This is a genomic window from Roseiarcus sp. (assembly GCF_049514155.1).
Lineage (GTDB): Bacteria > Pseudomonadota > Alphaproteobacteria > Rhizobiales > Beijerinckiaceae > Roseiarcus.
Genome location: NZ_JBEKVH010000010.1, coordinates 1 through 52,379, shown reverse-complemented (window position 1 = coordinate 52,379; position 52,379 = coordinate 1). Strand labels below are relative to the sequence as shown.

The window sequence follows — 52,379 nt, the reverse complement described above, 5'->3', positions numbered from 1 at the left end:
ATCTCGGCCTGGCGCTGGCGCTCGACGCGCAGGAGGCCTTGCGCGAGGACCTGCGCATTCTCGTCATGTCGGCGACGCTCGACGGCGCGCGCGTCGCCGCGCTCATGCCCGGCGCGACGCGGATCGAGAGCGAGGGTCGCGCCTTTGCGGTCGAGACGCGCTATATCGGCCGCGATTCCGTCGCGCGGATCGAAGACGAAGTCACGCGCGCGATTCTCGGCGCACTCGCCGACGAGCGCGGCTCGATCCTCGCCTTCCTGCCCGGCCAGGGCGAGATCCTGCGCGTCGCCGCGCGGCTCGAAGAGCGCGTGCGCGATCGCGACGTCGACATCGCGCCGCTCTATGGCGCGATGGACGCGCGCGCCCAGGACCGCAAGATCGTGCTCGCGACTTCGATCGCCGAGACCTCGCTGACGATCGAGGGCGTGCGGGTCGTGATCGACAGCGGCCTGATGCGCGTGCCGCGCTACGAGCCCGACGTCGGCCTGACCCGGCTCGAGACGGTGCGGGTGTCGCGCGCCAACGCCGATCAGCGGCGCGGTCGCGCCGGCCGGGTCGAGCCGGGCGTCTGCTATCGGTTGTGGGAGGAGGCGGGGACCGGCGGTCTCGCGCCATTCGCGCAACCGGAAATTCTCGCCGCCGACCTTTCCGGCCTGGCGCTCGACCTCGCAGTGTGGGGCGTCGCCGATCCGTCGGGCTTGAGGTTTCTCGATCCGCCGCCGCGCGCCGCGTTCAAGGAGGCGCGCGCGCTCATCGCCGCGCTCGGCGCGCTCGACGCCGACGGCAAGGTCACCGAGGAAGGCAAGGCCATCGCCGGCCTGGCGCTGCCGCCGCGGCTGGCGCGCATGGTCGTCGACGCGGCGCGCGCCGGCGAGGCGCTGGTCGCCGCCGAGCTCGCGGTGACGCTGACTGAACGCGGTCTCGGCGGCGACGCGGTCGACCTGACGCGCCGGCTGGAAAACTTCCGCCGCGATCGCTCGCAACGCGCCGAGGACGCGCGGCGATTGGCGCGCAATCTGGCGGCGCGCGCGCTTGCCCTCACCCCAACCCTCTCCCGCAAGCGGGAGAGGGGAAGCGCCGACGTCGGCGCATGGCTCGCCGCGGCGTTTCCCGACCGCATCGCCATGGCGCGGGCAAAACGCGGCGAGTTCCTGATGGCCAACGGCCGCGCCGCGTCGCTCGAGCCGCACGATCCGCTCGCCGGCGAAGCGTTTCTGGCGATCGGCGAGATCATCGGCCGCGCGGCGGCCGCGCGCGTCGTCGCCGCCGCGCCGCTGACGCTCGGAGAGATCGAGGCGGTCGCCGGGGCTGAGATCGAAACGCGCGAGGAGACGGCGTTCGACCGCGCCTCCGCCTCGCTGCGCGCCCGTCGTCGTCGAAAGCTCGGCGCGCTGACGCTCGCGGAAGGCGCGCTCAGCCCGCCGGCGGACGAGCGAAGCGCCGCCGCGCTGGCGCGCGGGATTCTCGATCTCGGGCTCGCGCGCCTGCCGTGGACCAAGGCGTTGGCGCAATGGCGCGGGCGGGTCGGTTTCCTGCGCCGCGCCGAGGGCGAGTCCTGGCCCGACCTTGGCGATTCCGCGCTCGCCGCTTCGCCCGACTGGCTCGCGCCGTTCCTGCTCGGCAAGACGCGGCTCGACGAATTTTCCAGCGACGAACTCGGCCAGGCGCTGCGCGCGCTGCTGCCCTACGACCTCGCGCGCCGGCTGGAAGCCGAGGCGCCGAGCCATTATGTCGCGCCGACCGGCACGGCGGCGCCGGTCGATTACGAGTCCGAAGGCGGGCCGAGCGTCGCGCTGCGCGTGCAGGAGCTGTTCGGCCTTTCCGTCCATCCCGCGCTCGCCGGCGGCCGCGTGCCGTTGACGTTGCATCTGCTGTCGCCCGCGCATCGGCCGATCCAGATCACCCGCGACCTGCCGGGCTTCTGGAAAGGCTCGTGGGCGGGCGTGCGCGCCGAGCTACGCGGCCGCTATCCCCGCCATTTCTGGCCCGAAGACCCGGCGAGCGCAGCGCCGACCAGCCGGGCCAAGCCAAGGGGGACGTGAGGGAGCGGGCCGCCGTCGCTCAGGCCGCCGAAAGTGATTTTCGTTGATGGCGACATATGATTTTTGGAATCAACGCAATCAATCAACCAAGAGCGCTATCACATGCCGGCCGTCACGATCCGCAATCTTTCCGCCGAGACGCACCGCGCTCTGAAGCTGCGCGCGGCGCGTCATGGGCGCAGCGCCGAAGCGGAGGTTCGCGCGATCCTCGACGAGGCGGTTCGCCCCAAGGGGCGGTTGAAGCTCGGCGCCGAGCTGGCGGCGTTCGGTCGGCGCTTCGGCGGCGTCGACCTCGAGACGTCTCGCGATCCGTCGCCGACCGAACCGGCGTCGTTCGAATGATCATTCTCGGCACGGCGCCGTTTGTCGCCGCCGGCGTGCCGATCATCGATCCCTGGCGGCCTTGAGCGGGCTCGCGCTTTCCGCCATACCACGTGCGTTTCGCCTCGGGCGGGACCGCTGATTCGGCTGGATTGCATGACCACCGCTCTGCCCAAGGTCGCGATCTGTTTTCCCTCCGCCGACATGGTGCACGCCGACTTCGCCCTCGCGCTCGCCGGCCTCTGCAATTCCACGCCGCCGCTGGAGACGCCGATCGTCAACAACAAGTCGTCGATCGTCGCCGCGGCGCGCAACGACGGGGTGCGGCGCGCGCGCGAGCTCGGCTGCGACCACCTCCTGTTTCTCGACAGCGACATGACCTTCCCGCGCACGACGCTGCATCGGCTGCTGGTCCATCGCGAGGCGATCGTCGGCGCGACCTACGTCAAGCGGGTGGCGCCGTTCGCGCTGCTCGGATCGGCGCTGGAGTCGCATCCGACCGCCGACGCGCGCGGCCTGACCGAAATGCGCCGCATCCCGACCGGCTGCCTGCTGATCCGCATGAGCGTGTTCGACGCGCTGGCGAAGCCCTACTTTCGCTACGGCGCCGACGAGGCCGGCGGCGAGATCGTCGGCGAAGACTACGTCTTCTGCGATCGGGCGCGCGAAGCGGGCTTTCGCATCTGGTGCGACGCCGCGCTTTCGCTCGAAATCGCCCACCTCGGCCTTCAGGCCTGCCGCGTCCCGGGCGCGCCGGCGGCGTGATCCGCGCCGCGTTGCCGCAGAGAATTTCGCGTCCGCTAAGGGTCCGCTAACCCGAATATTTACTCTTCCTTAACGTTATCAATGGTAACCAACGCGGCGAGGTTTGGGGGCAAACCATGTCGATGTCCATTTCCGGCTTCAATTCGCAAGCGCAATTGTTGAAGCTGCTCGAGGCGACCTGGGCGAGCCAGAGCAGTTCTTCCGACGCATCGAGCACAAGCACGTCGACCTCTGCGTCAACTTCGACGAGCAGCACGGTCACGTCGGCGGATGCATCGACCGCGGTCGGTCTGTCGGCGGCGCTGCTCAGTTTCCTGTCGCAGCTCAGCAGCCTCGCGTTCGACAGCAGCGGCAGCCAGAGTTCTTCGGCCAGCGGCGCTTCGACCGGCGGCCCTGGCGGCGTGGGCGGGCCGCCCCCCGGCCCGCCGCCGGGACCGCCGCCCGGCGCGACCAGCGCCAGCGATTCGACCTCTTCGAGCTCGACCGACAGTTCATCGAGCGCCAGCAGCCTGCTGTCGAAGCTCGAGACCGATCTCACCAATCTGTTGACGGCGCTGGATTCGTCGAGTTCGGCCTCGAGCGTCTCGAGCGCGTCGACCGCGACTTCGTCGTCGACCGACTCCAGCGCCTCGTCGTCGACGGGATCGGAGATCGTCTCCGACGTCGCCAAGCTGGCGGCGGTGCTCAACGCCTATCTCGAAAATCTCCTCTCGACGGTCGACTCGACCTCGTCGACTTCCTCGGCCTCGTCCGCTTCGCAGGCTTCGTCCGTCCCGCAAGCCGGGTCGTCGTCGAACGCTGACGCCTCATCGAGCGCAAGCTCGGCTTCAGACAGTTCGTCGAGTTCGACCAGTTCGGCCTCTCGCTCTTCCAGCCCGCCCGCCGGCGCCTCGCACTCTGGGCTCGTGAAGTTGGCCAACGGCGAGTACACGGCGGCCTCAGTGAGCTCTGATCAGAAAGACGCTCTCAAGCTCGGCCTCGTGGAAGAAAAGGATGGCAACTACGGCACAACTTCGCCAAAGACATCCTAGCGCTGCCTCCCGCAGCGCCTCCGGCGCAGGGTTAGCGCTGACGTCGCTACGTTAGGCGGATAGATCGAGGCATGGGTCGCTGCGCAAAGCACCGACGCGCGCTTCAGAAACGCGCATGATGTCGACCCGGCGCCCGCAAGAGTGGGGCTCATGGGCTGTCAGCGAAGAAGACTGACGGCGATGTAGGCGTTCGGAGTCTACGCCGCCAACGCTTCGCCGGCTTCGCCGCTTACGCCGGCTTCATCTTGACGTATTGGCGCCAGTTGTGCGCTTCCTTGAAGCCCAGCACTTCGCGCGCCTTGCGGTTCGACAGCGGCGCCTCGAAGCCTTCGAGCGGCCGGGTGATCGGCAGGCGCGGGAAGGTCTTCGACAGGAATTCCTGGGTCGGCGTTTCGAGGGTGATCGTGTCGTTGGTCGCATTGAAGACCTGGAAGCCGAGCCCGTCCTTCTCCAGGCACAGGCGGACGATCTCGCCGAGGTCGCGCGCGTCGATGTAGCTCCAGGCGTTGCGCTTGCGCAGCATCGGATTGGCCTGGAAGGATTCGAACATCCCGTATTCGTGCGGCTCGATGACGTTGCCGATGCGCAGCGCGTAGATGTCGGCGCCATAGCGCATGGCGAAGGCGCGCGCCGTCTTCTCGTTGCACAGTTTCGACAGGCCGTAGGAATCCATCGGGTCGACGTCGTAATCCTCCTCGAGCGGGAAGGCATGGAAGTCCTTGTCGCCCTCGGTGAAGCAGACGCCGTAAGTCGTCTCGCTCGAGGCGATGATCACTTTGCGCACGCCGAGCTTCATCGCCGCCTCGATGACGTTGTAGGCGCTGACGACATTGGCGGCGAAGGTGACGTTGTCGGGCTCGATCAGGATGCGGGGAATCGCGGCGAAATGGACGACCGCGTCGGGGGCTGAGGGCGTGCTCTCCCCTTCGTAGCCGTCGTAGCCGAAATGGCTGGTCAGCGCGTTGAACGCCTGGCCGGATTCGGTCAGGTCGGCGATGAGCGTGTTGACCCCCGGCAGATCGAGCGGCTTGAGATCGACGTTGAGGATGGCGTAGCCCTTGGCGAGGAGGTGGGCGACGGCGTGCCGACCGGCCTTGCCGGACCCGCCGGTGAAGACGATGCGTTTGCCGGCCACGGGCGCCTCCTCAGTCGTTGTCGGGTCCGGGCGAACCTAGCGCGTGCGGCGGCGAGGGCAAGCGCGACGTTTGCGCGGGGCAGGGCGGCGCCTATCTTGCGAGCGCCAAGGCGCCTAGGCGCGCGGATGGGCGGCGCGATAGGCGGAGACGAGCCGGGCGCTGTCGACGGCGGCGTAGACCTGGGTCGTCGACAGCGAGGCGTGGCCGAGCAGTTCCTGAATGGTGCGCAAATCGCCGCCGCGCGCCAGCAGGTGGGTGGCGAAGGAATGGCGCAGCGCGTGCGGCGTGGCGCTGTCGGGCAGGCCGAGCGCGCCGCGCAGCCGCGCCATCGCCAGCTGGACGATGCGCGGCGACAGCGGCCCGCCCTTGGCGCCGACGAACAGCGGCCCTTGCGGCTTCAGGACGTAGGGGCAAAGCGCGAGATAGTCGGCGACCGCCTGCCGGACCGGCGCGATCGCCGGGGCCGAGCGCGTCTTGCGGCCCTTGCCGAGGACCGTCACCGCGTCGCGCTCGCCCACCGGCGCGTCGGCGCGGCGGATCGACAAAGCTTCGCCGATGCGCAGGCCCGCGCCATAGCAAAGCGATAGCACGGCGGCGTCGCGGGCGAGAATCCACGGCTCGCGCGCTTCGCCCTGGCGCGAAGCGGCGGAAGCGACCGCGCGCGCGTCGGCCGCGCTCAACGGCCGCGGCAGCCGCCGCGCCGCCTTGGGCGCGCGCACCGCGCCGAGCGCAGAGGCCGGCGCGCCGCCCTCACGCACGACCTGGCGCGCCAGCGAGCGCAGGGCGGAAAGCGCGCGCTGCAGCGAGCGCGGATCGATCCCCTCGGCGCGGCGAAACGCGAGAAAGGCGCGCAGATCGGCCGGCGCGAGGCGGGAGAATTCGTCGACGCCCGCCGGCGCGCCGAGCCGCTCGGCGAGAAAGGCGAGGAACTGGCGCGCGTCGCGGCCGTAGGCTTCGACCGTGTTGGCCGAAAGCCGCCGCTCGCCGGCGAGCCGGCCAAGCCACGCCGCGACCGCCGCCGCCAGATCGGGCGCGGCGGGCAGGGCGGCGCGTTCAAGGTCGTCAGCCATGACGGGACGATGCGCCCACGGGGTTAAGCGAGGCTTGCCGGCGGCGGCGCGTCATTTTCTCGGCGCGTCGACGACTTCGACGCCGCAACCATGGCCGCGCGAAAGCATCAAGGCGTCTAAGCTTCGATGCGGCGTTTGACCCGGCGATCGACGTCCCACACAGTCCCATCGCGTGCTTCGTAGGGCGCTATATCTAAAAGTCGATTCAACGCTGCGCGCAGGGCAATATTCGCAGCCGGAACGCGCCCGGCCGGGATGTTCAAGCTTCGGGCCTGCCGAATGGGCGTTATACTCCAACCCGTTTGTGACGAATAACCCACCTTACGCAGGTGTGACAAGTTCACAGGGAAACGTCTTGTTAGTATTTCTCGGTAATCCTTCCGGGTCTAAATGAATCGGATGGCTTCGGCGGGCGCGACCGTTCTATTGGTCGATCGGACTCGCAGTAACAGCCATCGCGTCTGCGCATTCACTCGAGAGAGCGCCGTCGAAACGGCGCGGCCCGGATATCGGCCGTCTTCGGAGTCAGAGCACGGAGGGCTTGGCGCCATGTCGCAAGGCGAGTCTACTTTCGAACGCCGTCGTTACGACCGCGCGGTTCTGACGTTGCCCGGCCGTTACATGCTTGCCGACGGGCAGGAGTTCGACTGCCAAATCGTCGACGCCTCCCCGTTCGGCGTCGCTATTCGAGCGCCATTGGTGGGGGATTTGGGCGAGCGCGTCGTCGCCTACGTACAGGAACTCGGACGGATTGAAGGCGTGATCGTGCGACGCGGGATCGACTGGTTCGCCGTCGAATTGCATGTTCCTTCAGCCCGGCTGCGCAAGCTCGCGAAGAGAATTGACGGGCTTGCACGGCGGCAAGCGGAAGGCTCGCCCGAGCGGCGCAGCTACGACCGCCTCGATCGGGATCAAGATCAGGACCGCACGACGTTGCTTCTATCGGACGGGCGAGCGTTCGAAGCGGGTTTGATCGACGTGGCGAGCAACAGCGCGGCGCTCGAGGTCGACGTCGCGCCGGCTGTCGGCGCGGCGGTGACCGTCGGAAAGCGACGCGCTCACGTTTCCCGTCATTTCGCCGGCGGCATAGCGGTCACGTTCGATCCGGACCCAGCCGGCGAGAGCGTCGACGAGATCGAGACGATTCCGGCTCGCGGGGAGAGCCGTTGACGGGCGCAGGACGGGCTTAGGCTCAACGCGCGCCGGCCGCATATCGCTCGCCAGACCGCGCGTTTGAAGGTTCCGCGCCGGCCGCGTCCCGCGCGGCGGCGACCCAGCCCGACTCGAAACACGACGCCGTTGCAGACTCGGCTTAAAACCGACCGCTGACGGGGAATGTCGGTCCGGATGGGTCGATCCCGGCGCGCGCTGTTGGCGCGTTTGACCCCCCGTTGAGTTCGCCAACGCAACCTGCGCAAGCTGGCGCCGGACACGCTCAGGCGAGGACGACGAACATGGCCAATGACAAGATGAAAGCGCAAATGTCGAGCAAGGACGGCTTCATCGCCGCGCTCGACCAGAGCGGCGGATCGACCCCCGGCGCCCTGCGCCTCTATGGCGTCGCCGACAGCGAATACAGCGGCGAGGCGGAGATGTTCAAGCTGGTGCACGAAATGCGCGTGCGCATCATCGCGTCGCCGGCCTTCAGCGGCGAGAAGGTCATCGCCGCGATCCTGTTCGAGCGCACGATGGACGGACTGGCGAAAGGCAAGCCGGTGCCGACCTTCCTGTGGCAGGAGCGGGGCGTCGTTCCGTTCCTGAAAGTCGACAAGGGACTCGAGGCGGAGAAAGACGGCGTCAGCCTGATGAAGCCGATGCCGGATTTGGCGCCGCTGCTCGCCAGAGCGACGAAGCTCGGCGTCTACGGCACCAAGATGCGCTCCGTCATCAACCTGGCCTCGAAGACCGGCATCGCCGCCATAGCGAGACAGCAGTTCGAGATCGGCGAACAGATCGCCAGCCACGGCCTGATGCCGATCCTCGAGCCCGAGATCTCGATCAAGAGCCCGGACAAAGCCGGCGCCGAGGCGATCCTGCTCGCCGAGCTGACCAAGGGCCTCGACGCCTTGCCGGCCGGCCGCCAGGTGATGTTCAAGCTGACGCTTCCCGAGACGCCGGATTTCTATGCGCCGCTGATCAAGGACAAGCGCGTCGCGCGCGTCGTCGCGCTGTCGGGCGGCTACAGCCGGGCCGAGGCGTGCAAGCGCCTCGCCGCCGATCACGGCATGATCGCCAGCTTCTCGCGCGCGCTGGCGCAGGACCTCAGGCGCTCGATGAGCGACGCCGAATTCAACGCCGCGCTGGCGAGCGCGATCGACGAAATCTACCGCGCCTCGGTGGTGAAGGTGTGAGGCCGGAGCGCGGGCCCGAGGCGCGGACGATTGCGGGCGGATTGGGAATCTCCTCCCCGGTTCGCAGCGACCGGCGGCTTTCCACCTTGCCTGGACGTTGCGACGGTCGGCCGCAACGTCAATTTTCTTGGCGCATTCCGATCACCGGCTCGAACGGTCCGAAGGGCCTCTCTTCCAACAAATTGAACCACAACCCTGAAAACAGCCACTTGTGATTCATTTGACCGCTGCGGCGAGCGAGCGGCTCAGATCACCACGCGCCATAATTCTTCGATCGGAACGGGTCGACCGAGCAGCCAGCCTTGCGCCGCGTGGACGCCAAGCTCCCTCAGAATGCCCATTTCGCCTTCGGTCTCGACGCCTTCGGCGATGATCTTGCAGTCGGTATCCTGCCCAAATTCGATCAGCGCTCTGGCCAAGGCGCGCCGCCAACGATCGCTGTTAATGTTCCGGGTCAAGCTGATGTCGAGCTTGATGAAATCCGGCCGGATATTGAGGATGTGACACATGCTGGAATATCCGGCGCCGGCGTCGTCGATCGCGATCTTGACGCCGCGTCGGCGCAGCGGCGCCAGGGCATACGAAAAGTCGTCGTAGTTTTCGACGTAATCGTGCTCGGTGATTTCGAGAATGATCTTTTCGGCTGGAAACCCTTCTATGATTTCCAGCATGCGTCCTTCCGTTATCGTCTCCGGTGAGCTGTTGATTCCCAGATAGTGCAAGGGGCCGCGCTTCCAGAGGGACCGATACCTAGCAAGGGCGCTGCGAGCCGCCTTGATTTCGAGCTGGGTCTTCAACCCGACCTCGTCAGCCTCCATAAACCACTTGTCCGGCGCACGTTGCGGTTCCTCCTTAAAGCGCGCGAGCGCTTCCGCTCCAATAAGCGTCATGTCCGAGAGCTGAAACATCGGTTGATAGACGATCGATGGTTCTTCCGACGATTGTATGAGGGCTTGAATCCGTTTGGTCTTGTCACTGCGGTCTCGGAGCCGCTCCAAGTCTACGTCAATCTGATAGGCCACGAAGTCGGCGACCACCTTCATCATTTGAAGATCGCGCTCGTCCAGCGCCGCGTTGGCTCGGAAATTGAAGCAACAGAACGTCCCGTAGATTTGGCCGCTTCTGAGACGAATCGGCACGCCCATGTGCGAGCCGATGGGTAGTCCTTGCGTTACGAGGATCTCCATCGCTTTGGGTATGGCTGCGGTGTCCGGGATCAACTCGGGCAGCTCACCTCCGACGATCTTTCTGAAATATTCTTCCGCGAGCGCTATCGAATCGCTTACTTGGGCGGGAGACCACCCACATTTTGTACTCATTTGGCGTACGAATAGGCGATCGTCAATAAATTCAGAAATGAATCCGATGTCCATCTGCAGACGGGACCGCACCAGTTCGACAGCTTGCTCGACGCAATTGTCGACAAAAGCGTGAATGATGTTTGGAGAGCCTGAAAGTACGTCGCGCCTCGGCTGTGTTTGCAAGTTCATAGCGAGCATCCTCAAATGGAGATGTTCGATGCGCCTTCCCGAACGTAAGAATGACTTTGATCGGCTTCCGCCCCGCATCGTGACAGAATCCGGTCATTGCCGCCCCCCTCTTGGCGACGCTGACGGCAAGATGAGCGAAGTCTGTCGTTCAGAGAAGATTCGGAAAATACTCAGATACGGGGCGAACGGCGCAAATAGTTACGGAAGTGTATGCTTTAACCAAGCTTCTTCAGATAGTCGCCAGTCGACGCGGACTGCGTACAATGTCCACTCAACATCGAGGCGGGGCGAAATCTTCGCCTTGGCTTAAAGTCAGGCGCCAGAAGCACGGTATTGAGCGATAGTCGTTCTCATTGTTGGTAGAAACATCCGAAAACTCCGCGACGGTTGGCGCGACAGCCCAACTTTCCGAGTTTCACAGAGCCTCCGCCATCCGCGAGCGCCCGGCCGTTGGACATCCGGTCCGAGCCTCACCGCGCGCTGCGCCTGGCGCAGAAACGCCTCACCCAAGCAAATCGACCAGCGCCGGGATCAGCGGGGCGTCGGCGGGGGGCATCGGATAGGCGCGCAGATCCTTGGCGCGCGCCCATTTGAGCGCCTGACCTTCGCGCGGCTCGACGAAGCCTTCCCAGCGGCGGCAGACATAGAGCGGCATCAGCAGATGGAAGTCGTCGTAGGCGTGGCTGGCGAAGGTCAGCGGCGCGAGGCAGGCGGCTTTCACCGTCACGCCGAGTTCCTCTTTGAGCTCGCGGATCAGCGCGTCTTCCGGCCGCTCGTTCGGCTCGAGCTTGCCGCCGGGAAACTCCCACAGGCCCTCCAGCGCCTTGCCCTTCGGGCGCTGGGCGATCAGCACGCGATTGTCGACGTCGACCAGCGCCGCGGCGACGACCAGCAGCAGCGTCAAGAGCGGTAGTCGCCGTTGATGGCGACGTAGTCCTTGGTGAGGTCGCAGGTCCACACCTTGGCCGTCGCCGTACCGACGCCGACGTTGACGCCGATGACGATTTTGCCCTTCTTCATATAGGCCGAGGCTTCCGCCTCGCTGTAGTCGGGATCGCGTTTGCCCGCGTGGGCGACGCGCAGGTCGCCGAAGAAGATGTCGAGTCGGTCGCGCTCGGCCTTCTCGCCCGATTTGCCGACCGCCATGACGACGCGGCCCCAATTGGCGTCCTCGCCGGCGACCGCGGTCTTGACCAGCGGCGAATTGGCGATCGCCAGCGCGATGCGCTTGGCGGCGCGGCGCGTCGCCGCCCCGGCGACCCTGACCTCGACGAATTTGCGCGCGCCCTCGCCGTCGCGCACGACCTGCTGGGCGAGGTCGAGCAAGAGCTTGTCGAGCGCGCGGCGGAAGGCGGCGAGCCGCGGGTCGGCGGCGTCGGCGATCGCCGGCGCGCCGCGCGCCGCCGCCGCGCCGGTCGAAAAGATCAGCAGCGTGTCGGAGGTCGAGGTGTCGGAATCGACGGTGATGGCGTTGAACGAGCGGTCGACGCCCTTGCCGAGCAGCGCCTGCAGCGCCGGCGCGGCGATCGGCGCGTCGGTGAAGACGAACGACAGCATCGTCGCCATGTCGGGGGCGATCATGCCGGCGCCTTTGGCGATGCCGTTGATCGTCACGTCGGCGTCGCCGAGCTTGACCCGCGCGGTGGCGACCTTGGCAAACGTGTCGGTGGTCATGATCGCGCGCGCCGCCTCCATCAGCCGGTCGGGTCTGGCGGCGGCGATCAGCCCGTCGAGCGCATTGACGATCGGCGCCGGGTCCATCGGTTCGCCGATGACGCCGGTCGAGGCCTGGTAGATCTCGTTCGGCGTCGCGCCGATCGCCTTCGCGATCGCCTTGGCGACGGCGGTTGTCGTCGCCACGCCGGCTGCGCCGGTGAAGGCGTTGGCGTTGCCGGAATTGACGACCAGCGCGCGCGCGCGCCCCTCGCTCAGAGCGGCGCGGCACCAGTCGACCGTCGCCGAAGGGCACTTCGAGCGGGTGAAGACGCCGGCGACCGCGGCTGGCCGGTCGAACAGCGCCAGCATGACGTCGGTTCGCCCCTGGTAGCGCACGCCGGCGGCGCCGGCGGCGAAACGCACGCCGTCGATCGGCGCCAGGACGGGGAAGGTCTTCGGCGCGAGCGGCGAGATCGGGGCGGAGGCGGCCATGCGGGAGAGATCCGAGTGGAGGGGGCGGCGCAGGGAGCGCGCGGGCGTTCCGCCCCGCTCGAGCGGCGGGGCGGATAGAATCGCGAACGCGTCAGGGCGTCTTGGGCTTGGCGTCGTCGCCAGCGGCCGGCGCCGCCGGGGCCGCGCTCGGGGTCGGCGCGGGTTCGGGGACGAGATTGCCAGAATCGTCGGCGCGCTCGATCTTGGCCGTGCCGTGCAGCGAGGCGATGAGGTCGCTCTGCGCCTTCTGGGCGACATAGCGCGCGGCCTGGTCCTTCAGCTCTTCGAACGGCGGGAAGTTGCGCGTGCGCCGCTCCTCGACCTTGATGATGTGCCAACCGAACTGGCTCTTCACCGGATCGGAGATCTGGCCAGGCTGCAGCTTGAACGCCGCGTCGGCGAATTCGGGCACCATGCGGTCCTTGGTGAACCAGCCGAGATCGCCGCCGTCGCCGGCCGGGTCCTTGGACAATTCCGTCGCCACCTTGGCGAAGTCTTCGCCCTTCTTGACGCGCTCGAGCGCCGCTTTGGCCTCTTCCTCGGTCGGCAGCAGGATGTGGCGGGCGTGAACCTCCTCCACCGGAGGGTTGGCCTTGGCGGCGTCGTCGTAGGCCTTGTGCTCGGCTTCGTCGGTCGCCGCCGCCTTGCCGACCTGGCTCAGCAGCGACTCCATCGCCAGTTTGTCGTGGTAGTAGTCGAGCCGACGGGCGAAATCGGCGCCCTGGTCGAGCTTGTCGGCCTTGGCCTTGCTGGCCGCCAGGCGCAGATCGATCAAATAATCGAGCACGTACTTCTGGCGCGCCGGGCCTTCGAGTTTCTGCGGCAGTCCCGGGCCGATGTCCTGGAGCGCGTCGGCGACGTCGTCCTCGGTGATCGCCGCTCCGTCGACCCTGGCGAGGACGCGGGGGTCGGCGTGCGCGGCGCCGACGACGAGCCAAGCGGCGCTGAGGATTGAGGCAAACAGGAAGGCGAGCCGGCGAGCCGGCGCTGGCGCTGATCGGGTCATGAAGGCTCCTCTCGAGGAGGCTTGCGCGCCTCCGCTGATGCAGGCGCGTATAATGCCCTTTGGCCGATATTGCGAGGGGCGACGTCGCCGAAGGCCGGGGCTGCGACATCCGGCGTTTCGGCCTCGCGTCGGCGATCCGTCGCGGCGCGGCAGGCAGAGACCAAGAACGACGGGTGTCGTTTCGGCGTGCGGATCGAAGCCAGGAAGTATGGAGTCAGTGTTGGCGCGAGGTCAGTGATCGCTGTTTCGAATGGTAACGATCGCTCTTTGTTATGAGCGATCGTCGACGCGCTGCTTGGCGCGATCTATGTGATCTAATTCACCCTTTTCCTCTCGTAGCCGCGACGACGCGCCGCGGCTTTTCCGTTCGACGGGCGATGCAGTTCGGTATATCGAACGATCAGCCCGCGGACGACGGGGCGCAGAGCGCAGACCGCGCTTGTCGGGCCTATCCAGCAAAAAATTCGCCGCGGCGCGAGGGCGCACTGGCGCGCCCTCTTTATGCAAGGAGGGTACTTGGTTATGCGCACAGCCTTCGTCCTGTCACTGGCAGGGTTCGTCTCGGCCTTGGCCATTGCGCCGGTCAAAGCCGACGACATCACGATCGCAGTCGCCGGACCGATGACCGGCCCGGTGGCGGCGATCGGCGACCAAATGAAGCGCGGCGCCGAAGCGGCGGCTGCGGCAATCAACGCGGCGGGCGGCATCGCCGGCCGCAACATCAAGATTGTCGTCGAGGACGACGTCTGCGATCCCAAGCAGGCGGTCGCTGTCGCCAATCTGATCGTCGGTCAGCAGATCAAGTTCGTCGACGGCCACGCCTGCTCGGGCTCGTCGATTCCCGCTTCCGACGTCTATTCCGACAACAAGGTGCTGATGATGAGCCCGGCGTCGACCAACCCGGCGCTGACCGAGAAGGGCTATCCGACGATCATGCGCGACTTCCCGCGCGACGACGCGCAGGGCGCGTTCGTCGCCCCGTGGATCGCCAAGAACTTCCCGGGCAAGAAGATCGCCATCCTCAACGACAAGTCGGCCTACGGCAAAGGCTTGGCGACGGTCGTCAAGCAGACGCTCAACAGCCTCGGCGTCCAGGAAGTGATGTTCGAAGGCATCAACCCGGGCGAGAAGGACTACAGCGCGATCGTCAGCAAGCTGAAGTCGGCCGGCGCCGAATTCGTCTATTTCGGCGGCTACCACACCGAAGCCGGCCTCATCCTGCGTCAGGCGTCCGACCAGGGGTACAAGTTCCAGTTGATGAGCGCCGACGCGCTCGCCACCGCGGAATTCTGGCCGATTGCTGGCCCGGCGGGCGAGGGAACGCTGTTCACCTTCGCTTCCGATCCGCGTCGTTCGCCGACCGCGGCCAAGGCGCTCGATGCGTTCAAGGCGCAGGGCTACAATCCTGAAGGTTTCACGCTGTTCTCGTATGGCGTCATCCAGGCGATCGCCGAGGGGATCAAGCGCGCCGGTTCGGACGATCCGGTCAAGGTTGCGAAGGCGTTGGAAAACGGCCAGCCGATCGACACCGTGTTCGGCCCGGTCAGCTTCGACGCCAAGGGCGACGTCAAGGATCCGCACTTCGACATCAACCAATGGCACGACGGCAAGTACGCCGCGATCAGCCAGTAAGCAAAGGCGGCTAAAACCCTGCGGCCGCGTCGGGCGAGAGCTCGGCGCGGCCGCTTGCGTTTCAGGACAGCGTGAACGAACGCATCGACAGCGACGCCATGTCGAACGAGGCGTTGAAGAACTGGAGCTCGTCCTTCGGGTCGGCGAGCGCGAGCGGATAGAGCACGGGCAGGAAGTGTTCCGGCGTCGGGTGGGCGTAGCGCGCCGACGGCAGGCGCGGCGCCGTCTCGGCGACGGCGCGGAAATCGCGATCTTCGATCATCTTCGTCAACCGCGCGTCGAAATCGACCGCCCAGTCGTAGGGCGGCGCGCCCGGATTCATCGCCATCAGATTGTGGACGAGGTTGCCCGAGCCGATGACGAGCACGCCGCGCTCGCGCAGCGCCTTGAGCTCCTTGGCGAGCTCGAAATGCTCGGCCGGCGACCTGCCAAGGTCGAGCGAAAGCTGGAACGCCGGCACGTCGGCCTTGGGGTACATGTGCAGCAGCACCGACCACGCGCCGTGATCGAGGCCCCAGCGCTCGTCGGGCTCGAGGTGGCTGCGCTTGACCAGTTCGATCGTCGCTTTCGCGAGGTCGGGCGCGCCCGGCGCGGGATATTGCTGGCGGAATAGCTCGCGCGGGAAACCGGCGAAGTCGTGGATCGTCTTCGGCTTGGCGCCGATGTGGACCATGGTCGCGCCGCGCGTCATCCAGTGCGCCGACACGACCAGGATCGCGCGCGGGGCCGGCAGCGACTCGCCGAGCGCGCGCCAGGCGCGGCCGTACTCGCTGTCCTCGATCGCGAACATCGGATTGCCGTGGCCGATGAACACCGTCGGCATGCGCGGCGTCGCCGGCAGATCGGCGAGCGCGGCGGGGAGTTCGGACATCGTCGTTTCCTTTCGTTCAAGCCGGCTTCAGCGCGCGGGCGAGGAAGGTCCCCGCCGCTTCGACGCCTTCGCCGGAAATCGAATGGCCGAGCCGCGCGAAGACGCGCGCCTCGACCGCGAAACCCGCCGCCTTCAGCCGCGTCGCGGCGCGGCGGCTTTCCTCCGCGGGGACGATCGCATCGCCCTCGCCGTGCAGCAGCAGCACCGGCGTCGCCGCAGCGGCGGGAAGCGGATCGGCTGCGCCGGGCAACCGGCCGGAAGAGGCGACGACCGCGGCGACCGGCCAGCGGCCGCTGGCGACGGCGTCGAGCGCCATGATCGCGCCCTGCGAGAAGCCGAACATAGCGACGCGGTCGAGCCGGCCGGAGAAGCCGCGCTCGGCGAGCGCCGCCGACACGACGCGATCGAACGCCTCGCGCGCCTCGCCGACCCGCTGTTGGCGATTGTCGGCGCTGATTCCGGCGACGCTGAACCATTGCCGCCCGGGACCGCCGCCATCGAACCGCCCCGGCGCGTCCGGCGCGGCGAAGGCCGCCGTCGGCAGGAACGCCGACAGCGGTTCAGCGAGCCGCGCCAGATCGGCGCCGGAGGCGCCGACGCCATGGAGGAAGACGACCAGACTGTCGTTCACGCTAGGCACGAGCCGAGACTCCTTTGAACGAGACGCGCGCGTCCTCAGGAACGCGCGCGCCGTCTTACCACCTTGTCGCGACGGCTCACGCCGCCTTGGCGGCGCTGAAGTTCCAGGTTGGAGCGATGTCGGCGCCAAGTCCGCGCCCGTAAGCCAGCACGACGTTGAGGCCGGCGAGCGGCTCGAGATAGCGCGCGAGCTTGAGGCCGCCGGTCTGCACCACGTCGAAGCCGGCCTTGCGGGCGATCGCCTCGACTGCGCCGTTGGCCGAAGCGTCGTCGCCGGCGACGAACACGGTCGTCGTGCGACCGGCCGCCTTGCCGCCGTTGGCGAGCACCTGGGCGAAGATGGTGTTGAACGCCTTCACCACCTTGGCCTTCGGCGCGAGCTTCTGGATCTCTTCGCCGGCGCTGGTCGTGTGGCCGATGGTCAGGCCCATGTAATCGGGGGTGAGAGGGTTGGAAATGTCGACGATCGTCTTGCCGGCGACGTCGCCGGCGGCGGCGAGAATCTCGGCCGCCGCGGCGAACGGCGCCGCGAGGACGATCACGTCGGCCGATTTGGCGGCGGCGGCGATGCTGTCGCCGCGCGCGCCGTGACCGGCGGCAGCGGCTGCGGCCTGCGCCTTGGCAACGTCGCGCGCGCCGACGACGACTTTGTAACCCGCCTTGGCGAACAGAGCGGCCAGACCGTTGGCCATGGCGCCGGCGCCGAGAATTGCGATGGACATGCGAAGCTCTCCCAATCGGCTGCCGACATCGGCTGCCTTCGCCTCGCTACATGCGCCTGTTCGGATTGGATTATAATATCGAATTCTGGATCGATTTTCGTTCTGATTTGGAACGAATGGCGTCACCAGCCCTGATCCCAACTCGGCACGCCGCGGAACCGCTCGGAGAGGAAATCGACCAGCGCCCGCACCCGCGCGGCGAGGTGGCGCCCCGGCGGATAGACGACGAAAAGTCCGGAGGGCGGCAGCTCGAAGGCGCCGAGCACCTGGATCAGTTCGCCGCCGGCGATGCTCGGGCCGGCGATGAAACTCGGCACGCGGGCGACGCCGAGCCCCGCGACGGCGGCGGCGATGCAGACTTCGGGATTGGAGAAGCGCAGCCGTCCATGCACCGCGACGCGAACCGGCTCGCCCTCGGGGGTGCGGAAGCGCCAGACGCCGGGATCGCGGAAATTGGTGTCGATGATGCAGTCGTGGTCGGCGAGCGCTGCGGGCCCGGCGGGAAAGCCGCGCCGCGCGAGATAGGACGTCGCCGCGCAGGCGATGACCCGCATCGGGCACAGTTTTCGCGCGATCAGGCTCGAATCCTCCGGCTCGCCGATGCGCACCGCGGCATCGAAGCCTTCGTCGACGAGATTGGCGAGGCGGTCGGAGAAGGAAACGTCGAGCTGGATCTCGGGATAGACCGCGGCGAAGGCGACCAAGATCGGCGCGAGCTGGGTCGAGCCGAACGACATCGGCACGGTCAGCGCAATGCGGCCGGCGGCGCGGCCCGAGGCGCTGCGCACCGAAGATTCGAGCGCGTCGAACTCCTCGATCAGGCCTTTGAGCCGCTCGTAATAGGCGCGGCCGATCTCGGTCGGCGACAGCGCGCGGGTGGTGCGATGGAAGAGCTGAACGCCGAGCTCGTTCTCGAGCCTGGTGACGAGTTTCGACGCCTGGCCGGCGCTGGTCGACAGCCGCTTCGCCGCGCGCGAGAAGCCGCCGCTCTCGAACACGGCGATGAACATGCGGTCGCAGTCGAGGCGGTCCATGCGCACTCCCAGCCGGTGTAGCGCAAACCTAGCGCGTCCGGCGGTGCGAAGCGACCTTGCTCCCCTCCGGGGCCGGCTCGTCGCCGGTCATGACCGAAAGCACTTGCGTCAAATGCGCGCGCATCGCCTCGCGCGCCGCCTTGCGCTTGCCGGCGCGGATCGCGGCGAGGATCGCGGCGTGGCCGCGCAATGTCGCCGTCCAATTGTCGCGCAGGCGGACGCGCTCCGACAGCAGCGAGAACACCGGCGCGTGCTGGTCCTGCCACAGGCGCTCGACCACCGCCGTCAGCGCCGCGTTGCCGCTGGCGCGCGCGATCGCGACGTGGAAGCCGAGATCGGCGCCGCGCCATTCGCGCCCCGCCGCGTGCTCGGCGATCATCTCGTCCTGCCGAGCCGTCATCGCGGCGAGGTCGAGCGGCGTCGCGCGCGCCGCAGCGAGCGCCGCCGTCTCGCCCTCGATCAGCATCCGCGCGCTGAGGATGTCGCTCGGGCTGTGGCCGGTGTTGATCGGCGCCGCGGGCGTGAGCGGCTGGTCGCGGACGAACGCGCCGGCGCCGGTGCGCACTTCGATCAGCCCGCCGATCTCCAGCGCGATCATCGCCTCGCGCACCACCGGCCGGCTCACCCGCAAGCTCTTGGCGAGGTCGCGCTCGGCCAGCAGTCGCTGGCCCGGCGCAAACTCGCCGGCGCGGATCAGGGCGCCGATCTGGTCGGCGACCTGTTCGTAAAGTCGCCGGCTGTCGACGGGCTGGAATGGCATCGGCGAGTCCTTTCAGACCAAACGCGCATTCGACAGAACGACGAGCGTGGCAGATTCGCTCATTGTTTGCTTGGCGGAGCGAGAGCGCGACCGGAATTCGAAGTCAAGGATGCGCGAAAGCGCACCGCCTCCGGCAGCGGCCCTTCGGGCCGTCCTTGAGTTCGAATTCCGGTCGCGCAAAATCGCCTCCAAGCAACCAATGGGCGGCTGCGCCGGGGCGCCCGGCGGGCGTCTCTTCCTCGTTGCGCCGCGGACTCGGTTCCTCACAGCTTGTAGGCCGCCTTCGCCAGCCGATAGGCGAGATCGTGCGCGACTTCGAACGCCTCGTCGCGCTCGAGCCGGCCTTCGGCGACGAGCCGGGCGAGAAAGGCGCAATCGACACGGCGGCTCATGTCGTGGCGCGCCGGAATCGACAGGAAGGCGCGGGTGTCGTCGTTGAAGCCGACGGTGTTGGAAAAGCCGGCGGTCTCGGTGACCGTCTCGCGGAAGCGCCGCATGCCCTCCGGGCTGTCGAGGAACCACCACGGCGGCCCGAGCCGCAGCGCCGGATAATGGCCGGCGAGCGGCGCGAGCTCGCGCGAGAAGGCGGTTTCGTCGAGGGTGAAGAGAATGATCGTCAGGCTCGGCTCGTTGCCGAAACGGTCGAGCAGCGGCTTCAGCGCGAAGACGTAGTCGGTCGGGGTCGGGATGTCGGCGCCCTTGTCGCGGCCGAAGGCCTTGAAGATCGTCGGATTGTGGTCGCGGAACGCGCCGGGATGGATCTGCATGACGAGCCCGTCGTCGAGGCTCATGCGCGCCATCTCGGTCAGCATCTGGGCGCGGAACATTTCGGCGTCGGCGGCCGACGCGCCGCCCTTGCGCACGCGGTCGTAGAGCGCCGCGGCTTCGCGCGTCGACAGATCGGCGGCGCCGGCGGTCGGATGGCCGTGATCGGTCGAGGTGCAGCCGACCGACTTGAAATAGGCGCGCCGCTTGGCGAGCGCGGCGAGGTAGCCTTGCCAGGTCGAGAGGTCGGCGTCGGCGATTTGCGCCAGCGCGGCGAGATTGTCGAGGAAACCGGGAAAGGCCGGGTCGACCACGGAATCGGGGCGGAAGGCGGTCAGCACCCGGCCGCGCCAGCCGCTCGCCTTGATCTTGCGGTGATGCCTGAGGTCGTCGAGCGGGCTCTCGGTCGTCGACAACGCCTCGATATTGAAGCGCGCGAACAAGGCGCGCGGGCGGAATTCGGGCCGCGCCAGGCAGGCGGCGATGTGGTCGTAGGCGCGATCGGCGTTTTCGGCCGACAGCCGCTCGTGAAAGCCGAACACCTCGGTGAAGGCGTGGCACAGCCACAGCCACGATGGCGTGCCGCGGAAGAGATGGAAGTTCCCGGCGAAGCGCCGCCAGATCTTGCGCGAGTCGGTCTCGACCGGGCCGCCGTCGACGCGCGGCACGCCGAGTTCTTCGGGCCGCACGCCCTGGCTGTAAAGCATGCGGTGGACGTAGTGGTCGGGGGCGATGAACAGCTGCGCCGGATCGGGGAAGGCCTCGTCGTCGGCGAACCATTGCGGGTCGCAGTGGCCGTGCGGGCTGAGGATCGGCAGCCGCGCGACCGTTTCGTAGAGCCCGCGGGCGATGTCGCGGGTGCGCGGGTCGGCGGGAAACAGGCGGTCGGGATCGAGCGCGAACGGGCGCGCGGAAGCGGTCATGGCGAAGCCTCGCGGGAATCGGCGCCGCATAGCGCAAAATTGAGGCTAGACATTCCGGCAAACTGGCCTAATGGTCAAGTGGTAAGGCCAATTTCGCGGGAGGGCGGAGGCGGCCGGGAAGGGACATGCGCGCGCCGGCGCCGGCGCCGGCCGCACACGAAAACGGGGAGGGGACTTCATGGGTCGGAACGGCTGGCTGCGCTGGGGGATGCTCGCGCTGATGTTCGCCGGCACGGTCGTCGTCTACGTCGACCGCGGCGTGGTCGGCGCGCTGTCGCCGATCCTCAAGAAAGAGGGGTTCTTCACCACCGAGCAATATTCCTACGTCGTCTCCGCGTTTCAGATCGTCTATTCTTTCGCCCAGCCAGTCGCCGGCTACCTCACCGACCTGATTGGCCCGCGCATCGGCTACGCCGTCGCCGCCCTCGTCTGGGGCCTGGCCGCGGCGCTGCAGGGTCTCTCGACCGGCTGGCTGTCGATGGCGGGCTTCCGCGCGCTGCTGGGCCTCAGCGAAGCGGCCGCGCTCCCGACCGGAACCAAGATGTCGACGCTGTGGTTCCCGTCGCGCGAGCGCTCGATCGCCACCGGCTGGTTCAACTCCGGTTCGTCGATCGGCGCGATGTTCACCCCGCCTTTGGTCATCTGGATCGCCACCAGTTACGGCTGGCGTCCGGCGTTTCTGATCACCGGCTCGCTCGGCGTCGCGGTTTCGATCGCCTGGTGGGTCTTCTATCGCGATCCCGACAAGCATCCCAGCCTGTCGCCGCAAGAACGCGCATACATCTATGAGGGCCGCGACCCGCCAACGGGCGCGGCGCAGAAGCCGTCGCTGAAGCCGCTGTTCGCGCATTGGCGGTTCCTCGGCATCGTCATCGCCCGCTTTCTGACCGAACCGGCGTGGCAGACCTTCCAGTTCTGGATCCCGCTCTACATAGTCACCGTGCGCGGCATGGACATCAAGCAGTTCGCGCTGTTCGCCTGGCTGCCGTTCCTCGCCTCCGACATCGGCTGCATATTCGGCGGCTATCTCGCGCCGTTCCTGCACAAGCGGCTGCACCTCAACATGGTCAACGCGCGGCTGACCACGATCACGATCGGCGCGTTGTGCATGGTCGGGCCGGCGCTGATCAGCTTCGTCGTCGATCCGATCACCGCGATCCTGTGCTTCTCGCTCGGCGGCTTCGCGCATCAGATGCTGTCGAGCATGATGTACGCGCTGATGGGCGACGTGTTCGAGAAGACCGAGATCGCGACCGCCACCGGCGTCGCCGGCATGTTCGGCTATCTCGGCGCCACGATCTTCACCCTGGTGCTCGGCGCGCTCGCCAGCACCGTCGGCTACGAACCGATGTTCGCGGTGCTGTTCCTCTTCGACCTCGCCGCCGCCGCGACCCTGTGGGCGTTCATCGGCGTGCGCCCAGGGACGGCGGAAGCGCAGGCGGCGGCGTAGGGGGACTGGTCCAAGCGCCGGGCGGGCGGGACGAATTCGAAGGATGAAAACCAATCGAGGGCGCCCGCCGCGGTTTTCGTCCGCGCGCTCCAGCGGCGGCGCGGCGCGTCGATTGCGGCATTGCGACGCATGAAGAGCCATCGCGGCCCCTCGTCATCGTCACCGCCATCGTTTCGGCCGGGCCTGACTTCAATGCCGATCGAGTCTGCCCGGAGGAACCTGGTGTGCTCGCCAACTCTGCAAAGGAGTTGGAGGCATTCTGGAGCGATGGTGAGAATAATCTGCGCTTTCCAACTGAAGGCATTTCCGCTCATCAGTTGGGGCAGCCGGTCACTCCGATTGCGATTTTCAGAGGCAGTAGTCGGAAGCGTGGTTATCAGTCATATTGTAACGCAACGGCATGGAAGATTAATATTATCGGATTCTAGACAGTATTGTATCGCCAGGCGCGATTGAAAGACACTGTTCAATCTGCAAGAAATGTGGAACGCTTCACGCCAAGGCGGGCGTACAGCGACTTTTCTTGGGGACAGCCTATGGCGCGCAATCGTTTCGCATGCATCTTTGTTGCGTCGTGCATGCTGGCGGGATGCGTCGCGAGCGGCGTGAAAGTCTCCGACGAACAGGCCCAGAGCTTCAGGATCGGCAAATCCACCTACGCCGACGTGGTTGAGCAGCTCGGCCCTCCGACTTCGAGTTCTTTGTCGTCAGACGGCACGCGAACCGCCAACTATTCCTATTCTGCGGCCTCGGCGCGCCCACAAGATTTCATTCCATACATTGGTCCGCTGGTTTCCGGCTATGACACGTCTTCGAGCGCCGTGACGTTTGTGTTCGACGCGCACGGCGTTCTCAAGAACATGTCCTCGACACAGAGCAACGTCGGAATAGGATCCAATTTGGCGGCCGGAAGCCCTCAGCCCGGAAGCCAGGCCCAGCCTCAATCGGCTCAGCCCCGAGTCGCCCCGTAAGGAAAGTACGAACAAGCGCCGCCGCGAGATGGGCGACCGAACCCCCGCCCGCGCAGCTCGAAACGCGGACGGGCGGAAAGTTATCTTGAGCGACGCCCCGGCCTAAGCCGGGCCGCCGTGCCAGTGCATGTTCCAGCCGAGGTAGCGCGACGTCGCTTCGTGCACGGCGGCGGCGGAATTCGACAGGTTGGCGGCGACATGGTGCTCGAAGCCGTTCTCGCAGATGTAGCGCAGCAGACGCTGCAGATCGGCGATCGCCACCACGCCGATGCCGCCGAAAGTCTCCAGCGGATCGTTGGTGAAGGCGCCGCCGCCGACATAGCCGCGCATCTTGCCGGTGACGTCGTCGGTCGAGAAGCGCGCGAAGCTCATTGCGCTCGCCTTCACCCGGCCGACCAGCGTGCCGTAGGTCTTCTCCTTGCCGACCGTGCCGGCGAGGATTTCTTGATAATCCATCCGCGCTGTCTCGAAGAAGGCCTTGGGCAGGTTGCTGCAATGGAAGCAGACAGCCTTGTTGGGGTCGTCGCCGTAATTGTTGTTCCAGTCGAGCAGCGCGCTCGGCGTCTGCGACGCCGCGGCCAGCGCGTGCATCGCGATCGCGCCGCAGATGTCGACCTCGCAGGCGCTCGACATCAGATTGTTGCTCATCATGCTCATCACCGCGCAGGGCACGACGCCGAAATATTCTTCCATCGCCGTCCAGCACTGCACGGCGCTGATCTTGACGTCCGTCTCGCGCATCCAGTCGTCGATGACGAAGCCGAGCTTGGCCATCTTGGTGAGCGAGGAGTCGGGGACGCCAGCGGTCGGCGCGTAGGCGCGGATCTGATCGAGTTTGCTCCGTACGCCGGCGTGGTCGTCGGCGAGCTTGCCGATGCGGCCGACGATTTCGGACAGGTCGACGGTCTCGATCGAGACGCCGTTCGCCTCGAGAATCTTTTCGCTGAAGCGGACGGTGTTGAAGGCGGCCGGCCGGGCGCCGATCGAGCCGACCCGCAGGTTCTTGAGACTGCTGACGACGCGACAGGTCGCGGCGAACTGAGCGAGATCGTCGGCGAATTCCTGGGAGTCGAGGCTCTCGGTGTGCAGCCTGGTCAGCGTGTAGGGAATGCCGTATTGGCGCAGGTTGTTGCAGGCCGACATCTTGCCGCAGAAGCTGTCGCGCCGGTGCTGGATCGTCATCTTGCCGGCGTTATCCGGGGTCGCCTGGATCAGCACGGGAACGCCGAGATCGGCGAGCCGCAGCGTGTTGGCGATCGCGCGCTCGTCGCCGAAGTTCGGCAAGGTGACGATCACGCCGTCGATGCGGTCGCGATTGGCCTTGAACAGCGCGGCGCATTTCTTGGAGTCGTCGAAGGTCTCGACCACGCCGTACCGCGTGTCCTCGGGGGTCAACACGACCGAGTCGTAACCCTTGTCGGCGAGAACTTTGATGATCTCCTCGCGCCCGGATTTGGCAAGCAGGGCGGGGAAGAAATTGCGGTTGCCGACGATCACGCCCATCGTCATCTTGCGATCGGTCATTTCATTTGCCTCCTGGTCGTGCGCCGCCGTCGCGGCGCGCCCAACGCGTATCCTCGCCGGCGATACAATTCCTGCTGGCGGTCTCAACCATGATTTGGGTCAACCCGTGGCGCTGAGGCCGGTCGCGAGCAGGCCGGAACGCGGCCGCGCCGCCGCGCCTTGGACGAGCTCGAGCGCAACCGGCGGGTAGGGATCGGCGCGCCGCTCCAGACAAAAGTGCGAAGACTTATGTCGTTGAAATCGCCTTGTCATTTCGACGACGCCGTCGGCCTCGCCGCCGCCGCCGCAAACGACGGCTGATCAGGAGGGACTGCGGCGCGGCGCGGGCCGACGGGCGCCGCAAGCTCGACGTCTGCCCCGCCCGCTTCCCCGCCGCCCGCGGCCAACGCCAATCCGCGCCGGATCGGATTTTACCGGTCGAATCAGCGGTCTCGTGATTCGCGTCAATGCCATTCCCGCCTATGGACTTATCGAAGACTCGCCGACGCGCTCCTGATCGCATTTTGCAACGAGGCGAAACAACGCACATAGTTAGTATAATGTAGAATCCGCGCCGCGACGATTGCCGCTCGCGCGAGACTTGCCGCGCGAGGGGTTGAGCGATGGCTCCGCAGCAATGTTCGCCCGCGGCTGTTCATCGCGTCGCCTTCGCGAATCTCAATCGCGAAATCGCCTGCAGCGAGGACGAGACGCTCTTTCACGCCGCGCGCCGGCACGGCGTCCGCCTCCTTGGCGCCTGCGGCTCTTGCACGGTGCGGCTCATCCGCGGCGAAGCCCTACTCGACGGCGAGACGGTCGTCGGTCCCGGCGGAAAGTGGCGTCGCGCTTGCCGCCTGAAGCCGCGGCGGGACTGCGAGGCCGAGATCGCGCCGCGCTCGCTCGCGCCTGTCGCGCGCGCCGAGGTCGAGGCGAAGGATTGGCTCGGCGACGTCGCCCCCGCGCCCGCGGTTCGCGCGTTCGACGTCCGCGTCGCCGAGCCGTCGCTCACCGACCCGCGCGGCGACTTCGAACGGCTCGTCGAGGCGCTTTCCGGCGTTCGCGCGATCGATCTCGCCGAGGCGGTCGGCCGGAGGGAAGAGGACATCTTCGACGTCGCCGTGTGCGGCAACACGGCGATGCAGCATCTGCTGCTCGGCTTGCCGGTCGGCCAGCTCGCGCGCGCTCCGTTCGTCGCCGCGACGAGCGGAGCGCTCGACGTCGAAGCGCGCGACCTCGGGCTGGCGCTCGCGCCCTCCGCGCGCGTTCACGCGGCCCCCGGCGTCGGCGGTTTCGTCGGCTCGGACCATGTTGCGGCGTTGCTGGCGACGCGCGCGCGCTGGGACGGGGACGGCGCGACGCTGGTGATGGACATCGGCGCCAACACGGAAATCTCGCTGGCGTCCGGCGGCCGGATTTTCTCGGCCTCGTGCCCGTCGGGCCCGGCGCTGGAAGGCGGGAACATCGCTTGCGGCATGCGGGCGGCGGAGGGCGCGATCGAACGCGTCGGGATAGAGAGCGGCGCCCTCGTCGTGACGACCATCGGCGGCGGCGAGGCGGTGGGCGTTTGCGGCTCCGGCGTTCTCGACGCGATCGCCGCCGCGCTTCGGCTGGGGCTCTTGAACAGTGGCGGGCGGATCCGCGACCACGGCGAAGGCGTCGTTCGCGTAGACGGCAGGCCGGCGATCGCGCTCGCGCCGGACGTACGCATTCTTCAGGCCGACGTGCGCGCCGTGCAGTTGGCGAAGGCCGCGATCCGCACCGGCGTCGATCTGCTCCTCGATCTCTGCGGCCTCGCCGAGCGAGAGGTCGACCGCTTCGTGCTCGCCGGCGCCTTCGGTCAGTACGTCGACGTCGCCAACGCGATCGCGATCGGCTTGCTGCCGCCGCTGCCGCTCGCGCGCTACGCGCAAGTCGGCAACGCGGCGGGCGTCGGCGTCGCGCGCATGCTCGCTTCGACCGTGGAACGCGAGCGTGCGGCCGCGATCGCCGCGCGTTGCCGCTACGTCGAGCTCAACACCCATCCGCAGTTCCAGAAGCGCTTCATGAACAATATCGGCTTCGCCGAGGACGCGAGCGCGCAAGGCGACGAGCCGTGACGAATGCGCCGGCAGGCGCTTCGGCGCTCGGGCGGCCCGATCCGGCGTTCGCGATCCGCTTCGGCCGGCGATCCGGCCCGATTGACGACAATCAACCCCTGTCGGGTCGCCATATTGTAGAAGCCGTTCATCGAACAACGAAATATGGCGGTCCTCGGGGAGGATAGGGCGATGGCGTTGTCGCAGGCATTGTTCGACGCAATTGTCGACGGCAAGGCGCAGCTCGCGCAGTCGCTGGTCGAAGAGGAACTCGAGGCCGGCGCCGACCCGCTGGCCCTCGTGTCCGCGACGATGATCCCGGCGATGGACGAAGTCGGCAAACTCTTCCATGAGGAGGAGTACTTCGTGCCGGAATTGCTGCTGTCCGCCCGGGCGATGAAAGCGGCGATGACGCCGTTGCGGCCGCTGCTCGCCGCGAAGGGCGCGAAGCCCGCAGGCGTCGTCGTCGCCGGCGCGGTCAAGGGCGACCTGCACGACATCGGCAAGAACCTCGTCACTTCGATGCTCGAAGGCGCGGGCTTCCAGGTGATCGATCTCGGCGCGGACGTGACGCCGGAATCGTTCGTCGCGGCCATTCGCGAGCACCGTCCGCAGATCGTTTGCCTTTCGGCGCTTCTGACGGTGACGATGGAGTCGATGCGGACGACGATCGCCGCGATCAAGGCTGCCGACCTCAGGCGCGAGGTCAAGGTCCTCGTCGGCGGCGCGCCTCTCAGCGAGCGGTATGCGACGGAGATCGGCGCCGACGGTTACGGCGCGACGGCGAGCGACGCGGTTGCGCTCGCGCGGCGGTGCGTGGGGCTGTCCAACTGATGCGAGGCCCGACGCCGGCAGGCCGGGAGACAGGAGTCGCGGCGATGAACGCCAAGAAGGCGATCGGACCCAAGCGCAAGCGGGTGCTCGATGCGATCAATCATCGCTCGCCCGACGGCGCGCCGATGGACTTTGGCGGATCGGCGACCACCGGCATGCACGTAAGCTGCGTCGCCAAGCTCAGAGACCATTACGGCCTCGAGCAGCGGCTGGTGAAAGTGTGCGAGCCGTTCCAGATGCTGGGCCTGATCGACGACGATCTCAAGGAGGCGATCGGGGTCGACGTCGCGGCGCTGATGGGCCGCGGCACGTTCTTCGGCTTCGACAATCGTGACTGGAAGCCGTGGAGCTTCAACGGGCTCGAGGTGCTGGTTCCGGAAGGCTTCCGCACCACCGTCGAGCCGGAAAAGGGCGGCGCGCTGATCTATCCCAAGGGCGATCTGAGCGCCCGCCCGAGCGGGCATATGCCCAAGGACGGCTTCTTCTTCGACGCGATCATCCGCCAGAAGCCGCTCGACCTCGATCATCTGAACCCCGACGACAACGCCGAGCAGTATCAGCCGCTGACCGAGGCTCAGCTCGACGACATCGAGCAGGACGCGCGTGCGCTCGAAAGCGGCGAGTACGCGGTGTTCGCGTCGCTGGTGAACACCAATCTCGGCGACATCGCCTGGGCGCCGGGGCCCGACCTGATCGATCCCAAAGGCGTGCGCGACGTCGCCGAGTGGTACATGCTGACGGCAAGTCGCCCGGACGTGGTGCACAAGATCTTCGAACGGCAGGTCGAGATTGGAATCGAGAATCTTGCAAGGATTCACCAGCGCCTCGGCGACGACGCGATCGACGTGGTCTTTCTCTGCGGCACGGACTTCGGCACGCAGACGTCGTCCTTCTGCTCGGTCAGGACGTTCGACTCGCTGTGGAAGCCGCACTACGTCGAGGTCTGCGACTGGATTCACAAGCACACGACCTGGAAAACCTTCAAGCATTCCTGCGGCTCGTCGGAGCGGTTCTTCGAATCGATGATCGACGCCGGGATCGACATCGTCAACCCGGTCCAGTGCTCGGCCAAAGGCATGGACCCGCGGATGTTGAAAGAGAAGTACAGGGGTCGCCTCGTCTTCTGGGGCGGCGGAGTCGACACGCAGCGGACGCTGCCGTTCGGGACGCCGGCCGAGGTGCGGGCCGAGGTTCTCGAACGCTGCGAGATCTTTTCGCCAGGCGGCGGCTTCGTGTTCAACGCGATCCACAATGTGCAGGCCAACACGCCGGTCGAGAACATGGTCGCGATGTTCGAGGCGGTGAAGGAATTCAACGGGCGACGCTGACCGCCGAGCGGCGTCTGCGCGTCTCATGCGAGCGAGGCTTGGACATGACGGCGTCCGCCGCCGAGGCCGGCCAAACGGAAATCGGGCGCGCGGCGCCGCGCAAGACGCTGGCGATCGCCTGCGGCGCCTTGGCGCGCGAGATGGTCGCGCTGTCGCGCGGTCCGCTCGGCGGCTTCGACGTCACGTGTCTGCCCGCTGAACTGCACAACCGACCCGAGCGCATTCCCGAGGCGATCCGGAGCAAGATCCACGAGAACCGCGCGCGCTACGACGAGATCCTGGTCGTCTACGGCGATTGCGGCACGGGCGGCGCGCTCGACATCGTGCTCGCCGAAGAGGGCGTGACCCGAGTGGCCGGACCGCACTGCTACGCCTTCTACGCCGGCGAGGATGCGATCGCGGCGATGATGGCGGAAGAACCGGGCTCGTTCTTTGTCACCGACTTCCTCGCCCGGCATTTCGATCGCCTGGTCGTCCGCGGCCTCGGCCTCGACCGCTTTCCCGAACTGCGCAACGAATACTTCCGCCGCTACAAGCGGCTCGTCTATCTCGCCCAGAGCGAAGACCCTGACCTGACCGCGCGAGCGGAAGCGGCGGCGGCGCGGCTCGGCCTCGCTTTCGAACGCCGCTACACCGGGCTCGGCGTCGCCGCAGAGTCGGTCGCGACGGCGCGACGCACGGACAGGCCGGACAAAACACGCTACCGTCAATCGCCATGTTGCAATGGTGGAGCGGCGCCCCGGCGCCGAGCGAGGCGACGAAATGAAGGGGCGCGCCAGCGCCAGATTGCGCCGAGACGCGGCGGATGTCGGTTTGAAGTGGGAAAGTCCATGCTGTCGAAACTGATCGCCGCGGGGCGGCCGCTACTCGCCGACGGCGCCACCGGAACCAACCTGATCGCAGCCGGCCTCGCCTCGGGCGATTGCGCCGAACTTTGGAACGAGACGCATCCGGAGCGCATTCGCGCGCTGCACCAGAGCTTCATCGACGCCGGCGCCGACATCATCCTGAGCAACAGCTTCGGCGCCAACCGCCGTCGCCTCGGCCCGCGCGGTCTCGGCGCGCGGGCGAAGGAACTCAGCCGGCTGGCGGCGCAAAATGCGCGCGCCGTCGCCGACCGGGCGGGCCGTCCCATCGTCGTGGCGGGTTCGGTCGGTCCGACCGGCGAGATGCTCGCCCCGCTCGGGTCGCTGACCGAGGACGAAGCGACGGAGATTTTCGCCGAACAGATCGAAGGCCTCAGAGAGGGCGGCGCCGACGTCGTCTGGATCGAGACGATGTCCGCGCTCGAGGAGGCCCGCGCCGCGGCGCGCGCGGCGATCGCCGTCGGCGCGCCTTATACCGCGACCGCGAGCTTCGACACGGCGGGCCGCACGATGATGGGGCTTGCGCCGGCGGACTTCGCGCGCGCGTTCGACGATCTTGCGCCGCCGCCGCTCGCTGTCGGCGCCAATTGCGGCGTCGGCGCCGCCGATCTCGTCGTCTCGGTGTTGGCGATGACCGAGGCGAACCCCGAGGCGATCGTCATCGCCAAAGCCAACGCCGGCCTGCCGCAATGGCATGAAGGGCATATCCATTATTCTGGATCGCCCGAGCTGATGGAGCGCTACGTCGCGTTGGCGATCGACGCCGGCGCGCGCATCGTCGGCGGCTGCTGCGGCAACACGCCGGCTCATGTCGCGGCGATGCGTCGCGCGCTCGACCGATGCCAGCGCGGACCGCGGCCCGACCTCGCCGCGATCGAGGCGGCGCTCGGCAAACTCGTCGCCCCGGCCGCGGCCAAGGGCGCCGGGCGCCGTCGGCGCAGCCGGGAGGGCGCGTGAACGGCAGCCTGTAACGGATTCACCGCGCCGGAGGGATCATCCGCCTACGCCGGATTGTGGCCGGCCGCAGGGTCGGGATATTCACGATCATAAGACAAATAAGAACGGCATTTGGCGCGCCGCGGACATGCGATCAATGCAGCCCCGACGCCAGCCCGCTTTCGCCATCAATGGCGTGAACCAGGGCCCAGAAATTCTCGAGCGGCGTATCCAGTTGAACATGATGGGTTGGAGAGAGGATCAGTCCGCCGTCGTAGCCAACGGTCTCCAGGCGCTCCAAGACCTGCGCGCGCACTTCATCTGGGGCGCCGAAGGGAAGGGTATGCTGTTCGTCAATGCAGCCCCAAAAGCAGAGCTTGTCTCCATACTCACGCTTCAACTTTGCGGGATCCATGCAGGCCGGCTGCACGGGATTGAGCACATCCAGCCCGATCTCAATCAATTCCGGAATGATCCGTTCGATATTGCCGTCGGAATGATAGGCAATTTTGACTTCTGGGTTGATGGCTTTCAGCGTGGAAATGAACTCGGCCATGCGGGGCTTGAGGAACCGCCGCCAAGCGTTGGGCGAGATCATCATGCCATGCTGCATGCCCACGTCATCTCCCGTCCAGATCATGTCGACGCCCAGTTCGACGAGTCGCTTGGCGGCAGCCAGATGATATCGGAATGGAATATCGAGAATTGTTTCGGCGAGACGCGGATCTTCGGTGAAATCGATCATCATCTGCTCTAGGCCGCGCAGGGCCCAAGCGGTTTCAAAGATGGTCGTCACGGTCACGCCAACGATCCAGTAGTCGCTTTTGTGAGCGGCGATCAGGCGCTCGGCCTCGCCGTAAAGCTCCGGACGGTGCGGGTCGGGCGGGCGGTAGGATGCGACGGCATGTTCGTCGGCCAGCGGATGACCGACGATATCCGTATAGAACCCGGCGCCGAAACGGGTCTCATAGGGAGCGTTCTTCCACGACACCCCCCACTCGTCGGTATAGGAGTCCGTGCCGCCGGCGTAGGTCTCGTTGGCGTAATACGAGTTGGCCCAGCCGACTGAGGTGAGCAGCAGATCCTGTCCAAGCGCGCGTTCCAGCTCGTAGGTGTTGCCGCCTCCGTGCGGATTGTGGACGGACCGGCCGGTCTGATGCATATCCTCGCGCAATCTCTGGGCAAACTCCGGAGTGAAGCTGATTTGCATCGGGCATCGGTCCGGCTTCTCATGGTTGAGGGACATGCTTACGCGATCGCGTGGCTTGAGGGACGTTCCATTGCTCATCGGCGACGGTCCTTTTTTCATCGGGATCAAAAGCGAATCCCGCTTCGATGGATCGGCCTGAAGGCTCTGCTGAGCATACGCTCTCACGCGCCGCCTGCCACACACTCTGTTGACGTGTGGAAGGAAAGACTCATGCTTGGCAGAAATCCGAAGTTCGGGCATATTTTCTAGGGGGCCGCCGGTCATTTGGCGGGTGTGCAATCCGGGGGGCAGGGTCATGCGGAGCAGCGCCAATTTCAATTCACTCGCTTTTCTGGGTTCGGTGATCGTCGTCTGTCTCCTTTCTCCGTCAGTCGCAGCGCCTGTCGAGTATACAAAAATCTGTTCGATTGGAGACGTTGTCGGATTCTTTGTCCCCGGCACCGACACCTGCCTCGATCCCATGACCGGCAAGACCGCGATCGCCACGTCGAGCGGCGCCGCCTACGGGCTGTCTCCCATGGCGATGAGCATCGATCGCTCGCTCGAGGGCGTGGCGATCACCACCGCGTTGCCGACTGCGATCATCGAAACGGGCAAGACCTACGCGATCGCGGTCGATCTCGGCACTTTCGACGTCTATAACGCGATTGGTTTCGGCGCAGCGGTGAAATTGAACGACAACTTCCAACTCAACGCCGCAGTGGGCGCTGGGTTCACCGGCCGCACCGGCGCGGCGCGAATCGGCGCCAATTTCTCGTGGTGACGAATACTGCTCAACGCATTGGAATGATTGGCGTATCGGAAGGGGAGGCCCTTACCTGCGCAGATCAAACACCTAGGGGGTCGGGTGGGACAAAAGACCTTCTATCTTTTCCAGGAGGTTCCGAGGCGCGTGTCCCACCTAACAAAGGAAGCGGACGTGGCTGCGTTGCATTTGCGACGCAGTGCCGCCACCGCCCGGCTCGGCTTTGTCGCCGCTCGAGCACAGAACGCGGTCGTGTCGAGCGGGGAACGCCGAGCAGAAATTGGATGGTGCGATAAACGACTTCCTAGCCGAACAGGCGCGTTGCAAACTTGTTGCCTTGTGGCGCGGACGCTCCCGCGCTTGCCCGCCGTGCAGGAATGGGCGTTGGGTCTTTGCGCACGCGCGCCCTACAGCATGCCCGTCATTGGCCGCGCGGGTAGCGCCGCTCGGACTCGAGGACGTTGAGGTCCATGTCGTTGCGCATGTAGCGACGCGAGGCTGGTTCGTGGGGCTGGAAGTCCCATGGTGTGCACGTCCCCTGGCGCAGTTCCTCATCGAGGATATGGCGGCGGCGCTGGCTCGCCCGCACGGCTTGGTCAAAGGCGGCGAGGTCCCAGCGCGCAGCGAAGCGGCGCTCGAAGTCAGCCCAGACGTCGGCATGGTCGGAGAGGAGCGCGAGGTTCTCGAGTTCGTGAGGATCAGCGTCGAGATCGTAGAGTTGCGGCGGATCGGGAGGTGTCGTTCGGCGCGGGGTCCCGACGCCGATCGGCGTCATAAATTGTTGATCCCAATCGGAACGAACGGGTCAAAACTCGCGCCGAACAACACTCAAGGCGCCCGCGACGGTCCATTGGGGCGTCAACAACTGCCAGAACGTCCGCGACGTCGAGACGTTGGACACGGGTCTCGGCGTGCATGTCGCCTATTTGCCGGTCGCGGCGCTGACCGCCGGGGAAAGCGTTCAGTTCACTTTCCCCTGGCTGGACGCTCTGACGTGGGAAGGTCAGGACTATTCGATCGACGTGGCGGAGTTGCGGCCGCAGGGGGTCTCGGCCTGAAGCCCGTATGCCGATCGGCGCATAGCGTCGTTCTCAGGTCATCGAAGTCGCCGGCGCCTCGATCGGCGCATGCCAGTCCTGCGAAAATGCGGCTTGGCGACCTGGGAACTGAACTCGCTTCAGGCGCTCTTCCTCAGATCCAGCTCGACGGCGCGCGCAATCGACAGCAAGGCCTCATCCGTCCCGTGGCGGCCGACGAGCATGACGCCCGCGGGCATCGGTTCGATGGGCATGGGGATCGATATCGCGCAGAGATCGAAGAAATTGGCGAAGCCCGGATTGCGAAGCATCAGCGCGTTCATCGCTTTGAAGGCCTGTGGGTTCGCCACCTCCGCCATCAGCGGGGCCGTTCTCGGCGTCGTTGGAAGGATAAGACAGTCCCAATCTCTCAGCCGCCGGTCCATCGCGGCAATGAGGCGATCGCGGCGGCGAAGGGACAGGCGATATTGTGGTTCGGCAATGTGTTGGCCCCTGCGAATGCGCGCCAACACCTGCGGATCAAAATCACCTGAGCGCGTCGCCAGGCGTTCGGCATGGAGCTGCGCCGCTTCAAAGGGGACGATCGGCGCATCAGCCAGGATCGCGTGCATCTCGGCGATCAGATCGGCCAGGCTCGCCTCTTGCACGATGGCGTTTTCGCTCTCCAACACGCGCAGCGCCAGGCCGAACGCCTGCAGAACCGCCGGGTCGGCATTCGCCAGATAATCTGCCGCCACGCCAAATCGACGGCCCGCGAGCGCAGCGGGCTTGACCGGCGCCGGCGCCTGCCCCGCCATGACCGCGTCGGCGTCCGCACAGGCCTGGACCGAACGCGCGAGGGGGCCGACCGAATCGAGCGAACGGGACAACGGAAACACGCCGTCGCGGGGGATGCGGCTGGCAGTCGGCTTGAAACCGACCACGCCATTCAGCGAAGCGGGGATTCGGACGGAACCGCCGGTGTCGGTTCCGATGGCGAGATCGGCGACGCCGAGCGCGACGGAAACGCCGGCGCCGGACGACGAGCCGCCGGGAATGCGATCGCGCGCCACGGCGTTGCCCGGCGTTCCCCAGTGCGGATTGAGGCCCAGCCCGGAATAGGCGAATTCCGTCATGTTGGTTTTGCCAAGAATGATTCCGCCGGCCTCGCGCAGCCGACGCACCACGACCGCATCGGCAGCCGCCGCAGGCGCGTCACGCAGGATCGCCGAACCGGCCGTCGTCGGCTCCCCGGCGACGTCGAAGAGGTCCTTGATTGTGACGATGTCGCCGTCCAGCGGTCCGAGACGCCCCCCAAGTTGAAGTCGACGGTCGGCGGCGTCGGCGGCCGACCTTGCCGAGCCGATATAGAGCCGCGTGAAAATGGCGGGGTCGCCGAGTGACTCGATGCGCGCCAGCGCGGCTTCAAGTCTGTCACGGCAGCGATGCGCCCTGTAAGGCCGGGACATATTGCCGTTCCGCTCTTCATTCAAAGTCAGCAATCGCCCTTCGTTCACGTCGATCAAACAGACACGCTCAGCTGTTGAAGCGCCGCCGACCCGCGGACCCCCAAGTTTCAAGCGCCGGCGGGTCTGCGACGACGCGGACACGCAATCAGAGTATCATCCATATCTTCCAGCGTCTGCGCCATTCCCGCGCCAGCTTCCGACCCACTACCGTAGAGTGGGCTCGCAGCCGATCAAGCTGCGAAGCCAGATAAACCGGGAGGAGACGTGACATGAGGCGCCTGAGCGACATGAGACGATATCAAGTGCCGACGTTGCTCGCAGGGCTCATCGGCGTCACAATCGGCGTGCTGCCAGCGTGGGCGGCGGGCGATGAGTTGACGATTGCGCTCATTCAAAAGCAGGGCGACCAGCAGTATTTTGTCGACGAGGCGAACGGCGCGCGCGACGCCGCCAAGCAGCTCGGCAATGTGAAGGTCGATGTCGTCAACGTCAGCATGGACTCCAATGCGGCGATCAGCGCGATCAACGTGATGATCGGCCAGAAGGTCGACGGCATCGCCATCGTGGTGCCTGACCAGCAGATCGGCCCCCAGGTGATCGACATGGCGGCGCAGGCCAAGATTCCGTTGGTCTCTGCCGACGACCCGATCAAGAGCGGGACCGGGCAACCCGCCGCTTTCGTCGGCTTCGACGGCTTCGACATGGGCTCCAAGGTCGGCGAGGAAGCCGGCAAACTGTTCAAGGCGAGCGGCTGGAACCTCGACGACGTGCGGGTCATCGCCGCCTACCAGCAGCAGCTTTCGGTCTGTCAGGACCGCGAGTCCGGCGAAGAGGCGGCGTTCCAGAAGGTCGTCGGAGGATTGCCGAAGATCATTAAGGTCGGCACCGACAACTCGACCGTGGACGCGCAGAACAAAACCGGCGCCGTGGTCACCGCCAATCCGAACGTGAAACACTGGGTCGCCTGGGCCTGCAACGATGAGAATCTGGTTGGGGTGACCACGGCGCTCGCCAACGCCGGGGCGCCCGCAGCGAACGTCATCGGGGTCGGGCTCGGCGCCTACCTCACGTGCAAGGACTGGCAGGCCGGCCAGACAACCGGAAACAAGGCCGCGCTCTATATCAGCGGCCGCGACGTCGGTGACGCCGCAATGCGCGTGCTCGTCGCGGCGATCCGCGATCACAAGCCTCTTCCCGCCAAGACGATCGCCAACACGACCATCGTGGGGCCGGAAAATTGGAAGGCGGTGATGGGGAGCTGCAGCTAGCAGGGAAGGAGCGCGGCGCGGCCCGCATCGCCGCGCCGCATGACACGCCATGCTCAAGGGTTCTGCTATGCCGCCGGCTGCGCTGGTCATGGAAGGCGTCGACAAACATTTTGCCGGCGTCCAGGCGCTGAGCGGGGTGCGATTGACCGCCCGCGCCGGCGAGGTGCTCGCCCTGATGGGGGAAAACGGCGCCGGCAAATCGACCCTGCTGAAGATCCTGTCCGGCGCCTACACGCCGGAGGCCGGCCGCATCCAGATCGACGGCAAGCCGGTCACGATTTCTGCGCCCGCGGACGCGCACCGTCTCGGAGTTCGCGTGGTGGCGCAGGAGCCCGAGATCATTCCCTATGTCTCAGTTGCGGAAAACATCTACGCCGGCGCATTGCCGCACCGCGGCCGGCTGGTCGATCGGACGGCGTTGCGCGCCAAGGTGGCGGCGGATATCCAGCGCAGCGGTTTTTTGGGAATGATCGATCCCGATCAGCTCGGCAATAGCCTTTCGCCGGCCCAGCGCCAACTCGTCGAGATTCTGCGGGCGCTTTCGGGAGACGTCCGGGTCATCGCGTTCGACGAGCCCACCTCGTCGCTGTCGGACCGCGACTCGGAGACGCTGTTCGCGCTGATAAAGCGTCTCACGGCGTCCGGCATCGCGGTGATCTACGTTTCGCACCGTATGAAGGAGATCCTGCACATCGCCACACGCGTTCTGGTGCTGCGTGACGGCCAGGTCGTGGGCGAACGTCAGGCGGAGGAGACCAACGAGGGAGAGCTCGTTCGAATGATGGTGGGGCGCGACCTCAGCGCGCTCTACCAACGGTCGGCGCATTCTCCGGGCCGGGTCGTCCTCAGCGTCGAAAACGTCAGCAGCGCCGACGTGCGCGACATCAGTTTCGAGGTGCGCGCAGGCGAAGTCGTGGTGCTCGCCGGACTTGTCGGCGCCGGGCGGACCGAGCTTGCGCGCGCCATCATTGGCGACGTGCCGCTGACCGCGGGCGAGATCCGCGTCGACGGCCAGGCGTTGCAATTGCGTTCACCGATGGACGCGGTCCGTGCGGGACTGTGCTTGGCGCCCGAGGAGCGCAAGGCGCAAGCGTTGCTGATGAAACGTTCGGTCCGCGAGAATATTTCCTTGGCGGTGCTGCAGCGCCTGAGCCGCTGGCACGTGGTCAACCGGGGCGAGGAACGGCAGCTCGCTGAACGCTATTTGCGCGAACTGCATATTCGCACGCCGTCAATCGAGCAGGAGGTCGCGACGCTTTCGGGCGGCAACCAGCAAAAGACCGTCTTGGCGCGTTGGCTCGCTCGCGACTCGAAGCTGTTGATTCTTGACGAGCCGACGCGTGGCGTGGACGTGGCGGCGAAGGCGGAGATCTACGCGATCATCGACCGGCTGGCGTCGCGCGGCATCGCCGTGCTGGTGATCTCATCCGAGCTGCCGGAGGTGCTGGGGCTCGCCGACCGCATTGTCGTGATGAAGGGCGGCAGGGTTTCCGGCACGATCGAGCGCGCCGACGCAACGGAAGAGAAGATTCTGAGTCTCGCGATTCTGGAAAAGGCGGCATGAGCCAGTCACTCCCCGACGCGAACGCTTCGACGCCGCGTCTCCCTCCGCGCGGAGCGCTGAGACGCATCCTCGAAGCGATCGGCGTGCAGAATGTCAGCCTGCTGATCGCCTTGGCGCTGCTTGTCGCCTTTATCGGCGGGCAGAACAGCAACTTCTTTTATTCCAGCAATATCGCGACGATCGGCACGACCGTGGCGATTGTCGGCATTCTCTCGGTTGTGCAGACGGTGGTGATGCTGCTCGGTGGGCTGGACATCTCCGTCAGCTCCCAGGCCGGGCTGACTTCGGTCGTCTCGGCCATGGTGTTCATGGCCACGCAGAGCGCGTTCGCGGGAATCGTGGCGGCGCTGGTGCTGGGCTTGGGCACCGGTCTGCTCAACGGCGTGATCATTATCTATGGCCGGGTCAACGCCGTGATCGCCACCTTGGCGACCTTGGCCGCGTACCGCGGCCTCGCCAACCTGATCGCCAACGGCCGCGCCCAAGGCTATACCGGCGTCGACCAGGTGTTCATCTTTTTAGCGCGCGGGACGATCGTCGGAATCCCGGTGTTGATCTGGATTCTGGTGGTGGTCGCACTCTTGGCGCAACTCGTGCTCCACTACACCGATTTTGGCCGCAATATCTATGCGGTCGGCGGCAACGCGACAGCGGCCCGCCTCGCCGGCATTCCTTTGAACCGCTACATTCTCGCCGTCTACATGCTCTGCGGCTTCGTTTCGGCGCTCGCCGGCGTGTTGCTGACCGCGCGCACCGGTTCGGGGCAGCCGACCTCCGGAAGCCAGGGCCTCGAGCTCCAGAGCATCACGGCGGCGGCGCTTGGCGGCTGCTCAATGCAGGGCGGCAAAGGAACCATCGTCGGCACAATATTCGCGGTCGTGCTGCTCGGTGTGCTGCAAAACGGCCTGATCATCCTCGACGTGAACTCCTTTTGGCAGGACATCGCCCAGGGCGCGCTTCTGGTGATTGCAGTCGTCATCCAGCAGCGCCGGGCCGGTGGCCGCGGCATCGGTCTGCCGATGTGAACAAAGACGGCCCGGCGTCTTTGTACGAGCTGACGTGGACCTCGATCGACCTTGGCGATCGCCCGAGCGTCGTCGCCTCAGCCCGTATGCTGCTGGCGGTATTCGCTCGGCGAACAGGCATAGATCCGATGGAAGCTCCGCGAGAAATAGAGCGGATCGTCGATGCCAAGTCGAATTGCGATTTCCTTGATCGGCATGTTGGAGGTTTCCAGCAGGCGGCACGCCCGCTGCATCTTGAGACGCAGGAAAAAGTCGATGGCGCTGAACCCCGTGCGCTTCCTGAACAGGGCCGCGAAATGCGAGGGCGAGAGCTTGCAGTATTTGGCGAGCTCTTCGACGCGTACGTTGCGATCAAGGGTGCTCAGCATGAGCGAGACGACATTTTCGATGCGTTCCTCGGTCGTTTCGGCGGCGCCGTTGGGCCGGTTGGAGCCAAGAGCGACGCGCGCGACCACCTGCGCCAGGCAGAGCGAGGCCCCCAGCAGGTTGTGGGCGCTGTAGCCACGCTCAAGGAGGCCCAGCATCTGCTCGAACAGGGCGACCAGTCCAGAGTCCTGGCCCAGCGTGAGGATCGGTTGCCGGGGCCGAGCGCCCAACAGCCGCTGAGCTTCGCCGACCTTGGGACCAACCACGTGGACCCAGTAGATCGTCCACGGCGAGGCGTGGTCGGCGCCGTAGACATGCGGGACGCCGGGCGGGATGACGGCCGCCTGGCCAGGATGAACAGGAAACGTCTCGCCGGCCAGCTTCAACCACCCCTCGCCCTGGAAACACCAGAGAAAGATCAGCTCCGGGGATCCCTCGGGGCGCTCGCGATGATGCCATCGCGCATGCGGATAGTGACCGACGTCGCTCGGCGAAAGCTCGAGCAGCGGCGCTGCATTCAACCATGAGGCGATGACTGGCCGCGGCAGTACGACGGCGCGCTGGCCGGGGAAGCCTTCAGCGATGCGGGGCGCTTGATCTCCTTCCATGGAGTGAAGGATATCAGAGCATCGTACATGCTTTCCAGCATTCGTCCCATTCCCCCCTGGACCGCCGTTCGGGAAGATACTTGGCCGTTCGAAGAGCGATAGAGAGGAATATGCGCCAGATTCCGCTTCCTGCCGCACCGCAAGAGCTGCGCGGCGCGGTGAAAGCCTGGACGGAGCCGGTGTCGATTCCGACATTTGCGCCGCTCGCCCCGGACCGCAATCCGATGTTCATCGAGAAGCGGGTCTATCAGGGTTCCAGCGGCCGCATTTACCCGCTGCCCTTCTGCGACCGCATCGCCGACGCCCCGCATGATCGCGCATGGACCGCCGTCCATTTGGAAAACGAGTTCATCCGGGTGATGATCCTGCCGGAGCTAGGCGGTCGCATTCATGTGGCCCGCGACAAGACGAACAATTACGACTTCGTCTACCGCCAGGATGTCATCAAGCCCGCCCTCGTCGGATTGGCCGGACCCTGGATCAGCGGCGGCATCGAGTTCAACTGGCCGCAGCACCATCGGCCGAGCACTTTCATGCCGGTCGACTTCGCCATCGAGAACGAGCCTGACGGCGGTTGCATCGTATGGCTAAGCGAGCACGAGCCGATGAACCGGATGAAAGGCATGCACGGCGTGCGCCTGCGCCCTGGTTCAGCGGTGCTTGAGCTGAAGGTCCGCCTCTATAACCGCACGCCCGTCGTGCAGACTTTTCTCTGGTGGGCGAACGTGGCGACCGCTGTTCACGAGCAGTACCAGAGCTTCTTTCCGACTGATGTTGGCTATGTCGCCGATCACGCCAAGCGCGCCATCAGTTCTTTTCCGTTCTGTCAGGGCAGCTACTACGGCGTGGACTACGGCAAGCGCGGCCGAGAAGGCGTGCCCCAGGACGAACTGCCGGCAAAGTTTACGCCGCCTGGGACTTACCCTGCCAATGACCTTTCCTGGTACGCCAACATCCCGGTTCCGACGAGCTACATGTGTCTGGGGACGAAGGGCGACTTTTTCGGTGGCTACGATCACAAGGCGGCGGCCGGAATCGTCCATGTCGCCAACCATCACATCGCCCCCGGCAAGAAGCAGTGGACGTGGGGCAACCAGGCCTTCGGCTACGCCTGGGACCGCAATCTGAGCGAACCCGACGAGCAGGGCGTCTATCGCCCCTACATCGAGCTGATGGCCGGCGCGTACACCGACAACCAGCCCGATTTCTCCTTTCTCGCTCCAGGCGAGACCAAGGAATTCCAGCAGTACTGGTATCCGATCCGGGCGATCGGCACGGTGCAGCAGGCCAACCTCGCCGCCGCGCTGCACCTTTCGGTCGACGCAGGCGCCATCCGCCTCGGCGTCGGCGTCCCGACTCCGCTTGTCGACGCCACGATCATTTTGGCGGCGGGCGGCCGCAATCTTGGGCGATGGGAGCGATCGCTCCACCCGAAAACGCCCTTTGCCGAGACGCTCGCGTTGCCTGCCGGCGTCGCCAGCGCGGATCTGTTCCTTTGCGTCTGCGACGCGACGGGGAACGAGGTGATCGCTTATCGCCCTCAGCCGCAGAGCGCCACAGCGCCCGAGGCGGCGACCGAGCCGCCTCCGCCTACCGAGATCGCGAGCGCCGACGAGCTCTACGTCACCGGCCTGCACATCGAGCAGTACCGCCACGCGACGCGGGCGCCGGATGACTATTGGCAGGAAGCGCTGAGGCGGGACCCGCTGGACAGCCGCTGCAACAACGCGCTGGGGCTGTGGCGCCTCCGCCGCGGGGAATTTGCTCTGGCGGAGTCTCATTTTCGCCGCGCGCTGCAACGTCTACTTAGGCGAAATCCCAATCCCTACGACGGCGAGGCGCTCTACAATCTTGGCCTGAGTCTGCGCTACCTCGGGCGCGACGACGAAGCCTACGCGGCTTTCTACAAAGCGACATGGAACGCCGCCTGGAGCGGACCCGGATATCATGCCTTGGCCGAGATCGATTGCGGGCGAAGCGATTGGTCGAATGCGCTCGACCACCTCGACATGAGCTTGCGCCGAGGTTCGGACAACCTCCGCGCCCGAAATCTCAAGGCGATCGTGCTGCGGCGCCTCGGCCGGGAGGAAGCCGCCTCGACCCTGTTGCGAGAGACGCTGGCGCTCGATCCGCTCGATCATTGGGCCCGATATCTCCACAGCGGCGTTCTGGCGAGCGGAGGCCAGAATCGTCTCGACCTCGCTCTGGATTTCGCGCGGGCCGGCTTGTGCCGCGAAGCTTTGAACGCGCTGGAAGGCGCCATTGGCGAGCCCCTCTCCGGCGCCGCGCCTCTCATTCATTATTACATGGCGCACTTCGCCAGACAGGCGGGCGACGAGGCGACCGCACAGATGCACGGCGGAAAGGCGCGCGCCGCGAACCCCGACTACTGCTTTCCGGCGCGGCTCGAGGAGATCGCCATTTTGCAGGGAGCGATCGCCGCCGATCATGACGATCCGAAGGCGCCATACTACCTCGGCAATCTTCTCTATGACCGTCAGCGTTATGATGAGGCGCTCGTCTGCTGGCGAAGTTCGACCCGGCTCGACCCTACGTTTTCGATCGTTTGGCGCAATCTCGGCATTGGCGCCTTCAACGTGCGCAAGGATCCGATCGAGGCGGCGGACTGTTACGAGAGAGCGTTTGCGGCCGCGCCCGGCGACGCGCGACTGCTCTATGAACGCGATCAGCTCTGGCGACGACTCGGCCGCCTTCCCACCGATCGATTGGCTGAGTTGCGCAGGCGCCGAGTCCTCGTCGATCAGCGCGACGATCTCACAGTCGAGTTTTGCGCGCTGCTGAACCAACTCGGCGCTCACGACGAGGCGCTGGAGGTCCTGACCCGCCGCCGCTTTCAGCCCTGGGAGGGCGGCGAGGGTATGGCGCTTGGACAATATGTCCGCACTCGGCTCGCGCTCGGGCGGCGGGAGCTGGCCGCTGGCCGTCCGGCGCAAGCGCGCCCGCATTTTGAAGCGGCGCTCGACGTCCCCGAAACTTTTGGCGAAGCCAAGCACCTGCTCGCAAACCAGAGCGATGTCCATTACTGGCTCGGCTGCGCCTTCGCGGCGGCCGCGAACGACGCCGCGGCGCGGCGTCACTGGACGCTCGCGGGCGAGTTCCGTGGCGACTTCCAGGGCATGCGCGCCCGCGTCTATTCGGAGATGGCCTACTACTCTGCGCGGGCGCTGGAGCGCCTCGAACGGAAGGAGGAAGCGGCGGCGATGATGAAGGGGCTCAGCGAGTATGCCGAGGCTCTCCTCACAACGCCCGCGAAAATTGACTACTTCGCCACGTCTTTGCCGACAATGTTGCTGTTTGAACAGGATCTCCAGAAAAGCCAGGAGCGCAACGCCCGCTTTATGCTCGCCCAGGCGAGCCTCATGTTGGGCGACGCGGGGCAGGCTCGCGACTGGCTGGAGCAGGTGCTTCGGGAAGACCCGAACCACGCGGCCGCGGCCGATCTGCTCGGCGAGATCGGGTCTCGGTGAATGCGCTAGCCTGTCCGTGTCTTCTTGCCCACTCAGCCGCCGGAAAGCGGCGAAACGCACGACAATGGAATGGGCGCGCAGAGCATGAGCGTCTTCAATCTTGAGAACGAATGGCTTGAACTGCAAGTCAGCACGGATGGGGCCGCGATTTGGCGCTTCTTCGCCAAGGGCGAGAGCGGCGGAATTCCGCTGATGCGCGCGCCGGCGGCCACGGCCGTCGGGGTTGCAGCGCAGTCCGCCTGTTTTCCGCTCGTGCCGTTCGGCAACAGAGTTGGCGGCAATCGCTTTGCGTATGAGGGGGTAACCTACGCGCTGGCGCCGAACATGGACTGGGACGAACACTACCTGCACGGCGACGGCTGGACGACCGAATGGCGGGTGGCGGAGCGCGCGCACAGCCGAGCGCGAATGGTCATGCGCCACGACGACGCCGGAACGCCGTACAGCTACGAAGCTGCGCAAAGCTTCGCCCTCGACGGTTCTACCCTCACGCTCAGTCTTGAGGTTGTGAATCGGGGCGCCAAGGCGCTGCCTTTCGGCCTAGGCTGGCATCCCTACTTTCCCCTGACCGCCAGCACGACGCTGCGAGCGCCCGCCTCCGCGCTTTGGCTCGAAGGCGCCGATTGGCTGCCGACAGAGCGGGCGCCCATTCCAGCCGACCTTGATTTTACCAGTGCGCGCGAGCTGCCGCGCCGTTGGGTGAACCATGGCTTCGAGGGTTGGAACGGGGCCTGCGAGATCGCGTGGCCCGACCGACGGGCGCGCCTAAAACTCGAAGCCGACGGACTCTTTGGGCGCTATTTCTTGTTCGTCTCGGACCCGAAATTCGAAGCCGGATACAATTACGAGTTCTTTGCTTTCGAGCCGATGAGCCACAGCGCCAACGCCCACAATTTGCCGGATGGCGGCGGTCTGCGCCGGCTGGCCCCAGGCGAATCGCTGAGCGGAATGATTCGCCTTACCGCGGAACTGGATTCTCGGAAGCGGTAGGCCGCTTTGGCGCCCGCGAGTGGCTGGCGAGGACCTGTGCATAGGCGGCGGGGTCGGACGCCGATCGGCGTCCCAACACCTTGAGCAAATTCACCACGAGTGGGTCAGAGGTAACCGCTGTTTTGACCCCACCTTCAGTTTGGCGCTGCGGTGAACGATGCTGAGCCCGTGATTTGGGGATCGGCTTGTGTCCAGACTTGATGGTGAGCTTGAGCTTAAGGCTGCCGCGGGGCGTCGGATTGAGGTCATCGCTGGCGGTGGAGGCCGACGGCGCTGGTCGGAGGATGAGAAGGCGCGAGCGATCGAAGCCTCGCCGGCTCCAGGGGTCGTCGAATTGCGCGCCATGTTCGGATGGACTTCGGACCAGATGCCCGCCCTCTACACGAAGGCCGCTGATCGCGCTCGGATGGCGGGAACCGGCATGACGAAGCTTGAGCGCGGGGGCAGAAAGTGAACGCCCTATCCCCTCACCTGATCCTAAGGTGAGGGAATTCGGGAGAATTGCGCAATGAGATCAATACGGCCGAAAAGTAGTGGCGTCCCGGAAGGGAATCGAACCCCTGACCCCAGGTTTAGGAAACCTGTGCTCTATCCTGCTGAGCTACCGGGACCTCTCCGCCCGCCGGCGCCGCTGCGGGCCGGCGCGCTTCGCCGCCGCCCCGCTCGCCCTTGGGCGGTGACCGCGCCGGGCGAAGGGGCTAAAAGCCGTCTCGCAACGGCGAAGCGCCTCTAGCATGAAATCCGCTCCAACGCATCTCGCCCGTCGGCGCGCCGCCGTCGTCGCCGCCCTGGCGCTGGCGCTCGGCCTTGCGGCCGGGCGGGTGGCGGCCTGCGGCGCGGCGGGGGGAATTGTTCAGGCCGCCTCGGTCGACCAACGCGGCGAAATTGCGCTCGCCGACGGGCGGACGCTGAGAATCGCCGGCCTCGACCTTCCCCTTCCCTCGCGCGGCGATCCGGCGCTGGCGGCGGCGGCGCGCGACCTGCTGACGAAGCGTTTTGTCGGCCGCGAGGCGGCTTTATCGCTTGTCGTCGCCGCCGCCGACCGCTGGGACCGCGCGCTTGGCGACCTCGTCGCGCCCGTTTCCGACGCCGCGCCCGCCTCGGCCGCCGAGGCGCTGATCGCCGCCGGCCTGGCGCGGGTTCGTCCGGAATACGAGACGCGCGGCTGCGAAGCCGGCCGACTCGCCCTGGAATCCGCGGCGCGCGCGAAAGGACTTGGCGTCTGGCGCGATCCCGATTATGTCGTGCTCGCCGCCGACGACGCCGCCTCTCTGGCGCGGCGCGACGGGCGCTTTGTCATTGTCGAGGGCGTGGTGCGCAGGATTGGCCTCGGCCGTGCGCGCCTCTATCTTGATCTGGGCGGGCGCGGCGCCCTTTCGGTCGTCGCCTCGCGCAAGACGCAGGCGGCGTTCCAGGCGGCCGGCGCTCCGTTGACCGCGCTCGCTGGAGAGAAAATTCGGGTGCGCGGCGCATTGGACAGCCGATTCGGCCCGCAACTGGAAATTGTCGACCCGCTCATGCTGGAGCGGCTCGGGCGAGCCGAGGCGAAATAGGGAAGCGGACCGGGCAAATGAGGGTCTGGGCGGGCGAGAGCGGATGGCGGCGCGGCGCGGCGTTGCGCGCGCGCGCGCTCGCCGCCTTCGCCGCCGCGCTGACGCTGCTGCTCGCCGCCTGCGCGACCATCGATCCGCCGTCGCATCCCACCGCGGCCAACCTGGTCCCGACCGCCGCGCCGCAGACGACCGGCGGCGTCGACGCCAACCCCGAGCGCACGCGCCTGATCGACGCCTTCGGCGGCGAATACAGCGCGCCGGCGGTGGAGCGCTATCTCGACGACGTTCTCGCCCGTCTCGCCCAGCAGAGCGAAACGCCGAGCGAGCCCTATCGCATCACCGTCCTCGATTCGCCGGTCGTCAACGCCTTCGCGCTGCCCACCGGCGAGATCTTCATCACCCGCGGCCTGCTCACGCTCGCCAACGACACCTCGGAAGTGGCGGCGGTGATGGCGCACGAGATCGCACACGTGACGCAGCGCCACGCCGCCCAGCGCGCCGAACTGGAGAAGACCGCGCAGCTGTTCACCCGCGTCTCCAACCAGGTGCTCGACCGGCCGCAGGAGGGCGAGGCGGTGCAGGCGCGCATGCAATTGTCGATCGCGCGTTTCTCGCGCCAGCAGGAGTTCGAGGCCGACCAGATCGGCATCGGCGTCATCGCCAAGGCGGGCTACGACCCCTACGCCGCTTCGCGCTTCCTGACCTCGCTCGGCCGCTGGAGCGCGCTGCGCACGGCGATGATCGGCGCCGGCTCGGCCGACAAGCCCGACATGATGGCGACCCATCCCTCGACCCCCGAGCGCGTCGCCCAGGCGGTCGTCGAAGCGCAGAAGGTCGGCGCGCCGGGGGTCGGCGAAACCGGCCGCGACGGCTATCTCAACGCCGTCGACGGCATCGCCTATGGCGACAATCCGGCCCAAGGGCTGGTGCGCGGAACGCGCTTTCTCCATCCCAAGCTCGGCGTCGCCTTCGCGGCGCCTGACGGTTTCACGCTGGAGAACCAGGCGGCGGCGCTGATCGGCGTCGGCGAGGGCGGCGCGCAGGCGCTGCGGCTCGACTCGATCGCGCTCTCCCCGTCGACCTCGCTTGAGGACGAGCTCGCCTCGGGCTGGATCGACGGGGTCAAGACCTCGTCGATCGAGACGCTGCAGGGCGGCGATTATCCGATGGCGATCGCCGTCGCCCAGGGCGACCAGTGGAGCTTCCGGCTCGGCGCCGTCCGGGTCGGCGATCGCGTGTTCCGGCTGATCTTCGCCGCTCATTCGCTCACCCCCGCCGTCGACGCGCGCTTCCGCGCCGCGATCCGCTCGTTCCATCGGCTGCGGCCGGAGGAGGCGACGGAAGCGCAGCCTTTACGGCTGCGGGTGGTCGCGGCCCAGGCCGGCGACACCACCGCGTCGATGGCGCAGCGCATGTCGCCCGACGATCGCGCCGTCGGCCAATTCCTGGTGCTGAACGGCCTCGACCGCGAGGGGCCGCTCGTCGCCGGCCAGCGCTACAAGATCATCGCCCCGTGAACGAAGCGCCGAGCGGCCGGCTGAGCGGCAGGATCGTCGCCGCCACCCACAACAAGGGCAAGCTCGCCGAGCTCGCCGATCTGCTGGCGCCGCGCGGGCTCGAAGTCGTCGGCGCCGGCGCGCTCGGCCTCGCCGAGCCGGAGGAGACCGGCGACAGCTTCGCCGCCAACGCCGCGATCAAGGCGCACGCCGCCGCGCGCGCCGCCGGGCTGCCGGCGCTCGCCGACGATTCCGGCCTGTGCGTGGCGGCGCTCGACGACGCGCCGGGCATTTACTCCGCCCGCTGGGCGGGCGAGGGCCGCGATTTCGCCGGCGCGATGGCGCGCATCGCGCGCGAGCTCGAGGCGCGCGGCGCGCCGGCGCCGTGGCGCGCGCATTTCGTCAGCGCGCTGGCGCTCGCCTGGCCGGACGGGCGGCTCGAGTCGTTCGAGGGCCGGGTCGACGGGCGGCTGGTCTTTCCGCCGCGCGGGACGAGCGGCTTCGGCTATGATCCGATCTTCGTTCCCGACGGGCACGCGCGCAGCTTCGGCGAGATGACGGCGCAAGAGAAGCACGGCCTGCCGCGCGACAATTCGCTCGCGTTGTCGCATCGCGCCCGCGCCTTCCAGAAGCTCGCGCGCGCGCTGATCGATTGACGCGCGCGCGCGCCGTGGGCAAAGCTTCGCGCCGTGTGCGGACCGGGAGGCGCGGGTGAGCGAGTTCGACAAGCGCAAGCAGGGGTTCGAGAAGTTTTTCGAGCTGAGCGAAGCGCTGCGCTTCAAGGCGTTGTCGCGCCGCAATCGCGCCGTCGGAGCCTGGGCGGCGGAGAAGCTCGGACGGGCCGGGGAGGCGGCGGAGCGCTACGCCGAAGCTTTCGGCAAGGTTGAGATCGAAGGCGAGGACGACGAAACGCTGATCGCGCGCCTGCATGACGAATTCGTCAAGGCCGGGATCGACGTCTCCGCCCACCGCATCCGCCGCCGCTTCGAAGCGGCGATGAACGACGCGATCGCCGAGATCGAAGCGGGCAAGTGAGGCGAGAGCGGGGGCCGGCGGCGAGGAGGCTCAGGGGCGTATCGCAGGGGGCGAAACGTTCCTGTTGACTTTCGCGCCCAGATACACATTATACACACTCGATGAAGAGCGCGGACCTAATCCGGGAGCTGCAGGCGGCCGGCTGGCAATTGGATCGCATACGCGGCTCGCATCACGTATTCCGTCACGCCGAGAGGCCGTTTCCCGTGATCGTGCCGCATCCGAAGAAGGACTTAGGCAAAGGTCTTGTCGCGGCCATTCGGAAGCAAGCTGGTTTGAGAGACTGACATGCGCTACCCCATCGCCATCGAACTCGGTTCGGACCTGGCCGCCTTCGGCGTCGTCATTCCCGACTTGCCCGGATGCTTCAGCGCCGGCGACACGCTCGACGACGCTTTGGCGAACGCCGAGGAAGCCGCCGCCGCCTGGATCGACGCCGCGCTTGACGCGGGCTTGGCCATCCCTGCCCCGTCGGAATTGGACGCCGTTCGTCAGCGCCCCGAATTCGCCGGCTGGGCCGTCGGCGTCGTCACAGTCGATCCCGCGACGTTCGACGACACGACTGAACGCGTGAACATTACGATTCCTCGTCGCGTCCTGCGCCGCCTCGACGCATTGGCGGAAGCGGAGGGGGAAAGCCGGTCCGGCCTGATCGCCAAACTCACGCTCGGCAGGGGGCGGCGCGTCGCGTAGCGCGGCGCCGACGAACGCGCGGCTGCACGACGTATCCGTCAAGGCGGGGGTCGACGTCTCCGCCCACCGCATCCGCCGTCGTTTTGAGGCGGCGATGAACGAGGCGATCAACGAGATCGAAGCGGGGAAGTGAGGGGCGGCGCATCGGCGGCGGCTGATGATGGGAATTGCTGGGCGCGTCGCCGCAATTCAGGGTTGGGCCGGATCGCGCGGACGCTTGGGCGGGAGAGGCAATGCCGTGGATAAAGATGAAAACGATGAATCGGCAGAAACTCGCTTTAGGGAATATCAACGGAGTGTTGAGGCAATTGACCGCACCGTGGCAAACTTACAGCCTGCGTATATACAAGCATTGAATAGTATATGGATCGCCAATGCCGGCGCGTCGTTGGCAACGCTGAGCTTCATAGGTGCCACATTTCATAAATCAGGACCGCGTCTGATTCTTCTGTCGACCCTTGGTTGTTTTGTACTTGGGCTTATTTCGATGGGGGCTGGAATTCTTGGGTGGTTGATTAAGGAGCGTCGCTGGCTCGCGTATATAGATAAGCACGAGCCTCCCCTTGCGACTCTGGATGTTCCGGCCAATCTTGCAAAGAGCCCTACAGAACAAGCGGGTCTCCGTCTGAAAGACCCACGTACAACTTCGGCGCTCATCTCCGGGGCTTTGTTTGTGTTTGGTTGCGTGACTGGGCTATTTGCACTCTTGTTAGGCTAGGAACGTCGCGGCCACCTGACTTTAGGCGATCGCGCCATGCGCTCCTCACATTAAGGCTTGCGAAGCAGTCCAGTCGTTGATGAATTTTCTCACGCGGCGCGCCTCTCGAAGCGGAACGAACCTCGCCGTCGATCTCTTGTCTGCGAGACCGCTCCAAACCGCCGACCCTGTCAATGACAGCCTCGCGGCTGCCGCCGAAGGCGGCGCGGCTTAAGCCGCGTCATTGACAGGGTCGGCGGTTTGGAAAAAGGGCCGTCAAGAGATCGACGGCGAGGTCCGTTCCGCGCGCGGCCGAGGCGATGGGCAGCCTCTAGTCTTCGTTCGCCTTTTTCTGCGGGCTGATCGTCTTGCCGCGGCTCCATAACCATCGACAGGATCTTCCGCGCCGGCCGAACTGCAATCGCCGACCTTCGCCAGCGTCGACGTTTCGGCCCGTCTGATGTAAAGACTCTTCACATGAGTTGGAGCAGGGACGAGCCGCGCGGCTATCATCACGGAAACTTACGCGAGGCGCTGATCCACGCCGCGCTGGAGCTGATCGCCAAGAAGGGCGCGGCCGGCTTCACCTTCGCCGAGGCCGCGCGCTTCGCCGGCGTCAGCCCCGCGGCGCCCTATCGGCATTTCCGCGACCGCGACGAGCTGATGGCGAGCGTGGCGTTGCGCGGCTTCGAGCAGTTCGAGGCGGCGCTGGCGCGGGCCTGGGACGACGGCCGCCCCGACGCTTTTGTCGCGCTGGAGCGGCTCGGCAAGGCCTATCTCGAGTTCGCCCGCACGCAGCCCGCATATTACTCGGCGATGTTCGAGGCGGGCGTGCCGGCGGGCGCCGATCCGGCCCTGCGCAGCGCCGGCGACCGCGCCTTTGCGGTGTTGCGCGGCGCGGCCGAGCGGCTGTGCGCGACGGCGCCGCCCGGCGGTCGTCCGCCAGCGTTGATGGTCGCGCTCCACATCTGGGCGATGGCGCACGGCACCGCGTCGCTGTTCGGACGCGGCGACGGCGCGCAGCGGACGCTGCCGATCGCGCCGGCCGAGCTGCTGGAGGCGCAAGTGCTGGTCTATCTGCGCGGGCTCGGCGTCCGGGCGACTCGGACATAAGGCCGCACCCTCCGCGCCGGCGAAGCCATGGAAAATAAGACTTGAATCGAGCATTCGGCGCCCGCCTGGCGTTTGCCGCCGAGGTTCGAATTCGAACGGCGCCGCGCGAAAACGCCTTGACAAAGGTGCGATGAATGTGAATGTTATTTACATTCACAACCGAGGTCGCGCCATGCCTCTCGTTCTCATGATCTTAGGCTTCATCTGGTGGTGGCCGCTGGGCCTTATCATCCTCGGCTACCTGATTGCGCGCCATAAGTATGGCTGCTGGCGACGGCCCTACTACGCAGGGAATGGACCGATGAGCGATTGGGACGGCCACACGGATCGCTGGGAAGAGCGCCTCGACCGCAAGATGGTGCGTATGCAGGAGAAGATGCAGCGCGTGCGTGAGCGGATGGAGCGCTATCGCGGCCCGAGCGGCTGGGGATTCGGTCCGGCCTCGAGCGGCAACCGCGCCTTCGACGACTATCGCTCCGAGACGTTGAAGCGGCTCGAAGACGAACAGCGCGAGTTCAAGGACTTCCTCGAGCGGCTGCGCTTCGCCAAGGACCGCGCCGAGTTCGACCAGTTCATGACCGAACGCCGCCAGCGTCCGTTCGAATCCGGACCGGCGCCGGGGCCGACGGAAGAGCCGCCCCACAACTGAGCTCCGCCGCGCTCGCCTCCAGGCGCGTCGAGCCCGGGCCGCCCGCTTACCGCTGGGCGGCCCGTCTATTTCGCGGCGGCGGCGCGGGCGCGCCCGCTCGCAGCCGAAGGGCTCGCGGGGCAATTCGTAATATACTATGTTAGTATGTATTATTTTGAATCGGCGCGCGTGTTTTGGCGCCTAAGCGCTTGAAAAGGCTTCCTGTCGAAAAATTCTTGTCGCCGTCGCAAACCTCACGCCGGCTTCGCCAGCGGCGCGAACTGCGCCACGACCTTTTCGTAGACCGCGCGTTTGAACGGCACCACCAGTTCGGGCAGGCGCGCGAATTGCTCCCAGCGCCAGGCGTCGAACTCGGGCTTGTGCGCGCCGCCGCCGGGACGGCGGATGTCGATCTCCGCTTCTTCGCCCTCGAAGCGCAGCAGGAACCATTTCTGGGTCTGGCCGCGGTAGCGGCCGCGCCAGCGGTTGCCCGATTCCGCGGGCAGCTCGTAGCTCAGCCACTCCGGCGCCTCGGCGATCAGCGAAACCGACCTGACGTTGGTCTCCTCGTAGAGCTCGCGCAGCGCGCCGGCGTAAGGCTCTTCGCCCTCGTCGATGCCGCCTTGCGGCATCTGCCATTCGTGGCCGGCGACCAGGGTCGCCTCGCGGCTGCGCGCGCGCCGGCCGATGAACGCCTCGCCGGCGCGATTGATCAGCGCCACGCCGGCGCTGCGACGATAGGGCAG

At 66.6% G+C, this 52,379-nt stretch carries 48 protein-coding genes, 1 tRNA gene and 2 pseudogenes; 30 read left to right on the top strand and 21 right to left on the bottom strand.

Annotated features, from left to right (window positions below):
• The 3 genes from hrpB to ABSF49_RS02750 form a co-directional block, all read left to right on the top strand.
• On the top strand, positions 1-2,042 hold a 2,042-nt coding region (gene hrpB, locus ABSF49_RS02760; RefSeq protein WP_424111095.1), incomplete at its 5' end, for an ATP-dependent helicase HrpB.
• A 102-nt stretch (positions 2,043-2,144) separates the two neighbouring features.
• The gene (locus ABSF49_RS02755; RefSeq protein WP_424111094.1) at positions 2,145-2,384 is read left to right on the top strand and encodes a FitA-like ribbon-helix-helix domain-containing protein; all 240 of its coding nucleotides are present in this window, start codon (positions 2,145-2,147) and stop codon (positions 2,382-2,384) included.
• 135 nt (positions 2,385-2,519) lie between these two features.
• Complete coding sequence (locus ABSF49_RS02750; RefSeq protein WP_424111093.1) at positions 2,520-3,128, top strand: glycosyltransferase family 2 protein; 609 nt, start codon at positions 2,520-2,522, stop codon at positions 3,126-3,128.
• Positions 3,129-3,174: 46 nt separating this feature from the next.
• Here the strand turns inward: ABSF49_RS02750 and ABSF49_RS02745 are convergent, their stop codons facing one another.
• From ABSF49_RS02745 to ABSF49_RS02730, 4 genes are all read right to left on the bottom strand, one after another.
• On the bottom strand, positions 3,175-3,816 hold the full coding sequence (locus ABSF49_RS02745) for a hypothetical protein (RefSeq protein WP_424111092.1): 642 nt from the start codon (positions 3,814-3,816) through the stop codon (positions 3,175-3,177).
• 3 nt (positions 3,817-3,819) lie between these two features.
• On the bottom strand, positions 3,820-4,059 hold the full coding sequence (locus ABSF49_RS02740; RefSeq protein ID WP_424111091.1) for a hypothetical protein: 240 nt from the start codon (positions 4,057-4,059) through the stop codon (positions 3,820-3,822).
• Between the two features lie 329 nt (positions 4,060-4,388).
• Complete coding sequence (locus ABSF49_RS02735) at positions 4,389-5,294, bottom strand: NAD-dependent epimerase/dehydratase family protein (RefSeq protein ID WP_424111090.1); 906 nt, start codon at positions 5,292-5,294, stop codon at positions 4,389-4,391.
• Positions 5,295-5,408: 114 nt separating this feature from the next.
• Positions 5,409-6,365, bottom strand: coding sequence for a tyrosine recombinase XerC (locus ABSF49_RS02730; protein ID WP_424111089.1), 957 nt, complete (start codon positions 6,363-6,365; stop codon positions 5,409-5,411).
• A 399-nt stretch (positions 6,366-6,764) separates the two neighbouring features.
• Between ABSF49_RS02730 and ABSF49_RS02725 the strand changes: the two genes are divergently transcribed.
• Together ABSF49_RS02725 and ABSF49_RS02720 are read left to right on the top strand one after the other, a co-directional pair.
• Positions 6,765-7,535 carry a PilZ domain-containing protein gene (locus tag ABSF49_RS02725; protein WP_424111088.1) on the top strand — a complete coding sequence of 257 codons (771 nt, stop codon included), beginning with the start codon at positions 6,765-6,767 and terminating at the stop codon, positions 7,533-7,535.
• A gap of 284 nt (positions 7,536-7,819) precedes the next feature.
• Positions 7,820-8,716 (top strand): fructose bisphosphate aldolase, encoded by an 897-nt coding sequence (locus ABSF49_RS02720; protein WP_424111087.1) that lies wholly within the window; start codon positions 7,820-7,822, stop codon positions 8,714-8,716.
• A 245-nt stretch (positions 8,717-8,961) separates the two neighbouring features.
• Here ABSF49_RS02720 and ABSF49_RS02715 read toward each other — a convergent pair whose 3' ends face one another.
• The 4 genes from ABSF49_RS02715 to ABSF49_RS02700 all read right to left on the bottom strand — a co-directional run bounded on the left by ABSF49_RS02715 (position 8,962) and on the right by ABSF49_RS02700 (position 13,360).
• The gene (locus tag ABSF49_RS02715; RefSeq protein WP_424111086.1) at positions 8,962-10,206 is read right to left on the bottom strand and encodes a sensor domain-containing phosphodiesterase; all 1,245 of its coding nucleotides are present in this window, start codon (positions 10,204-10,206) and stop codon (positions 8,962-8,964) included.
• Positions 10,207-10,708: 502 nt separating this feature from the next.
• A complete protein-coding gene (locus tag ABSF49_RS02710) occupies positions 10,709-11,110 on the bottom strand; it encodes a (deoxy)nucleoside triphosphate pyrophosphohydrolase (protein WP_424111085.1) in 402 nt (133 codons plus the stop codon).
• Entirely contained in the window at positions 11,107-12,354 is a 1,248-nt protein-coding gene (gene argJ, locus ABSF49_RS02705) for a bifunctional glutamate N-acetyltransferase/amino-acid acetyltransferase ArgJ (protein ID WP_424111084.1), read from the bottom strand. The genes ABSF49_RS02710 and argJ overlap by 4 nt, the downstream gene beginning before the upstream one ends.
• Positions 12,355-12,445: 91 nt before the next feature.
• Positions 12,446-13,360: a peptidylprolyl isomerase gene (locus ABSF49_RS02700; protein WP_424111083.1), complete on the bottom strand. Its 915-nt coding sequence runs from the start codon at positions 13,358-13,360 to the stop codon at positions 12,446-12,448.
• Between the two features lie 522 nt (positions 13,361-13,882).
• Between ABSF49_RS02700 and ABSF49_RS02695 the strand changes: the two genes are divergently transcribed.
• Positions 13,883-14,992 (top strand): ABC transporter substrate-binding protein, encoded by a 1,110-nt coding sequence (locus tag ABSF49_RS02695; RefSeq protein WP_424111082.1) that lies wholly within the window; start codon positions 13,883-13,885, stop codon positions 14,990-14,992.
• Between the two features lie 61 nt (positions 14,993-15,053).
• Here ABSF49_RS02695 and ygiD read toward each other — a convergent pair whose 3' ends face one another.
• From ygiD to uxaC, 6 genes are all read right to left on the bottom strand, one after another.
• Positions 15,054-15,863, bottom strand: coding sequence for a 4,5-DOPA-extradiol-dioxygenase (ygiD, locus tag ABSF49_RS02690; protein ID WP_424111081.1), 810 nt, complete (start codon positions 15,861-15,863; stop codon positions 15,054-15,056).
• 16 nt (positions 15,864-15,879) lie between these two features.
• Positions 15,880-16,503: an alpha/beta hydrolase gene (locus tag ABSF49_RS02685; protein WP_424111080.1), complete on the bottom strand. Its 624-nt coding sequence runs from the start codon at positions 16,501-16,503 to the stop codon at positions 15,880-15,882.
• Between the two features lie 76 nt (positions 16,504-16,579).
• On the bottom strand, positions 16,580-17,224 hold the full coding sequence (locus ABSF49_RS02680; RefSeq protein WP_424111079.1) for an NADPH-dependent F420 reductase: 645 nt from the start codon (positions 17,222-17,224) through the stop codon (positions 16,580-16,582).
• Positions 17,225-17,346: 122 nt separating this feature from the next.
• Positions 17,347-18,258, bottom strand: a complete 912-nt coding sequence (locus ABSF49_RS02675; protein WP_424111078.1) for a LysR family transcriptional regulator — start codon at positions 18,256-18,258, stop codon at positions 17,347-17,349.
• 28 nt (positions 18,259-18,286) lie between these two features.
• Positions 18,287-19,018, bottom strand: coding sequence for a FadR/GntR family transcriptional regulator (locus tag ABSF49_RS02670; RefSeq protein WP_424111077.1), 732 nt, complete (start codon positions 19,016-19,018; stop codon positions 18,287-18,289).
• Positions 19,019-19,281: 263 nt separating this feature from the next.
• The gene (gene uxaC, locus ABSF49_RS02665; protein ID WP_424111076.1) at positions 19,282-20,706 is read right to left on the bottom strand and encodes a glucuronate isomerase; all 1,425 of its coding nucleotides are present in this window, start codon (positions 20,704-20,706) and stop codon (positions 19,282-19,284) included.
• Between the two features lie 178 nt (positions 20,707-20,884).
• On the opposite strand from uxaC, the gene ABSF49_RS02660 reads away from it, so the two are divergent.
• Together ABSF49_RS02660 and ABSF49_RS02655 are read left to right on the top strand one after the other, a co-directional pair.
• Complete coding sequence (locus ABSF49_RS02660) at positions 20,885-22,156, top strand: MFS transporter (protein WP_424111075.1); 1,272 nt, start codon at positions 20,885-20,887, stop codon at positions 22,154-22,156.
• Between the two features lie 536 nt (positions 22,157-22,692).
• On the top strand, positions 22,693-23,127 hold the full coding sequence (locus ABSF49_RS02655; RefSeq protein WP_424111074.1) for a hypothetical protein: 435 nt from the start codon (positions 22,693-22,695) through the stop codon (positions 23,125-23,127).
• Positions 23,128-23,229: 102 nt separating this feature from the next.
• Here ABSF49_RS02655 and ABSF49_RS02650 read toward each other — a convergent pair whose 3' ends face one another.
• Positions 23,230-24,651 carry an L-fucose/L-arabinose isomerase family protein gene (locus ABSF49_RS02650; protein WP_424111073.1) on the bottom strand — a complete coding sequence of 474 codons (1,422 nt, stop codon included), beginning with the start codon at positions 24,649-24,651 and terminating at the stop codon, positions 23,230-23,232.
• A gap of 602 nt (positions 24,652-25,253) precedes the next feature.
• Here ABSF49_RS02650 and ABSF49_RS02645 point away from each other — a divergent pair.
• The 5 genes and pseudogenes from ABSF49_RS02645 (at position 25,254) to bmt (ending at position 30,690) form a co-directional block, all read left to right on the top strand.
• Positions 25,254-26,726: an ASKHA domain-containing protein gene (locus tag ABSF49_RS02645; RefSeq protein WP_424111072.1), complete on the top strand. Its 1,473-nt coding sequence runs from the start codon at positions 25,254-25,256 to the stop codon at positions 26,724-26,726.
• 171 nt (positions 26,727-26,897) lie between these two features.
• Positions 26,898-27,539: a corrinoid protein gene (locus ABSF49_RS02640; protein ID WP_424111071.1), complete on the top strand. Its 642-nt coding sequence runs from the start codon at positions 26,898-26,900 to the stop codon at positions 27,537-27,539.
• Positions 27,540-27,583: 44 nt separating this feature from the next.
• Positions 27,584-28,867: a uroporphyrinogen decarboxylase family protein gene (locus ABSF49_RS02635; RefSeq protein ID WP_424111070.1), complete on the top strand. Its 1,284-nt coding sequence runs from the start codon at positions 27,584-27,586 to the stop codon at positions 28,865-28,867.
• A 44-nt stretch (positions 28,868-28,911) separates the two neighbouring features.
• Positions 28,912-29,502 (top strand): annotated as a pseudogene (locus ABSF49_RS02630) (DUF1638 domain-containing protein); the annotation flags it as partial.
• A 195-nt stretch (positions 29,503-29,697) separates the two neighbouring features.
• Entirely contained in the window at positions 29,698-30,690 is a 993-nt protein-coding gene (gene bmt / locus ABSF49_RS02625; protein ID WP_424111098.1) for a betaine--homocysteine S-methyltransferase, read from the top strand.
• 133 nt (positions 30,691-30,823) lie between these two features.
• Here the strand turns inward: bmt and ABSF49_RS02620 are convergent, their stop codons facing one another.
• Complete coding sequence (locus ABSF49_RS02620) at positions 30,824-32,197, bottom strand: uroporphyrinogen decarboxylase family protein (RefSeq protein ID WP_424111069.1); 1,374 nt, start codon at positions 32,195-32,197, stop codon at positions 30,824-30,826.
• On the opposite strand from ABSF49_RS02620, the pseudogene ABSF49_RS02615 reads away from it, so the two are divergent.
• Both ABSF49_RS02615 and ABSF49_RS02610 read left to right on the top strand, forming a co-directional pair.
• Positions 32,175-32,321: pseudogene (locus ABSF49_RS02615) on the top strand (hypothetical protein); the annotation flags it as partial. The gene ABSF49_RS02620 and the pseudogene ABSF49_RS02615 sit on opposite strands and share 23 nt — an antisense overlap.
• A gap of 18 nt (positions 32,322-32,339) precedes the next feature.
• Complete coding sequence (locus tag ABSF49_RS02610) at positions 32,340-32,642, top strand: YadA-like family protein (RefSeq protein WP_424111097.1); 303 nt, start codon at positions 32,340-32,342, stop codon at positions 32,640-32,642.
• Positions 32,643-33,045: 403 nt separating this feature from the next.
• On the opposite strand, the gene ABSF49_RS02605 is transcribed toward ABSF49_RS02610, so the two are convergent.
• Entirely contained in the window at positions 33,046-33,399 is a 354-nt protein-coding gene (locus ABSF49_RS02605; protein WP_424111068.1) for a hypothetical protein, read from the bottom strand.
• A 118-nt stretch (positions 33,400-33,517) separates the two neighbouring features.
• Between ABSF49_RS02605 and ABSF49_RS02600 the strand changes: the two genes are divergently transcribed.
• On the top strand, positions 33,518-33,682 hold the full coding sequence (locus ABSF49_RS02600) for a hypothetical protein (RefSeq protein ID WP_424111067.1): 165 nt from the start codon (positions 33,518-33,520) through the stop codon (positions 33,680-33,682).
• Between the two features lie 119 nt (positions 33,683-33,801).
• Here the strand turns inward: ABSF49_RS02600 and ABSF49_RS02595 are convergent, their stop codons facing one another.
• Entirely contained in the window at positions 33,802-35,109 is a 1,308-nt protein-coding gene (locus ABSF49_RS02595; protein WP_424111096.1) for an amidase, read from the bottom strand.
• A gap of 269 nt (positions 35,110-35,378) precedes the next feature.
• On the opposite strand from ABSF49_RS02595, the gene ABSF49_RS02590 reads away from it, so the two are divergent.
• The 3 genes from ABSF49_RS02590 (at position 35,379) to ABSF49_RS02580 (ending at position 38,966) form a co-directional block, all read left to right on the top strand.
• Complete coding sequence (locus ABSF49_RS02590; RefSeq protein WP_424111066.1) at positions 35,379-36,377, top strand: substrate-binding domain-containing protein; 999 nt, start codon at positions 35,379-35,381, stop codon at positions 36,375-36,377.
• Between the two features lie 67 nt (positions 36,378-36,444).
• On the top strand, positions 36,445-37,941 hold the full coding sequence (locus ABSF49_RS02585) for a sugar ABC transporter ATP-binding protein (protein WP_424111065.1): 1,497 nt from the start codon (positions 36,445-36,447) through the stop codon (positions 37,939-37,941).
• Complete coding sequence (locus tag ABSF49_RS02580; protein WP_424111064.1) at positions 37,938-38,966, top strand: ABC transporter permease; 1,029 nt, start codon at positions 37,938-37,940, stop codon at positions 38,964-38,966. The genes ABSF49_RS02585 and ABSF49_RS02580 overlap by 4 nt, the downstream gene beginning before the upstream one ends.
• 77 nt (positions 38,967-39,043) lie before the next feature.
• Here the strand turns inward: ABSF49_RS02580 and ABSF49_RS02575 are convergent, their stop codons facing one another.
• Positions 39,044-39,940 (bottom strand): helix-turn-helix domain-containing protein, encoded by an 897-nt coding sequence (locus tag ABSF49_RS02575; protein ID WP_424111063.1) that lies wholly within the window; start codon positions 39,938-39,940, stop codon positions 39,044-39,046.
• A 110-nt stretch (positions 39,941-40,050) separates the two neighbouring features.
• Between ABSF49_RS02575 and ABSF49_RS02570 the strand changes: the two genes are divergently transcribed.
• Positions 40,051-43,428: a DUF5107 domain-containing protein gene (locus ABSF49_RS02570; protein WP_424111062.1), complete on the top strand. Its 3,378-nt coding sequence runs from the start codon at positions 40,051-40,053 to the stop codon at positions 43,426-43,428.
• A gap of 84 nt (positions 43,429-43,512) precedes the next feature.
• A complete protein-coding gene (locus ABSF49_RS02565; RefSeq protein ID WP_424111061.1) occupies positions 43,513-44,418 on the top strand; it encodes an aldose 1-epimerase in 906 nt (301 codons plus the stop codon).
• 534 nt (positions 44,419-44,952) lie between these two features.
• On the opposite strand, the gene ABSF49_RS02560 is transcribed toward ABSF49_RS02565, so the two are convergent.
• A tRNA-Arg gene (locus ABSF49_RS02560) sits at positions 44,953-45,029 on the bottom strand.
• Between the two features lie 123 nt (positions 45,030-45,152).
• Between ABSF49_RS02560 and ABSF49_RS02555 the strand changes: the two genes are divergently transcribed.
• The 9 genes from ABSF49_RS02555 to ABSF49_RS02515 all read left to right on the top strand — a co-directional run bounded on the left by ABSF49_RS02555 (position 45,153) and on the right by ABSF49_RS02515 (position 51,654).
• Complete coding sequence (locus ABSF49_RS02555; RefSeq protein WP_424111060.1) at positions 45,153-45,971, top strand: thermonuclease family protein; 819 nt, start codon at positions 45,153-45,155, stop codon at positions 45,969-45,971.
• A 17-nt stretch (positions 45,972-45,988) separates the two neighbouring features.
• Complete coding sequence (locus ABSF49_RS02550; RefSeq protein WP_424111059.1) at positions 45,989-47,488, top strand: M48 family metalloprotease; 1,500 nt, start codon at positions 45,989-45,991, stop codon at positions 47,486-47,488.
• Positions 47,485-48,123, top strand: a complete 639-nt coding sequence (gene rdgB / locus ABSF49_RS02545) for an RdgB/HAM1 family non-canonical purine NTP pyrophosphatase (protein WP_424111058.1) — start codon at positions 47,485-47,487, stop codon at positions 48,121-48,123. Before ABSF49_RS02550 ends, rdgB begins: the two co-directional genes overlap by 4 nt.
• Before the next feature lie 55 nt (positions 48,124-48,178).
• Positions 48,179-48,502: a DUF1476 domain-containing protein gene (locus ABSF49_RS02540; RefSeq protein ID WP_424111057.1), complete on the top strand. Its 324-nt coding sequence runs from the start codon at positions 48,179-48,181 to the stop codon at positions 48,500-48,502.
• A gap of 101 nt (positions 48,503-48,603) precedes the next feature.
• Positions 48,604-48,789, top strand: a complete 186-nt coding sequence (locus ABSF49_RS02535) for a type II toxin-antitoxin system HicA family toxin (protein ID WP_424111056.1) — start codon at positions 48,604-48,606, stop codon at positions 48,787-48,789.
• A gap of 1 nt (position 48,790) precedes the next feature.
• Positions 48,791-49,195: a type II toxin-antitoxin system HicB family antitoxin gene (locus tag ABSF49_RS02530; RefSeq protein ID WP_424111055.1), complete on the top strand. Its 405-nt coding sequence runs from the start codon at positions 48,791-48,793 to the stop codon at positions 49,193-49,195.
• 238 nt (positions 49,196-49,433) lie between these two features.
• Positions 49,434-49,913, top strand: a complete 480-nt coding sequence (locus ABSF49_RS02525) for a hypothetical protein (RefSeq protein WP_424111054.1) — start codon at positions 49,434-49,436, stop codon at positions 49,911-49,913.
• A gap of 456 nt (positions 49,914-50,369) precedes the next feature.
• Complete coding sequence (locus ABSF49_RS02520) at positions 50,370-51,005, top strand: TetR/AcrR family transcriptional regulator (protein ID WP_424111053.1); 636 nt, start codon at positions 50,370-50,372, stop codon at positions 51,003-51,005.
• A gap of 130 nt (positions 51,006-51,135) precedes the next feature.
• The gene (locus ABSF49_RS02515; RefSeq protein WP_424111052.1) at positions 51,136-51,654 is read left to right on the top strand and encodes a DUF2852 domain-containing protein; all 519 of its coding nucleotides are present in this window, start codon (positions 51,136-51,138) and stop codon (positions 51,652-51,654) included.
• Between the two features lie 233 nt (positions 51,655-51,887).
• Here ABSF49_RS02515 and ABSF49_RS02510 read toward each other — a convergent pair.
• The coding region (locus ABSF49_RS02510) for an RNA pyrophosphohydrolase (RefSeq protein WP_424111051.1) at positions 51,888-52,379 on the bottom strand (492 nt) is incomplete at its 5' end.

What these genes read in the sequence shown, in the direction of transcription:
- ABSF49_RS02755 (WP_424111094.1), top strand. Translation starts at nt 2,145, where the DNA reads ATGCCGGCCGTCACGATCCGCAATCTTTCCGCCGAGACGCACCGCGCT.
- ABSF49_RS02750 (WP_424111093.1), top strand. Translation starts at nt 2,520, where the DNA reads ATGACCACCGCTCTGCCCAAGGTCGCGATCTGTTTTCCCTCCGCCGAC.
- ABSF49_RS02730 (WP_424111089.1), bottom strand. Translation starts at nt 6,365, where the DNA reads ATGGCTGACGACCTTGAACGCGCCGCCCTGCCCGCCGCGCCCGATCTG.
- ABSF49_RS02725 (WP_424111088.1), top strand. Translation starts at nt 6,765, where the DNA reads ATGGCTTCGGCGGGCGCGACCGTTCTATTGGTCGATCGGACTCGCAGT.
- ABSF49_RS02720 (WP_424111087.1), top strand. Translation starts at nt 7,820, where the DNA reads ATGGCCAATGACAAGATGAAAGCGCAAATGTCGAGCAAGGACGGCTTC.
- ABSF49_RS02715 (WP_424111086.1), bottom strand. Translation starts at nt 10,206, where the DNA reads ATGAACTTGCAAACACAGCCGAGGCGCGACGTACTTTCAGGCTCTCCA.
- argJ (WP_424111084.1), bottom strand. Translation starts at nt 12,354, where the DNA reads ATGGCCGCCTCCGCCCCGATCTCGCCGCTCGCGCCGAAGACCTTCCCC.
- ABSF49_RS02700 (WP_424111083.1), bottom strand. Translation starts at nt 13,360, where the DNA reads ATGACCCGATCAGCGCCAGCGCCGGCTCGCCGGCTCGCCTTCCTGTTT.
- ABSF49_RS02695 (WP_424111082.1), top strand. Translation starts at nt 13,883, where the DNA reads ATGCGCACAGCCTTCGTCCTGTCACTGGCAGGGTTCGTCTCGGCCTTG.
- ygiD (WP_424111081.1), bottom strand. Translation starts at nt 15,863, where the DNA reads ATGTCCGAACTCCCCGCCGCGCTCGCCGATCTGCCGGCGACGCCGCGC.
- ABSF49_RS02680 (WP_424111079.1), bottom strand. Translation starts at nt 17,224, where the DNA reads ATGTCCATCGCAATTCTCGGCGCCGGCGCCATGGCCAACGGTCTGGCC.
- ABSF49_RS02675 (WP_424111078.1), bottom strand. Translation starts at nt 18,258, where the DNA reads ATGGACCGCCTCGACTGCGACCGCATGTTCATCGCCGTGTTCGAGAGC.
- ABSF49_RS02670 (WP_424111077.1), bottom strand. Translation starts at nt 19,018, where the DNA reads ATGCCATTCCAGCCCGTCGACAGCCGGCGACTTTACGAACAGGTCGCC.
- uxaC (WP_424111076.1), bottom strand. Translation starts at nt 20,706, where the DNA reads ATGACCGCTTCCGCGCGCCCGTTCGCGCTCGATCCCGACCGCCTGTTT.
- ABSF49_RS02660 (WP_424111075.1), top strand. Translation starts at nt 20,885, where the DNA reads ATGGGTCGGAACGGCTGGCTGCGCTGGGGGATGCTCGCGCTGATGTTC.
- ABSF49_RS02655 (WP_424111074.1), top strand. Translation starts at nt 22,693, where the DNA reads ATGGCGCGCAATCGTTTCGCATGCATCTTTGTTGCGTCGTGCATGCTG.
- ABSF49_RS02650 (WP_424111073.1), bottom strand. Translation starts at nt 24,651, where the DNA reads ATGACCGATCGCAAGATGACGATGGGCGTGATCGTCGGCAACCGCAAT.
- ABSF49_RS02645 (WP_424111072.1), top strand. Translation starts at nt 25,254, where the DNA reads ATGGCTCCGCAGCAATGTTCGCCCGCGGCTGTTCATCGCGTCGCCTTC.
- ABSF49_RS02640 (WP_424111071.1), top strand. Translation starts at nt 26,898, where the DNA reads ATGGCGTTGTCGCAGGCATTGTTCGACGCAATTGTCGACGGCAAGGCG.
- ABSF49_RS02635 (WP_424111070.1), top strand. Translation starts at nt 27,584, where the DNA reads ATGAACGCCAAGAAGGCGATCGGACCCAAGCGCAAGCGGGTGCTCGAT.
- bmt (WP_424111098.1), top strand. Translation starts at nt 29,698, where the DNA reads ATGCTGTCGAAACTGATCGCCGCGGGGCGGCCGCTACTCGCCGACGGC.
- ABSF49_RS02610 (WP_424111097.1), top strand. Translation starts at nt 32,340, where the DNA reads ATGACCGGCAAGACCGCGATCGCCACGTCGAGCGGCGCCGCCTACGGG.
- ABSF49_RS02605 (WP_424111068.1), bottom strand. Translation starts at nt 33,399, where the DNA reads ATGACGCCGATCGGCGTCGGGACCCCGCGCCGAACGACACCTCCCGAT.
- ABSF49_RS02595 (WP_424111096.1), bottom strand. Translation starts at nt 35,109, where the DNA reads ATGTCCCGGCCTTACAGGGCGCATCGCTGCCGTGACAGACTTGAAGCC.
- ABSF49_RS02590 (WP_424111066.1), top strand. Translation starts at nt 35,379, where the DNA reads ATGAGGCGCCTGAGCGACATGAGACGATATCAAGTGCCGACGTTGCTC.
- ABSF49_RS02585 (WP_424111065.1), top strand. Translation starts at nt 36,445, where the DNA reads ATGCCGCCGGCTGCGCTGGTCATGGAAGGCGTCGACAAACATTTTGCC.
- ABSF49_RS02580 (WP_424111064.1), top strand. Translation starts at nt 37,938, where the DNA reads ATGAGCCAGTCACTCCCCGACGCGAACGCTTCGACGCCGCGTCTCCCT.
- ABSF49_RS02575 (WP_424111063.1), bottom strand. Translation starts at nt 39,940, where the DNA reads ATGGAAGGAGATCAAGCGCCCCGCATCGCTGAAGGCTTCCCCGGCCAG.
- ABSF49_RS02570 (WP_424111062.1), top strand. Translation starts at nt 40,051, where the DNA reads ATGCGCCAGATTCCGCTTCCTGCCGCACCGCAAGAGCTGCGCGGCGCG.
- ABSF49_RS02565 (WP_424111061.1), top strand. Translation starts at nt 43,513, where the DNA reads ATGAGCGTCTTCAATCTTGAGAACGAATGGCTTGAACTGCAAGTCAGC.
- ABSF49_RS02555 (WP_424111060.1), top strand. Translation starts at nt 45,153, where the DNA reads ATGAAATCCGCTCCAACGCATCTCGCCCGTCGGCGCGCCGCCGTCGTC.
- ABSF49_RS02550 (WP_424111059.1), top strand. Translation starts at nt 45,989, where the DNA reads ATGAGGGTCTGGGCGGGCGAGAGCGGATGGCGGCGCGGCGCGGCGTTG.
- ABSF49_RS02535 (WP_424111056.1), top strand. Translation starts at nt 48,604, where the DNA reads ATGAAGAGCGCGGACCTAATCCGGGAGCTGCAGGCGGCCGGCTGGCAA.
- ABSF49_RS02530 (WP_424111055.1), top strand. Translation starts at nt 48,791, where the DNA reads ATGCGCTACCCCATCGCCATCGAACTCGGTTCGGACCTGGCCGCCTTC.
- ABSF49_RS02520 (WP_424111053.1), top strand. Translation starts at nt 50,370, where the DNA reads ATGAGTTGGAGCAGGGACGAGCCGCGCGGCTATCATCACGGAAACTTA.
- ABSF49_RS02515 (WP_424111052.1), top strand. Translation starts at nt 51,136, where the DNA reads ATGAATGTGAATGTTATTTACATTCACAACCGAGGTCGCGCCATGCCT.